Here is a 57,205-nt window from a genome sequence, read left to right as displayed (position 1 = left end):
CGGCCTCGACCAGTTTTTTGCGGGGGATTGCTGCGGACATCATGAAACCCTCATGTCAGGCGCACTGTGTTCAGTGCTGTCATCGTGTGGGGTCAGCATAAGCAGTGAGCCGTGGCCGGAGAACGCTGCGCGCGGGCACAAGATTTGAGAACTCAACGCACAGCTGGCGTCCCTGGCGCGTTGCGAATTCAATTCCAAACTGCTGCGCCCGGCGATGCATTTTTGCCAGGGATCGCATGGGGCATAGTGGGGTCCATTGATTATCGATCCCGCTGCGTTGGAGACACCCTATGCAAGTCAGAACTGCTGTCCTCAGACACATGAAGGTTGCCCCGCCCTACGCCCAGAGCAAGCCGATCAGCATCGAGACCATCGAGCTGGCACCGCCGGGGCCGGGTGAGGTGCTGGTGCGCATCCGGGCTGCCGGCCTGTGCCATTCCGACCTGTCGGTGATCAATGGCGATCGCCCGCGACCGATGCCCATGGCGCTCGGCCATGAGGCGGCCGGGGTGGTTGAAGCCTTGGGCGACGGGGTCAGCGACCTCGAGCCGGGTGATCATGTGGTCATGGTCTTCATGCCCAGTTGCGGCCACTGCCTGCCCTGCGCCGAAGGCCGCCCAGCGCTGTGCGAGCCAGGCGCCAAGGCGAATGCGGCAGGCACCTTGATCAATGGCGCGGTGCGCCTGAGCAGTGCGGCCGGGCAGGTGCATCATCACCTGGGGGTGTCGGCGTTTGCCGAATACGCGGTGGTGTCACGCAACTCGGTGGTCAAGATCGACCGCGACTTGCCTTTCGTCGAGGCCGCGCTGTTCGGCTGTGCGGTGCTGACGGGTGTCGGCGCGGTGGTGAATACCGCGCAGCTGCGCGTGGGCGCCACGGCCGTGGTGATCGGCCTGGGCGGGGTGGGCCTGGCGGCGGTGCTGGGGGCGCGAGCGGCGGGGGCGAGCCAGATCATTGCGGTCGACCTGTCGCCGGCAAAACTCGCGCTGGCCAGGGACGTCGGTGCGACCGCCGTGGTCAATGGCGGCGATGCGGATGCCGTCGAGCAAGTCCGCCAGCTGACCGCCGGCGGGGCCGACTATGTGTTTGAAATGGCTGGCTCCATCCGTGCGCTGGACAATGCCATGCAAATGACTCGGCGCGGCGGCATGACCGTGACCGCCGGCCTGCCGCCACCGGGCTCGGCGCTGCCGGTCAACGTGGTGCAGTTGGTGGGTGAGGAACGCACGCTCAAGGGCAGCTATATCGGCACCTGCGTACCGCTGCGTGATATTCCACGCTTCATTGCGCTGTACCGCGATGGTCGGCTACCGGTGGATCGGCTGCTAAGTGGGCGGCTGAAACTGGACGATATCAATGAAGGTTTCGACCGTTTGCACGACGGCAGTGCGGTACGCCAGGTGATTGAGTTTTGACGCGCGGGCTTTAACCCCGGTTATTTAAAAAGGTGGCTGAGAGGCCATCTTTTTTTACCTCGGTTATTTGCCTGGGGGTCAATATTGTTTTCGTTTTAACGTGGTTTATCTAAGTCCTTGAGTCACGGAAAATTCCTTTCTATTCAAATAAATGAAAGTGGGTCACGGGTTAACTTGTTGTTCTTGATCCTCTCTTAAAACATTCCATTACGGAGCAACTGACGTGCATTCTTCTAGACAGGGGAAGGGGAGCTGTTTGTCCCTGAAAAAGCCCAACTGGGTTAAAAGTGCGGCACTTTCAGGCATCAGCCTGGCCGTGTTCGCGACGTTGAGCGGCTGTGGCGCAGACCACGCGAAACCGGCATCGGTGGCCCCCACGGTAACGGTGAGCAAACCGGTGAAATCGGTGATCACCGACTGGGACAGTTTCACCGGGCGCTTCGAAGCCACCGACTCGGTGGACGTGCGCTCGCGGGTCAGTGGCTATCTGGAAAAGGTCGCGTTCCAGGACGGTGCCATCGTCAAGAAAGGTGATCTGCTGTTCGTGATCGACTCCCGTTCGTTCCAGGCGGCGGTGGTCCAGGCCCAGGGCAAGTTGGCACAGGTGCGTTCGCAACTGGCCTTGGCCGAGCAGGAGTTTGCCCGCGCCAAGGTGCTGATCGAGTCCAGGACGATCGCGCGCAGCCTGTACGACCAGCGCTTGCAGGCGCGTCAGGCGGCGCAGGCCGAAGTGTTGAGTGCCGAGGGGGCGTTGAGCAATGCCAGGCTGGACCTGGAGTTCACCCGCATTACTGCGCCCATGAGTGGGCGCATCAGCCGCAAGCTGATCAGCGAGGGCAACCTGGTCAACGGCGGCAACAGCAGCGCGACGTTGTTGACCACCATCGTGTCGATTGACCCGATCGATATCTACTTCGATATCGATGAGCAGAGCTACCTCAAGTACCGGCGCCAGGCGCATACCGGCGGCAACCAGAGCCAGGTGCGGATCGCCTTGCCCGGCGAAAGCGAGCCGAGCATGAGCGGGCGCATGGACTTTATCGATAACCGGCTCGACCCCTCCACCGGCACCCTGCGCCAGCGTGCTCGCGTGAGCAACAAGGACCTGCAGCTGAGCCCGGGGCAATTTGGCCGGGTGCAATTCTCCAGCCAGGCGGCCTACCCGGCGTTGCTGCTGCCGGACACTGCGATCAGTGTCGATGCGACGCGCAAAGTGGTGTACGTGCTCAACCCGCAGGACAAGGTCGAGATTCGTCCGGTGACCCTGGGCAAATTGCATGACGGCCTGCGCGAAATCGCCGCCGGCCTGCAGGAACAGGACCGCGTGATTGTCGACGGCCTGCAGCGCGTGCGCGCCGGTGATACCGCAACCGCCAGCGAGCCGCTGGAGGCACAGCGATGAACCTGGGACGTACCTCTATCGAACAGCCGGTACTGGCCATTGTGCTGTCGATTGTTTTGCTGATTGTCGGCGGCCTGGCCTACCTGGTGTTGCCGACCTCCGAATACCCGGACATCGCCCCGCCTACAGTAGTGGTCACCGCGACCTACCCCGGGGCGTCGGCGCAGACCGTGGCCGAAACCCTGGCAATCCCCATCGAGCAGGAGGTCAACGGCGTTGAAGACATGCTCTACATGTACAGCCAGGCGATGTCCGACGGCAGCCTGAACCTGACCATCACGTTCAAGGGCGGCACCGACGTGGACAAGGCCCAGGTGCTGGTGCAGAACCGTGTGGCGCTGGCCACCCCGCGCTTGCCGGAGCCGGTGCAGCGCAGCGGGGTGACGGTGCGCAAGTCGTCGCCGACGCAACTGTCGACGATTTTCATCTCGTCGCCCAAGGGCACCTACGACCAGTTGTATGTCTCGAACTTCGCGATCCGCAATGTCGCCGACGTGCTCAAGCGCATCGATGGCGTGGGTGACATCAACCCGTTGGGGGCACGCGAATATTCGATGCGCATCTGGCTCGACCCGGAGCGTGTGGCGGCGTTCAACCTGACCCCGGCCGACATCATCGCCGCAGTGCGTGCGCAGAACACCCAGGTGGCCGGCGGCGTGATCGCCCAGCCGCCGGTGGCCTCCCAGGCGTTCCAGCCGAACCTGATCTTCGAAGGGCGCCTGAAGGAGCCAGCCGACTTCGACAACATCGTGCTCAAGTCGGGGGCCAGCGGGCGCCTGGTGCGGCTCAAGGACGTGGCGCGCACGGAGATCGCCGGGCTGGCCTACGTCAACAACACCTACTACCTGCGCAATCCGGCGATTGGTCTGCAAGTACTGCAGCGTCCCGGGGCGAATGCCCTGGCGACGATGAAAGTGGTCGAGGAGACCATGCAGAAGATCGGCAAGGACTTTCCCGAGGGCATCGAATACAGCATCGGCTACAACCCCACCGCCTTCATCGCCGACAGTATCGGCGAGCTGGGCAAGACCATCTACGAAGCCGTGATTCTGGTGGTGCTGGTGATCATGGTGTTTCTGCAGGGCTGGCGGCCGTCGATCATTCCGATCCTGGCGATTCCAGTGTCGCTGGTCGGCACTTTCGCCGTGATGGCGATGCTCGGTTATTCGATCAACAACCTGACCCTGTTCGGCCTGGTGCTGGCGGTCGGCATCGTGGTGGATAACGCGATCGTGGTGGTGGAGAACGTCGAGCGGCACCTCGCCGATGGCAAGAGCCCGCTGGACGCCACGCTGGTGACCATGCAGGAAATCGGTGGCGCACTGATCGCCATCACGCTGGTGCTGTGTGCGGTGTTTATTCCGACGGCGTTCATTCCCGGCATCTCCGGTGAGTTCTTCCGCCAGTTCGGTATCACCATTGCCGTGGCCACCGCGATCTCGCTGTTCAATTCGGTGACCTTGTCGCCGGCGTTGGCGGCGATGATTCTGCGCCGGCATGCACCTGAAGCAGAGCAGGCAAACATCGGCCTGCTCAAGCGTGCGGCGAATGGGTTCAACCGTGGCTTCCTGAAACTCTCGGCGAGCTATGCCGGCAGCGTGCGCGGGCTGGTGGGGCGGACGCCATTGATGCTGGCGATCTATGCGGTGCTGATCGCCGCCACCGCGTACTTGCTGGTGTCGACGCCCAAAGGGTTCATCCCGATTCAGGATCGCGGTTACCTGGTGGTGATCGTGCAATTGCCTGACGGCGCGTCGCTGGAACGTACCAACGCGATATCCCAGCAGATCGAAGCCATTGCGCTGCAGGTGCCTGGGGTGGATCGAGTGCCGACGTTCTCCGGGTTCTCGATGGTGACCGGCACCAGTTCATCCAACTCCGCCGGCCTGGCCCCGGTGTTCCAGCCCTGGTCCGAGCGCAAGAAGCACGGGCTGACCTCAGACAAGATCGCCGCAGACCTGCGTGAGCGCCTCAAAGTTGTCAGCGGCGCCACGGTGATTGTCGCCACGCCTCCGCCGGTACAGGGGTTGGGCAGTACCGGTGGTTTCTCGATGCGCTTGCAGGACACTGCTGGGCTTGGCACCGAAGCCTTGGCCAAGGCCACCGATGCACTGATCGCGGCTGCCAACGCTACCCAGGGCATGACCGGCGTGTATTCACCGTTCTCCGCCCGCACCCCGCAGGTGTTCGTCGAACTGGACCGTGAACGCGCGGAAATGCTCGGCGTACCGAGCAGCCAGATCAACCAGGCAATCGAGACCTACTTTGGTTCGTCCTACATCAACGACTTCAACCTGGTAGGCCGTACCTATCGCGTTACGGCGCAGGCTGACTTGCCGTACCGCGTCACGCCCGAAGACCTGGCGCGCGTCAAGGTGCGCAACGACGCCGGCCAGATGGTGCCGATTGCCAGCGTGACCCGCCTGCATGAGGCTCTCGGGGTGGAGCGCTTCCCGCGCTACAACCTGTTCCCGACCGCAGAAATCAACGGCGATACGTTGCCGGGGCTGGGTTCTGAATTTGGTATCAAGACCATGGAGCGCCTGGCCCGGGAAACGCTGCCGGCCGGCATCAGCTACCAGTGGACTGACCTGAGCTACCAGCAGACCACTGCCGGCAACATGGGGCTGCTGGTGTTCCCGCTGTGCGTGATCTTCGTGTACCTGGTGCTCGCCGCGCAGTACGGCAGCTGGAGCCTGCCGCTGGCGATCCTGTTGATTGTGCCGATGTGCCTGCTGGCCGCGGCCGGGGGTGTGCGCCTGATGGGCCTGGATATCAATATCCTCACCCAGATCGGTTTTATCGTGCTGGTCGGGCTGGCGGCGAAGAACGCGATCCTGATCGTCGAAGTGGCGCGGCAACAAGAGAAGGAAGGGCAGGGCATCGTCGACGCCGTGGTCGAAGCGTGTCGGCTGCGTTTGCGGCCGATCCTGATGACGTCGCTGGCGTTCGTCCTCGGTGTGCTGCCGTTGGTGATGTCCGAGGGCGCAGGTTCGGAAATGCGCCAGGCCGTAGGCGCGGCGGTGTTCTTTGGCATGATCGGCGTGACGTTGTTCGGGCTGCTGTTCACGCCGGTGTTTTATGTCTTGATCCGCCGCCTGGCCGGTGGCGAACGCTCGATCCAACTTCAACAGGGGCTGTCCCATGAATGACCTTCTACGTACGCCGGCCTTGCTGCTCGGCGCCGCACTGCTGAGCGCCTGCGCCTCACCGGTGCAGCCTCCCAGCATTGAGGCGCCGGTCGCGCAATTCGTCAACGCGCAAACCCCGCAGCCACTGGGTGTGCCGGCACAATGGTGGACGCTGTATCAGGACCCCTTGCTCAACCGCCTGGTGGCGCGTGCCCTGGCCGAAAACCTTGACCTGCAGATGGCCCTGGCCCGCATCGATGCCGGGCGCGCCCTGCGCAACATCGCTGACGCATCCGGCAGCCCACAGGTGGACCTGGACGCCAGCGCCGCGCGCCAGCGGATCTCGGCCGACCAGGCGGGGTTCAGCGACCCGCTGATCACCGAGCCAAGATCGGTTGGCCTGGGCGCAGCCTGGGAGATCGACCTGTTTGGCCGTATTCGTGAAGGGGTGAGGGCGGCAGACGCCGATTTCCACGCCACCGAGGAGCAGGCCCAAGGGGTGCGCATTGCACTGATCACCGACGTGGTGCAGGCCTACGCCGAGGCGCGTGGCCTGGAGGAACGGCTGGCTATCGTCAAGCAAAGTGCGGAGAGCCAGGCCGAGACGCTGCAACTGACCGAGCAGTTGTACGCCGCCGGGGGCAGCCCGGAAGCCGACTTGCTGCGCGCCCGTTCGCAGTCTGGTTCCACCGCCGCGCAAGTGCCGGCGCTGCAACTCAGTTGGCAGCGTTCGCTGCATCGGCTGTCGGTGTTGCTCGCCGAGCCTGCCGAGACGCTGTACCAGCAGTTCACGGCGACCCCGGCAACGGTGGCCACGGTCTCGTTGCTTGATGCGGGCACACCGGCCGACGTGTTGCGTCGTCGCCCGGATGTACGTGCCGCTGAAGCGCGCCTGATTGGCGCTTATGCGCGCGTCGGCGTGGCCAAGGCGGACCTGATGCCGCGCCTGAGCCTGTCGGCGGCACTTGGCTCGTTGATCGACGGCGTGAGTGCGGCGAGCCTGGCCAACTCGACATTCTGGCTGGCCGGGGTGAATGCCAGCGTGCCGGTACTCGACGGCGGACGGCGACGCAACGTCGTCGACTTGCGCGATGCCGAGGCGCGGCAGGCGTTGCTGGCGTACCGGCGTACGGTGCTCACGGCGGTGTCGGAGGTGGAGTCGGCCCTGGCGGCGGCGCAGCGCAATGCTGAGCGCCAACAGTTCCTGGCCAGTGCGGCGAGTCAGGCCAGTTCGGCGGCCGAGCAGATTCAGCGCGCCTGGCAGGCCGGGGAAACGCCGTTTCTGGATGTGCTGCAGGCGCAGCGGGTGCAGTTGGCGGCGCAGAACGCGCTGGCCCAGGTCAAGACCGCGCAATGGCAGAACCAGGCTGCGCTGGTCAGCGCACTGGGCGGCTGACGGCAGCGGGGGAGCAGGGCTTGCCTGCTCCCGACGCCTTCAGATTTTGTCGATCGGCACGCCGTGGTTGTTCTTCCACATCAACACCACGGCGCTGGCGATGACCGCGACCACGATCAAATAGATATTGAACATCCAGCCGATATTCTCCGAGTACAGCCAGGTGGTCAGGTACGACGCCGTGCCGCCGAACACCGCCACGCCCAGGGAGATGCATACCCCGAACATGCGTGTGCGATAACGGGTGGGAATCTGTTCTGAAATCGATGCCGGCTTGCAGCCGGTGATAAACCCGACCAACAACAGGCCGGCGGTTTGCGCCACCATCAAGGTCCACGGCTCGCTGGAGATCAAGCCCCACAGCGGGAATAGCGTGGCGGCAATCCCCAGCAGCGAAATCAACGCGGAAATCTTGCGGCCCCACTGGTCCGACAGCCACCCGGAAATGGGCAGGAACACCAGGTAGATCACCTGTGCAATGCAGCTCATGGTGAAGGCGCTGCGCGGGTCCATGCCCTTGACGCTGATGGCGTAGATCGACGCCGAGGTGACCCAGGTGTAGTAGGTCAATGTCGCGCCGGCTTCATACAGAAACAGGCGCACACCGTGCTGGAGGATCTTGCCACGGCTCCACGCCGCTGCCGACGACTCGGCACCGACGCTTGGCGAGTGCTCGCTTTCCATCATGTTGCGCCGCAACCACAAGGCAAACACCGCCAGCAGGCCACCGGTGGCGAAGGGCAGGCGCCAGCCCCATTCCTGCATTTCGCTGGTGGACAGCAAACCGGTGAGCAGTGCCATGTAGAACGTCGCGAGCAACGAGCCGGACCCTACGGCGAGAAACACCGTGCTGGACCACAGCCCACGCCGTTTCGGCGGGGCGATTTCGGCGATATAGGCATACGACGTGGTGGTCTCGCCGCCGTGGGCGAAGCCCTGGATCAAGCGGGCCAGCAACAGCAGTCCGGAGGCCCAGCTGCCAATTGACTCATAGGAGGGAATAAACGCGATCAAGAGGCTGGCGCCGGCCATCAGCAGCATCGTGCTGAGCAGCACCACGCGTCGGCCCAACCGGTCGGCGAGGATGCCGAAGAAGATCCCGCCAATCGGGCGCAGTACAAAACCTGCGGCGAACACCGCCAGGGTACTGAGCAGGGCGGAAGTGGGATTGCTTTTGTCGAAGAGGGCGGCGGCGATATACACCGAGGCCACGGTATAGATGGTCCAGTCGAACCACTCCAGCAAGTTGCCAACGCCAGTGGCGACCAATGATTTTTTGCGCAGGGACGTGCGTGTCTTGCCGTGCCCGATCGCGTGATCGGACAGGGTCTCGGTGATGTTATTCATTATTGGCTCCGAGAAATGGGGTACCGCGTGGGAGCGAGCGCGCTCGCTCCCGTGGGCAGGCGTCAGGCGTCGAGGTGGGCCAGGGCGACTTCCTCGATTCCGGCGGCATCGAGTTTGTAGTGCTGGTACAGGTGCGTCGGCGGGGCGATCAGGCTGTATTCGTCGTAGATACCGTGGCGCTTGAGCTTCACGCCGACACCTTCGTCGGCAAGCACTTCCGCCACGGCGGCGCCCAGGCCACCGAGCACGTTGTGTTCCTCGACGGTCATCATGCGTTTGCTGCGAGCGGCGGCGCGCAGGATCGCGTCACGGTCGATCGGCTTGATCGAGGCCATGTCGATCACACCCACCGAACGACCTTCGGCATTCATCTTGCGGGCTGCTTCGAGGGCGGCGTGCACAGTGATGCCGCAGGCGATGATTGTGAGTTCTTCGCCTTCGATGTGCTCATGGGCCTTGCCGAACTCGAAGACCACATCGGCGTCGTAGACCACCGGATCGCGACCTCGGCCGATACGGAAATACACCGGCTTGTCATAGGTGGCAGACGCCTTGATCGCCGCCGCCAGTTGCGCACCATCGGCCGGCGAGACCACCGCGAGGTCGGCAATCGAGCGCATGGTGGCGATGTCTTCGGTGGCATGGTGCGAGGTGCCGTAGAAGCCCAGGGAAATCCCGGTGTGGTGGCCGATCAGGCGCACCGGCTGTGCCGAGTAGGCCACGTCCATGCGGATTTGCTCGCAGCACAGCAGGCCGAGGAACGAGGCGAAGGTTGCCACGAACGGCATGACTCCGCAGGTGGCCAGGCCGGCGGCGGCGGTGACCATGTTCTGTTCGGAAATACCGAACTGGATGTAGCGCTCGGGGTACTCGCTGGCGAACTTGTTGAGCCCGTTGGAGTACTGCAGGTCAGCGGAACCAGCCATCACCGGGTAGCCTTCGCGGGCCAGGTCGATCAGCGCGTCGGACAGGAACGACAGGCCCGGGTTCATCGCGTTGAGGCCACGGTACTGCCAGGAATTGGGGGAAAGAGGGGCGTTCATGTTCAGATCTCCATGGCTTCAATTTCAGCGATAGCGCGTTTGGCGTCTTCCGGGTCGAGGTAACCGAGGTGCCAGCCGGGCTCGGTCTCCATGTAGGAGACGCCTTTGCCCTTGACGGTCTTGGCGATGATGCAGACGGGTTTGTCGCGGCTCTCATCGGCTTTTACGCGGCGCAGGGTCTCGGTGACTTCGGCGATGTTGTGCCCGTCGATCACGTGCACTTCCCAGCCGAACGCGCGCCATTTCTCATCCAGCGGTTCGACGCCGATGACGTCGTCGACCGAACCGTCGAGCTGGAAGCCGTTGCGGTCGACAATCGCGATCAGGTGCTTCGCCTTGTGATGGGCGGCGCCCATGGCGGCTTCCCAGACCTGGCCTTCCTGCATTTCGCCGTCGCCGAGCATGACGAACACGTCATAGGTTTCGCCGGTGAAACGTTGGGCCAGGCACATGCCCAGGCCGCCGGAAAGGGCGTGGCCGATGGAGCCGGAAGAGAAGTCGATACCGGGTACTTTGCGCATGTCAGGGTGATCGCCCAGAGGGCTGCCCAGGCGGGTATATTCATCGAGCCACTCCTTGGGGAATACGCCCAGGTCCGCCAGGATCGGGAACTGGCCCACGGCAGCGTGGCCCTTGCCCATCAGGAAGCGGTCGCGGCCCGGCCACTTCGGTTCTTCGGGGCGAATCGTCATCACGTCGTAGTACAGCGCGGCAAACAACTCGGCGGCGGAGAACACCGAGGTGTAGTGGCCGGTCTTGGCGATTTCGATCAGGCGGATGGTTTCCAGGCGAACGAATTTCGCCCGGTCCTTGAGCCGTGCAACGGTCACGGCATCGGGCACAAAATCGCTGGCGCGCCACTGTTCGAGCGTTTTTCGGGGTGCAGACATCTCTACCTCCAATCACAGGCATGAATGTGTTGAAGTCGACTTTCAGGCGCGGGGCTTGAACTTCAACGGGTGGGGTGTGGGTTCAATTGTGGATGGCTCAGTGGGTCAATCCTTCGAGCGCGAGCATGGCCGCGATCAGGTCTTCACACGTCACCGGGTTGCCCGAGGCCGTGGCAAAGTTGCGGGCGTGAGGCGCTTTCAAGGTGGGCTCGGCGACCTGTATCAGCACCGCGCGGTCGATAACAGGCACGCCCAGTTCGGACAAGTTGCGGGGCAGGCCGATGCGTTGATAGAAGCCCAGCATGTCGCCCAGCAGTTCAGCGTCACGGTCTTCGAGTATCAGCTGGACCAGCAAGCCATACGCGACTTGCCAGCCGTGTACCTGTTGTTGTGCGCCAGGGATTTTCGACAGGCCGCGCGTCATCGCATGGGCGATGGACAGGCCGCCGCTCTCAAAGCCCAGGCCGCTCATGAGCAGCACGGCCTCGATCAGATGATCGAAGGCCACCGTCACTTCACCGCTGCCAGCCTGGGCCAGCGCCGGTTCGGCGTATTGACGGATAACGCGGTAGCACTCCTGCGCCAGTACCAACCCGGACAGCGCCGGGCGTGCACCGAACATGTTGACGCCGCCAGCGTTGAAGCACTGCTCGGCTTCGAATTTCTTGGTCAGCGCATCGGCGATCCCCGCCAGCAGGAATGCGCGCGGTGCCTGGGCGATCAGCCCGGTGTCCACCAGCACGTAGCGCGGGCTGACTAACAGATGGCCGACTTCGCTGAGTTGATGATGGGCGTCATAGACCACATAGTTTTTCGACGTGGGCGCATCGTTGGAGGCCACGGTGGGCATGGTCACCAGTGCACAGCCCGAGCTATGGGCGAGGGCCTTGCCGGCGTCGATGCACTTGCCGCCGCCGACCGCCAGGATCAGGTCAAACGCAATGCCTGCAGCGGCAGCGCGCAAACCGGCGATCCCGTCGGCGGTGATTTCGCCGTCGAAGGTGAGGTAGTGCAATGCCACGTCGGCTTCAGCGCAAGTGGCATCGAGCCGCTCGCGAATCAGGCCCAGCACGTAGCTGTCGATGACCACCACGGCAGTGCGCCCGCAGTGCGCCAGGTAGGTACCCGCCTGGGCAAGTACTTCAGTGCCCTGGACGTACCGTCCGGGCGAGCCGAAAACCAGATTCATTCAGCACCTCTCACTGTATTGCTCGTTGTTATTTGAGTCTCGACGGCCAGTCGCCGCAGTCTCGATCTTATAGTGATGCATGATATATCATGTTTTTAGACGGTCAAGCACTCAAATAGCCAGCGTCTACTCAGGCGACGGAATACCCGCCATCGACCGGCAGCGTAGTCCCGGTGACGTAGCGCGCGTTGTCGGAGACCAGGAACGCAATCACATTCGCCACGTCCTCAGGTGCCCCCCAGCTTTTCATCGGGATGCGGGCCATGATTCCGGCCGAACGGGCCGGGTCTTCGAACGCTCGTCGTGACAGATTGGTAAGGATCCAGCCGGGCGCCACCGCATTCGCGCGCACGCCGTCAGTCGCCCAGGCCACCGCCATGCAGCGGGTCAGCTCGGAGATCGCGGCTTTGCTCGAGGCGTAGGCGGGGGTTTTCGCCGAACCAAAAATCCCCCACATCGAGGCGAAATTCACCACCGCACCGCGTGCGGCTTTCAAACCGGGCAGGGCGGCATTGGTGATGCGCAGGACGGCGTTGAGGTTGACGTCCATGACCCGACCGAAGCCTTCCAGCTCCCACTCGCGGTTGTGGTCGATGATCCCGGCGGCATTGACGATGGCATCCACGCGTTCGAACGGGGCGAAGAAGCGGTTCACCGCGTCGTCGTCGGTCACGTCCAGTTCCCGGTAGTGGATGCCGGGAATGTGTTGCTCGGGTTCGCCCAGCCCGACGGTGAACACTTCATAGCCATCCGCGTGCAGGCGTTGCGCGGTAGCCAGGCCGATACCCGAACCACCGCCGGTGACGATTGCTGTCTTTTTCATGGTCTTTCCTTGGGGAGTAAAAACGGGCGCTCAAACGCCCGCTTGGGAAAACAGAAACTCGGCGAGCAGGTCCACCTGGCCGGTGATCATGTGCGCGCCTTTATGGATGATGCAGCCACGCTCGGCCGCTGCGCTGAGCAGGGGCGTGATGTCTGGGTTCATCACCACCTCACCGACAATCGTGCCGGCGGCGAGGGTCTCGACGGGCAGCGGCAGCGGATCTCGAGCATTGAGGCCCAAGGCGGTGCCATTGATCACCACGTCAAAGCCGCTGGCATCCGCAGGGCCGGCGTTGACCCTTTTGCCGGGGAACATCAGGCGCAATTCCAGTGCCAGCGCCTCGGCTTTGGCCGGTGTGCGATTGCTGATCACCAGTTCCTGGATATCTTCGGCCAGCAACGCGTGGGCGATGCCGGTGGCCGCGCCGCCGGCGCCCAACAGCAGCACGCGTTTGCGGCCCAGGTCATGGCCCTGTTTTTTCAGGCCGGCGACAAAGCCGTCGCCATCGAACATACGTCCGGTGAAGCGTCCGTCCGCCAGGCGCTTGGCGACGTTGCACACTTTCAGCAGCAGGGCAGTGCCTTTGAGTTCATCGCACAAGGTTGCCACCTCCAGCTTGTGCGGCACGGTGACGATCACCCCCGCGAGGTTTTCAATGCCGCGCAAACCTTGCCAGGCCGTGGCCAGGTTCGCCGGCGAGACTTCCCATGGCACCAGTACGCCGTCGTAGCCAAGGCGTTCCAGCAACGGGTTGAAGAATTCGGGTGTCCGCAGGTGTTTGGCGGGGTAGGTCAAGTGCACGACGACGCGCGTTTTACCGCTGATAGGCATGGCTGGATTCCTGTGTTCTAGACGTGGGCCGCAGGCAATGCGCTGCGCCCCAGGATCAGGTCGGCGGCTTTTTCGCCGATCATGATGGACGGTGCATTGGTATTGCCGGAGATCAGGTTGGGCATGATCGAGGCGTCCACTACCCGCAGGTTGCGCAGGCCGTGTACGCGCAATTCCGGGTCGACCACGGCCATGGCGTCATTGCCCATCTTGCAGGTGCCGACCGGGTGGTAGACGGTTTTCGCGCGCTGGTTGATGTAGCTCAGCAGGTCCTCATCGCTGCGCACACTCAAGCCCGGGAATACCTCTTCGTCGGTGTAGGCGCGCATCGCCGGTTGCGCGAGGATTTCCCGCGACAGGTTCAGCCCTTTGATGGCGACACGGCGGTCCTCCGGGTGTGCAAAGTAGCGGGGGTCGATCTGTGGTGGGGTGTCGGCGTGCTTGTCGGCGAGGCGGATTTCGCCTCGGCTAATCGGTCGCAAGACGCAGGTATTGATGGTCGCGCCGGGTTTCTTGATCGCCTCCTGGTCGAGGTCGAAAAACACGATGGGCACAAAATGCATCTGCGCGTTCGGCCGTTCCTGCGGGTTGTCGGTGTTGATGAATGCACAGGCTTCAGTCACGTTCGAACTCACCGGCCCACTGCCGAACATCAGGTACTGCAGGCCGTTTTTCACGGTGTTGAAAGCGTTGTCCTGGCCGTAGTAGCCGTATTTGCCATGGCAATAGGCGATGCTGCCGACTTCGGCATGGTCCTGCAGGTTCTGGCCGACGCCGGGCAACGTGTGCTGCACGGCAATACCATGACGCTCAAGCTCGGCGGCCGGGCCGATACCGGACAGCATCAGCAGCTTGGGCGACTGGATCGCGCCCGCGCTGAGCACCACTTCCTTGCTGCAGCGAGCCTGCACAACCTGGCCCTTGTGACGGTACTCGACACCGACCGCTTGATTGCCTTCGAGCACCACACGCTGCACGGTGGCGTCGGTGATGACTGTCAGGCGCTCGGATTTTTCGGCGGTACGCAGGTACGCCACGGCGGCACTGCAACGGCGATTGTTACGTGCCGTAATCTGGTTGAAGCCGACGCCATTCTGGCGTTCACCGTTGAAGTCTGCGGTAAACGGGATGCCCGCCTGCTGCGCGGCACGCACGAAGCCGCGTGACAATTCACACACCTGCTTGAGGTCCGAAACCCCCAGCGGACCGCCTGTGGCATGAAAGCCGTTATCGAAGCGCTCATTGTCTTCAGCGCGCTTGAAGTAGGGCAGCACTTCGCGAAACGACCAGCCATTGCAGCCAGTGGCAGCCCAGTCGTCGTAGTCCTCGTGCTGGCCGCGAATGTAGATCAACGCATTCACCGAACTGCCGCCGCCGAGCACGCGGCCTTGGGGAAGAATGCGTTTGCGTCCGTCCATGGCCGTCTGCGCCTGTGTCTCATGGCGAGACAGCAGGGGGCTGGAGAGCAATCGGGTAAAACCGGCAGGAATATGAATCAGCGGATGGGTGTCCCGGGGGCCCGCTTCAATCAGCAGGACCGAGGCCCCGGCCTCGATCAAACGACCCGTCAGCGCACAACCCGCAGACCCGCCGCCAATGACAATGTAATCGTGCATGTCGTCTCCGAATAACGTTGTTCTTGTTTTCATGCATCATATATCTTCGATCCCCCCATGCGTCAATCCCTGTCTTTCACGGCGGTTTTTCATTCGAAAAAGCGGTTGGCAGTAAAAAATTAAATATGATATATCATCGATCCGTCGACGGTATTGCTCCTCGACCACGTCCTCAAAGCAATAACAAAAAGCCTCCTTGATGGGGCCAGGATGAACATTGAGATGACCCAGATATTTGCCGCACCTGGTCGTTATATCCAGGGCTACAAAGAACTCGACCGCCTGGCACTGCACGTCGCCTGGTTCGGTCGCCGCCTCATGGTGATCACCACCCAGGGCCGCCTGGACAGCCTGAAGCCAACCCTGGAAAGCAGCTTCGCCAGCACCCGCACCGCGCTTCACTACGGGATTTTTTCCGGCGAAGTGACCCGCCAGGAAATCCAGCGCTTGGCGGTGTTGATGCAGGGGCTTGAGTGCGACGGTGTGATCGGTATCGGCGGTGGCAAAGTGCTCGATGCTGCCAAGGCGCTCGCCAATCAGGCGCGGGTGCCGTTGTGCATCGTGCCGACGGTGGTTTCCAACGACGCGCCTACCAGTTCGCTGTCGGTGCTGTACACCGAAGCCGGCGCGTTTGACGACGTGCTGTTTTTCCAGCGCAGCCCGGATGTGGTGGTGGTCGACACCTGGATCATCGCCCAGGCCCCGGTGCGCCTGCTGGTAGCCGGCATGGGCGATGCGCTGTCGACGTATTTCGAAGCCCGCACCTGTGTTGAAGGCTACCGCGACAACTTTCTCGGCAATGCCGGCGGCGGCATGAAGGAGGGCGGCGGCGGGGCCAAGGCCACGCTGACCTCGATGGCGATTGCCGAGCTGTGCTACCGCGTCCTGCTTGAAGACGGCGTGCAAGCCAAGCGCGCCGCCGAGCAGCGCTGCGTGACCAAGGCATTCAACCGCGTGGTGGAAGCCAACGCCTTGATGAGCGGCATCGGCTTTGAAAGCAATGGCGTCGCCACCGCCCACGCGGTGTATTGCGGTTTCAGTGAGTTGGGCCTCCGCGCCACGATGTACCACGGTGAGTACGTGGCGTTCGGCACGCTGGTGATGCTGGTACTGGAAGGCAAAACCAGCAGTGAACTGGATGCCGTGTTGCGCTTTTGCCTGAGCATTGGTTTGCCGGTGACCTTCGGCGATCTCGGCCTGGCCGATATCACCGCGCAGGAACTCGATGCTGTGGCCCGCACCGCGGCCGACCCGAACCAGACCAGCAACGTCGAGCCCTTCGCCGTGACTGTCGATGAGATGAGAGCTGCGCTGATTGCCGCCAGCGATCTGGGCGAGTTGTACAAATATGGCGGCGCGCTGCGATAAGGCCGGGCCGGTCACACATTCCAATAAGAACAAAGGTGAACTGATGAACGCATTTCAGGCAAGTCTGCCTCTCACCCTGGACTTCGAGGTCGGCGCCATCCGGCGCATGGGCGACAAAGTCGCGCCGTTCGGCACCAAGGTGTTCCTGATGGTCGACCCGTTTCTCGAAGGCAGCGAGTGGGTCGCGCAGGTTACTGCCAGCTTTATCGAGCGCGGTATCGAATATCTCGAGTTCTACGACATCGTGCCCAACCCCCGTCACACCACGATTGATCGCGCGGTCGATCAAGTGCTTCGCGCAGGCTGCGACGTGGTCGTGGCCATGGGTGGCGGCAGTGCGATTGATTCGGCCAAGGCCGTGGCGTTCGTCGCCGTGCACGGTGGCAATTGCTGGGATTACACCGAGCGCCTCGGCGAAGAGGTACGCCGCCCGCAACGCCGTGGCCTGCCGCTGCTGGTGGTGCCGACCACCTCCGGTACTGGCACCGAAGCCACGCCTTTTGCGGTGATCAACAACCCCGAGCTGGGCCTCAAGTGCGCCATCGTCAACCCGTTCATCTACCCTGACGTCGCGTTGATCGACCCGCAGATCCTGGTGTCGAAACCGCCCAAACTCACCGCGCTGACGGCGGTCGATACCTTCTGTCATGCACTCGAAGCCTATATCAGTATCCATTGCACACCCTGGGTGGAAATGGTGGCCTTGCAAGCCATCCGCCTGTTTGCGGCGAATGCCCAGCGCTGCGTGGAGCACGGCACTGACCTGGAGGCACGCGCCAACATGGCATTTGCCTCGACCCTGGGCGGCATGGCTATTGCCGGTGCCGGGGTGACCGTGTCCCATGCCTTGGGCCAGCCCTTGGGCGCAATGACCGACGCGCCCCATGGTGGCACGGTGGCGGCGAGCACCCCGCATGTCATCCGCTGGACCTTGCCGGTCGCCGCCGAAAAGTTTGCCACCGTGGCCGGGATCCTGTGCCCGGAAACCCTGGGCCTGTCGACCAACGAGCGCGCTGAGCGCCTGCCCGTAATCCTCGAACAGCTCTTCACCACCCTGGGGGTCACCGACACCTTTTGCAGCTACGGTTTGCGCCCTGAGCAAGTCGATGAATTTGCCCACACCGTCTGGACCAGTTTCAACCAGGACCTGGCCTGCCACCCTAAGCCGATCAACAACCAGGAGGAGGTCGCCGCCATCGTGAGGATGTGCTTCTAACCGACGTTTCAGTCACACCGCGTTAACGCTGTTGCTTCACCGACCCGTCAGTTGGGTTGGCGGGATTCTGCATGCTCGAAAAACACTAAAACCAACAATAAAAACAGTTTCGGGAACACTGACAATGACCAATAAAACCATCGTTGCCGCAGGACTTCTAAGTGCGTGTGTAGGCCCTGGCGTGTTTGCCGCCAGTTATTCGCCGGACAACTTTCTGCTTGGCGACTGGAACGGTGAACGCACGCGCCTGCATGAACAGGGAGTGGACTTCCAGCTGACGTACGTCAACGAGCTGGCCTACAACACCCAGGGCGGCGACACGCACAAAGGCACCTACAGCGATCAGCTGATGATCGACAGCAACTTCGACCTGCAAAAGCTGCTCGGTTGGCAGGGCGCGAGTTTTCGCATGACCTTCAGCAACCGCAACGGCGAAAGCCTGACGGCCGAGGCGGGCACTCACACCTTGCTGGCCGCCCAGGAAATCTACGGCTACGGCAGCGTCACGCGGCTGGTGCAGTTCTATTACCAGCAGCAACTGCTCGACGACCGACTGGTGGTCAAGCTCGGCCGCTTGCCCATGAGCGGCGATGTGTTCCCGTTTTCCTGCAAGTTCCAGAACCTGACGTTCTGCGGCACGGTGCCGGGCTACATCACCCCCAACTGGTTTACCTGGCCGGTCAGCCAGTGGGGCGCGGCGGTGGAGGGCAAGTTGACCGATGAGCTGACCGTCAACGCCTCGCTGTATCAGGTCAACCCGCGCTTTACCGAGAACGGCCAGGGCCTGAATTTCGGCAGTCCCTCGGGCACTACCGGCTACCTCGCCGTGGGCGAACTGGCCTGGACGCCGAGGCTCAACGGCCTGCCTGGCACCTACCGCGTGGGCGTCTGGCGCAACACCGGTGATTTCAACGACGTGTACCGCGATCTCGATGGCCAGCCGATCGGCCTGACCGGCAACGCCCCCGACCAGCACGATTCAGCCCGCGGCTTCTACGCCATGGTCGACCAACGCGTGTACCAGGACCCGGACAACAGTGCCCGCGGCCTCAATCTGTTTGCCAACTTCATTCAGTCGGACCGCGACGTGTCCTACGTGGAAAACGTCTGGCATGCCGGTGCCTTTATCAGCGGTCCGTTTGCCGCACGCCCGCAGGATGAAATCGGCCTGGCGCTGGGCCGCCTGGAAGTGAATGAAAAATCCGCCAGGCGCATCCGCCAGACCAGTGGCTACACCGTGGCGGCACCGCACACCGAATACCCGATGGAGCTGTACTACGGCGTCAGCGTGACCCCGGCCCTGACACTGCGGCCCAACGTGCAATACGTGGTCAACCCCGGCGGATTGAGCGGGGACAAGAGCGTGGTGGTGTTCGGCCTGAAAACCGAAGTCAGCTTCTAACCCCTTGAACCAGACAGGAGATACAACAGCATGAATACACTCGTGGATATCGCTGCGGTCCAGCAGCGTGTCGCCGCCCTGGACCTGCCAGGCCAGGCCTTCATCAATGGCCGCTTTGTCGATGCACTGAGCGGCGAGACCTTCGCCAATATCTCTCCGCGCAACGGCCAGGTGCTCAATCACGTCGCGTCCTGCCAGGCTGAAGACGTCGACGTTGCCGTCCAGGTGGCGCGCCAGGCGTTCGACAGTGGCGTGTGGTCGCAGCGTCCGCCCAAGGAGCGCAAGAAAGTCATGCTGCGCTTCGCCGCGCTGTTCGAGCAGCACATGACTGAACTGGCCCTGCTCGAAACCCTGGACATGGGCAAGCCGGTCGCGGAAAGCAGTGGTTTTGACGTGCACGCGGTACTCGAATGCCTGCAGTGGTACGCCGAATGCTGTGACAAGGTCTACGACGAAATCGCGCCCTCCGGGCCGGGTGCGCTGGGCATGATCACCCGCGAAGCCATCGGCGTGGTGGCGGCGGTCACGCCCTGGAACTTCCCGATGCTGATGGCCATGTGGAAGGTAGCCCCGGCCCTGGCGATGGGTAATTCGGTGATCCTCAAGCCGGCCGAGCAATCGCCCTTGACCGCGCTGCGCATCGCCGCGCTTGCGGCCGAAGCGGGCATTCCGCCAGGCGTGTTCAACGTGCTGCCGGGTTTCGGCCCTACCGCTGGCCGCGCGCTGGGTCTGCATATGGATGTGGACACGCTGGTGTTCACCGGCTCCGGCGAAGTCGGCAAATTGTTCCTGCAGTACGCGGGGCAATCGAACATGAAGCGGGTCTGGTTGGAGTGCGGCGGCAAGACCCCGAACATCATCCTCAATGACTGCCACGACCTGGAAAAAGCGGCGGCCACCGCCGCGAAATCGATGTTTTTCAACCAGGGTGAAGTCTGCGTAGCGCCTTCGCGGCTGATCGTCGAGACGGGTATCCGTTCCGAATTCGTCGCCGAGGTCCTGAAGGTCGCGCGCGGTATCAGCGTCGGCGACCCTCTCGATCCGGCCACGCAACTGGGCGCCATGGTCGACAAGGCGCAAATGGACCGCGTGCTCGGCTACATCCGCACCGGTGCAGAGGAGGGCGCGCAGATCATCCTCGGCGGTGAACGTGCCGGTGGCGCCCTGGCCGACGGATTCTTCATCCCGCCGACGATCTTCGACAACGTCACCAACGACATGACCATTGCCCGCGAAGAGATCTTCGGGCCGGTCCTGTCGGTGATCACCGCCACGGATCACCTGCACGCGGTGCACATCGCCAATGACTCGCCCTATGGCCTGGCTGCCAGCCTGTGGACCAGCAACCTCAGTCGCGCCCACTCGATGATCCGCGCCCTGCGCGCCGGCAGTGTGTGGGTCAACTGCTTCGACGGCGGCGACATCACCATGCCGTTTGGCGGCTACAAGCAGTCGGGCAACGGTCGCGACCGTTCGCTGCATGCCTTGGACAAGTACTCCGAACTCAAGTCGGCCTGGATCGATTTACAGGCCTGAGCCCACACCACGGCGCTGTCGAGGACGGCGCCGGCATCACCGATCCCATCAGCGCACTGGAGAACAATAATGATGAAGAAGCGTTTGATCACCACCTTCGCCCTGGCGGCCCTTATCGGCAGCCAGGCCTGGGCCGCCGGCAAGCATGAAATCTACAGCTTGATGCCCAATACCGCGCTGTCGGGCGTGATTGACCCCGACATGCCGGATCGCACGGCGATCAACAAGGCATTGCCGTTGAAAAAGAAAGGCGAGCGCCTGCGTATCGGCTGGACCGAGATCACCCTGGGCAATCCCTGGTTCGTGTCGATGCTCGACGACGCGAAAACCATCGCGAAAAAGTACAACTACGATATCGAGCTGCAAGTGGCGGACAGTGACGTCGCCAAACAAAGCGCCCAGGTCGACAACTTCATTACCCTGGGCGTCGACCTGATCGTGATCGATCCCACCGACGTGCTCGGCTCGGTGTCGGATGTGGAACGCGCCGTGGCAGCCGGGATTCCGGTGATTACCGTGGGCACTGCGCCAGATGCCCGGGCTCCGGTAATCACCACCAGCACCGGCAACCCCTACGGCAGTGGTTTCGAGGCGGGCCGCTATGTGATCGCCAAGACCGACCCGGCCAAGGTGATCAACGCCGCCATGGTCATCGGTGTGATGGGCAACTCCACCTCCGAAAGCCGGCTCAACGGCATGATCTCCGGGATTGTCTACGCGCGTTCCGAGGAGCGAAAGCTGGGCCTGTCCAAGGAGGACGCGATGCTCAAGGGCTTCAAGTTGTTCCAGCAGATCAAAGCCAAAGGCAGTTTCAGTTGGCCGGAAGGTGGCTTCAACGTGTTGGCCTGGGGCCGGGGTGACTGGACCGAAGAGGGCGGGCTTGCGGCCACCGAAGACATCCTGGCGTCGCAGGGTGACAAGCTGAACCTGGTGCTGGCGGAAAACGACTTCATTGCCATCGGTGCAATCAACGCCCTGGAAAACGCCGGCAAGAAGGCCCAGGTGACGGTCGCCTCCGGCGCGGGCAACTTCCGTGTGGCGCTGGACTTGATCAAGCAGGGCAAGTTGCTGGTGAGTGCCACCAACAGCGGATCTGAAACCGGCGTGGCTGCGATTGAGCTGATTCACCAGATCCTCGACAAAGGCCTGGATGCCAACAACCTGCCGCTGGCGTCGTATTTCCCGGTCACGCTGATTACTCCGGACAACGTCGACACCTATATCAAGGCTGACAGCCTGCCGCCCTCCACCGACAACGTGCCGCCGTTCCGCTCCATCGAGCAGATCAAGGCGGCCCTCAAGTAACGCCCGCCAAACAGCCCGCGCCAACGGGGGCGGGCTGTTCGGCGACAGTCAATAGAGGGTGAAGAACATGAATGCGATGCACACACCAGCCGTAGAGATGCGCGATATCTCGAAGAAATTCGGTGGCATCAGTGCACTGAGCAACGCTGGGTTTTCGGCACATGCCGGGGAAATCCATGCGTTGATGGGCGAGAACGGCGCGGGCAAGTCGACCCTGATGAAAATCCTTGCCGGGGCCTACGTACGGGATACCGGCACGGTCAGCCTGAATGGTGAACCGGTGGATATCCGCAAGCCGGGCGATGCACTCAAGCTGGGTATCTCGATCATCTACCAGGAGTTTGCCCTGGCCCCGCACCTGTCGGTGGCGGAAAACATCTGCATCGACGACCTGGGCAAGAGCCGTGGTGTTGTGCAGTGGGCTGCGATGCGCAAAAAGGCCCGGACGATTCTGGATGAGCTGGGTTTCAGCGATATCGACGTGCGCCAAGCGGTCGGCAGCTTGCCGGTGGCGTACCAGCAGGCCGTGGAAATCTGCAAGGCGTTGTCGCGCAATTCCTCGGTGCTGGTGTTCGATGAGCCCACCGCCGTGCTGACCTCGCATGAAGCGGAAAAGCTCTTCAAGATCCTCGACGAGCTGCGCCGCAAGGGCGTGTGCATTGTGTACGTGTCGCACCGCATGGATGAGATTTTCCGCATCTGTGACCGCGCGACAGTGCTCAAGGATGGCAAGACCGTCGGCACCCTGGCCCTGGCGGATGTCACCGAGCGCGGGCTGATCGAGATGATGATCGGCCGTGAACTCAGCGACCTGTTCCCGCCGCGCAACGCGCAGATCGGCGAGGTGCTGCTGGAGGTGGATCAGCTGTGTGCCGGGCGGCTGGTGCGCAACGTGAGCTTCAACGTGCGTGCCGGTGAAGTACTGGGCTTCTGCGGCCTGGTGGGGGCAGGGCGCACGGAGACGATGCGCACGATCTTCGGCGCCGACCGCAAGACCTCCGGGACCCTGCGCTTGAATGGGCGCGAACTGCACAACCGCACACCGCGCGAAGCCATCGCCAATGGCATTGGCCTGCTGCCCGAGGACCGCAAGCAGCAGGGCGTGCTGCTGGAAATGTCGATCCGCGTCAATGGCGCGCTGCGCCCCGCCAGCCCCTATACCGGACGCATGGGCTGGATCGCCAGCGGCAGGGAGACCCAGGGCATCGAGGCCCTGCGCAAGCAACTGTCGGTGAAGACGCGTTCCATCGAGCAACGGGTCGGTGACCTGTCGGGTGGCAACCAGCAGAAAGTCGCGCTGATGAAGTGGGTCGATGCGGGTTGCCGCGTGCTGATTCTCGATGAGCCGACACGCGGCGTGGATGTGGGTGCGAAAACCGAAATCTACCGGGTGATCAACGCCCTTGCCGAGCAAGGGGTGGCAATCATCATGGTGTCTTCGGAAATGATCGAAGTGATCGGTATGTGTGACCGCGTCGTGGTCATGCGCGAAGGTGCGATCGCCGGTGAACTGGTGGGTGAGCGCATCAAAGAACAACAGATGATTTGCCTGGCGATGGGAGTCGAGCACCATGAATAACCCTGATTACAAACTGGCCGCGGCCGAACCGCTGCAACACGACAGCCACGCCGATGCCGGGCGTGCGCACCGGCGCTCACTGCAACGCCTGTTTCTTGAGCACAACGCGCTGGTGATGCTGGTACTGCTGGCGATTGTCGCCAGCGTCTTGTCCGCGGATTTTTTCACCTATCAGAACCTCGGCAACCTGTTGCGCCAATTGACGCCGCTGTTGCTGGTGAGCATCGGCATGTTGATCGTGATTCTGACGGCGGGGATCGATTTGTCCGTGGCGTCGGTGGCTGCCGTGGGCGGGATCGTGGTGGCCATGACCCTGAACGTGATGCCGGTCGAAGGGGGACTTGGGCTGCTGCTGGCGGTGACGGTCGCGGTCGCATCCGGCGTCTTGATGGGCTTGGTGACAGGCACGTTTATCGCCTACTTCCGCATGGCACCCTTTATCGCCACGCTGGCGATGATGACGGTAGGGCGCGGCCTGGCCTTTATTTTGTCGAACGGCCAGCCGCAACGGCTGGATGACAAGCTGACCAGTGCCCAGTGGTTGCGCGATTTCGGGCGCCTGGCCGATGGCGTGCTGGGCATTCCCTGGCCCGTGTGGCTGGCGATCCTGGTGACGGTCGTCTTTGCGCTGATCCTGCGTTACAACACCTACGGACGACTGACGATTGCCAGCGGCAGCAACGAAACCGCCGTGCGCCTGGCCGGGATTGCGGTGGAACGCTACAAGTTGGCGGCCTATGGCATCTGTGGTGGGCTGGCGGCATTGGCCGGGGTGGTGATTGCGTCGCGCTCGGGTGTTGCGGCGCCCAGCGCGGGCATGGCGCTGGAGCTCGATGCAATTGCGGCGTGCGTCATCGGCGGTGCGCTGCTGAGCGGCGGCAAAGGCACGATTTTCTACACTGTGGTCGGCGTGCTGGTGCTGGGGCTGATCGGCAATATCATGAATCTGCTGAGTGTACCGGCCTACCCACAGCAGATTATCAAGGGGGCAATTATCGTGATTGCCGTGCTGTTGCAGGGCGTAGGACGGCGCGACGCACGGATTTGAAGGACGCGCCTGCCGGAGTGGCAGGGGTAAAATGATGATGTATGATGCGTGATCTGCGCCCCTGCCGCAGGCGTCGAGGCCTGCCGGGCGCACGTCATCGACCATGGAGATCGAGTAACAGTGACCGTGCATAAGCCCATTGATAAAGGCAACTTGAGTGAGCGGGTGTATTCCATTATTCGCACGGCGTTGATGGACGGCCAATACCAGCCCGGCGATCGCCTGCGCATCAGCACCCTGGCCGAAGAGTTCGGGGTCTCGATCACGCCAGTGCGCGAGGCGATCTTCCGGCTGGTCAGCGACCATGCGCTGGACATGAAGGCCGCGACGTCCATCTACGTGCCGGAGTTGTCGGTCAGCCAGCTCAGGGAAATCCAGTTGATCCGTCATCTGCTTGAGGGTGAGGCCGCCGGTGCCGCCGCGCAGCGTATTACCGTGCCGGAACTGATCAAGCTTGAAGGTATCCAGGATGCGTTTCAGAAGGCGGTCTCGGTCGACCATCGGCAGGCGGCATTGCTCAACCGCGAGTTTCACTTCGGCCTGATCAGCGCGGCGCGCATGCCTGTGGTGTCCAAGACCCTGGAGAACATGTGGGTCATCATGGGGCCGCTGCTCAGCCGCTTCCACGCGGAAGTGCCGAAATTGGAACTGGCGAGCGCCCAGCATAAGCACTTTGAAGTGCTTGAAGGCCTGCGCACGCGCGACTCGGGCAAAGCCAAGGCCGCGCTGCAGGCCGATATCGCCTGGGGAGAGTTGATGATCGAGTGGTTGGAGAAGAAGGAAAGCCTGGCCGAGGTTTAGTCGGCGAGGCGCGCTACCCATTTGCCACTGCTGGAGCCTTGCTTGAGGGCACGAAGCGCTTGCGGCAGCTCATGGAAGTCGAAGACCTGCTGTCCAGATAACCGCAGTTTGCCGTTCAGGACCGCGTCGAGGAGCCGTTCGCCGTGTTGGCGCAAGGCCTGCCGATCACTCAGGCTGGCGTAGGCGTGAAAGCTGTTGAGCGCCACCTCGTGCAGTGAAATCGCAGTGCTGAAAGCCGGCAATGGCGCGCTTTCCTGGCGGTCCTGGATGCACACCAGGTGCCCGTTGTAGCCGAGCAGGGGCGCGAGTGTGGCTGCATGCGCACCGCTCACGGTGTCGAACACGGCGTCTAGGCGCCGTTCGCCCAGGGCTGACTGAAGTGCCTGCTGCCAGCCGGCGTCGCGGTAATCGAATACACCGACCACGCCCAATGCCTTCAGGTGGGCATGATGAGCCGTGCTCGCCGTGGCCCACACACGCAACCCACGCTGTACCGCCAACTGCGCCAACAGCAGGCCCACCGCACCGCCCGCGCCGACCACCAACACCTCGCCGGCACTGCCCGGAATCTTTTCCAGCGCCTGCCAGGCCGTCAAGCCGGGGCAGGGCAGTGAGGCCGCCCAGGCATCATCGAGGGCCGCCGGCACGGTCATCACCGTCGCCGCATCGAGTATGCAGAACTCGGCAAAACTGCCGTCGCGATCCAGCGACTGATGGTAGGCCACGCGCGTACCTGGTTTGATCGGCACTCCGGCACCGCTTGCAACCACCACGCCCATGCCATCCACGCCCGGCACATGTCCGGTTTTCCACGCCGCATGACCCCACTCGATGATCTTCCAGTCCACCGGGTTCAAGGCGATGGCACGATTGGCGATGAGCACCTCACCCGGTCCGGGCTGATCCAGGCTTTTGCGGACCAGCTGCAAACCGTCGATCCCTGCACCTGCAGTCCAGGACCAGGCAGCGAAATCTGTCTTCATCATCAGTGTTTATCCCTAAGGCGAGAGTCGCGCAGTATCACCTGGGACGCGCTGGCGATAAATGTGCCTTCTGGAATGAGTGTTGTGAGAAAGAATCAACAATCATCAAGGCGCGGGGCTGATCCTCCCGCGTGTGCAGCGGGGAGATGTGCTGACGTCGGCCACAGTAACCTGTGGGGCCGGCGACATCGCGTGATGCTCACGACTCGATCAACTCCCGCACCCGCGCCGTCAACGTGTCCAGCGCAAACGGCTTGGTCAGTATCTGCATGCCAGGCCCCAAGCGCGTGTCGCCAATGATGGCGCCTTCGGCGTAGCCGGTGATGAACAGGGTTTTCAGCGCGGGCCGTACTTCGCGGCCGGCGTCGGCCATCTGGCGTCCGTTCATGCCGCCGGGCAGGCCGACGTCGGTGATGAGCAGGTCTATGTGCACGTCGGAGCGCAGGATCTTGAGTCCGGTAATGCTGTCACTCGCTTCGATCAGGCTGTAGTCGAGGCCGCCGAGTACATCCATCAACAGCGTGCGCACACTGGGTTCATCGTCGACGATCAGGATGGTCTCGCCGTACTCCGCCGGTGCGGCACTGGTACTGTCCTGCTCGGGCGTGGGCTCAATGGTCTGTCCATAATAACGTGGCAGGTAAAGGCTGATGGCGGTGCCGCGCCCGACCTCGGAGGCAATGCGCGCCTGCCCGCCGGACTGTTTGGCGAACCCATAGATCATCGACAGCCCGAGGCCCGTGCCCTGGCCGATGGGTTTGGTGGTGAAGAACGGGTCGAACGCCTTGGCCATGACATCGGGTGTCATCCCGGTACCGGTGTCGGTGACCGTCAGCGTCAGATATTCCCCTGCGCTCAGGTCTTGGGCGCTGGCAGTGGCAGCGTCCACCCGCACATTGGCGGTCTCGATGCTGATGCGCCCGCCATCGGGCATGGCGTCGCGGGCGTTGATGCACAGGTTGAGCAGGGCGTTTTCCAGCTGGCTGGCATCCACCAGCGTCGGCCATACGCCACTGGCGCCGAGGGTTTCCACGCTGATGCTGGGACCCACGGTGCGCTGGATCAGCTCGCCCATGTCGTCCATCAGCAGATTCACATCGGTGGGCCGTGGGTCCAGGGTCTGCCGGCGCGAGAAGGCGAGCAGACGGTGGGTCAGCGCCGCCGCGCGCTTGGCCGCACCCTGGGCGGTGGTGATGTACTTGTCGACTTCCGCCCAGCGACCCTGTGCGATGCGCAGCACCGTCAGTTCGAGTGCGCCGGAGATCCCCGCCAGCAAGTTGTTGAAGTCATGGGCGAGGCCGCCGGTCAGTTGGCCCACGGCTTCCATTTTCTGCGACTGGCGCAGTTTTTCCTCGGCCTGGATCAGCTCGACGGTGCGCTCGGCCACGCGTTGCTCGAGGGTTTCGTTGAGGGCGCGCAGTGCGGCGGTCGCGCGGTCGCGCTCGGCCTCCACGGAGCGCCGGCCCTCGACGTCGATGACCACGCCCGGCAAGGTCAAGGGTGTGCCATCTTCGGCAAGTTCGACCCGGCCGTTGGCCTCGATCCAATAGTATTTGCCGTCGGCGCGAAGCACGCGGTACTGGTGCGCGTAGGCGCCGCCACGGGCAATCGCGGCATTGATGGCGGTGGTCAGCCCGTCGCGGTCTTCCGGGTGCACCGAGGTGATCACCTGCGCCAGGCTCAGGCCTTCATGGCCCAGGGCCGGGTCCACGCCAAAGGCGCGGGCGAACGCGTCGTCGATGGTGAAGCGGTCGCTGGGCAGGTCCCAATGCCAGGTGCCGATGATCGCACCGGCGGCCAGCGCCAGTTGCACGCGCTCGACGTTTTGCCGCGCCACTGCTTCGCTGATGCGCAGGCGCTCCTGCGCGTTGCGCCGCTCGGTGACGTCACTGAAGATAATCGCGATCTGCCGGTCGGCCGGGTCGCCGACACGCACCGCGCGTACGTCGAACCAGCGCTTGAACGCTTCAGCGTAGCTTTCGAAAGTGGCTGGCTCGCCGGTCTTGGCCACGTGCCCGTAGGTCTCGAACCAGAAACTTTCCAGGTCGGGGGCGAACTCGGTGACCCACTTGCCGCGCAGGTCGACCCCGGCCTGGCGCTCGAACGCCGGGTTGGCCTCGACAAACCGGTAGTCGATCGGCCGATCATCGGCATCGAACTTGACCTTGACGATGGCAAACGCCGACTCGACCGTCTCCAGGATGGTGCGAAATCGCTCTTCGCTCTGGCGCAATGCGACGTGCGCGGAGCGCATGTTCGACATGTCGAGCAGCGCCTGGTGATAGCGTGCCTGGGTGTCTTCGAAGGAATACGGCGGTACATCTTCGCTGCGCGCGCCTGACATGGGGTCGACGCCCGCCTCTGTCAGCAGGGCACGCAGGCGCAGGACTTGCGCCTCCAGCTCTTCACGAGTCAGGTCTTTCACTGCTGTTTCCATCGATGTGTGAGAGGGAGCAACCAAGCCGCTAAGACCCGCGCGCCCGCCAGAGGGTTCAATCAGGGGGGAGAGGGGCTTTGCGAGCAGTAAAGCCGGCTTTTCGGGGGCTGGCTACTTTTTCAGCGCGGCGCGCGAAGCGTCCTAGTCGCATTTTGTTACGAACCAATGACCGCTAAAGGCCACATTGAGACGGTAAATGGGGACAAGCGCGTGGTTTGCCATTCAACTTTCATAAAAACGTAACAACTCTGCTGCACAGTTCGGGAGCCCGTAATTACAAGGATTCTCCTGAATGAAACGTCTGATGAAGTCTGCTGCACTCGCCGTTGCGGTTTCGCTGGGGGCCACCTCGGTATTTGCTGCCGAGAACGTCCGTCTGACCGGTTCAGGCGCCAGCTTCCCTGCACCGATCTACCTCACCTGGTTCAAGGATTTCAGCAAGAAAAGCGCGGGTGTCACCGTGGATTACCAATCCAAGGGCAGCGGCGCAGGTGTGCAGGACTTCCTGAATAAAACCGTCGATTTCGCCGCCAGTGACTCGGCGATGAAAGACGAAGACATCGCCAAGGTCGCCGAAGGCGTGCAGTTGCTGCCGATGACGGCGGGCGAAATCGTGCTGGCCTACAACCTGCCGGGCAACCCCAAGGGCCTGAAGCTGCCACGCGAGGTTTATTCCAACATCTTCCTGGGCAAGATCACCAAGTGGAACGACCCACAGATCGTCGCCGCCAACCCGGACCTGAAACTCACCGACACGCCAATCACCGTGGTCGTGCGTGCTGATTCCAGCGGTACCACCGCCGTCTTCACCAAGCACTTGGCGGCGATCAACCCGCAGTTCCAGAAGGACCTGGGTGAAGGCAACACCGTCAACTGGCCAGCCAGCGACAAATTCATCAAGTCGCCGAAGAACGATGGTGTGACCGCCACCGTACGCCAGACCCCGGGCGCCATCGGCTACATCGAGTACGGCTTCGCCAAACTGGCCAAGGTTGACTTCGCCCAACTGCAGAACAAGGCCGGCCATTACGTGGTGCCGAACGCCGAAAGCGGTGCCGAGGCCCTGGCCGCGGTGAAAATGCCGGAAAGCCTGGTGGCCTGGCTGCCGGACCCGGATGGCGCCAAGTCCTACCCGATCACCTCCTACACCTGGATGATCTTCCGCAAGGACAACGGCAACCCGGCCAAGGCCAAGGCCATGCGTGAAATGGTCGAGTACAGCTTGACCGAAGGGCAGAAGATCGCTGATTCGATGGGCTACATCCCGCTGCCGCAATCGGTTGTCGATCAGGTTCGCAAGGCTTCCGCCAACATCCAGTAACACCCGTGTGGTCTCTCTCGGAGTGTGCGTCGAGCCGCGCCGAGGGAGTTTCCCCCCTGTTCCGGAATTAGCCAATGAACACACCTTTTGTCGTACCGGTTAACCCGGATTCTGCCTGCCAGCCGCCTTCCACGAAGGATTTCCTGGTTGACCGCACCTTCCGTGCCCTTGCGCGAATTGGGGTGGTGCTGATTCTGGCGTTGGTCTTCGCCTTGGTATTCGAGGTGGGACGCAAAGCCCTTCCGGGCATGGAAAAGCACGGTTTCGATGTGCTTTTCGGCAGTGTCTGGGACGTTAACCAAGGCAAGTACGGCATTCTGCCGGCCATTTGGGGCACGCTGTACAGCGCCCTGATTGCCTTGCTGATCGCCGGTTTCTTCGGTGTCAGCATGGCCATTTTCCTCACCCAGGATTTCCTGCCGGCGAAGCTGGCAGCGGTGTTTCGCACCATTGTCGAGCTGCTCGCGGCCATCCCCAGCGTGGTTTATGGCCTGTGGGGGATCTACGTGGTGATCCCGGCGATTCGGCCACTCACCGCCTGGCTGAACAGCGAACTGGGCTGGATTCCCTTTTTCGGCACGTCCCTGAGCGGGCCCGGGTTGCTTCCCGCCGCGCTGGTACTGGCCATCATGATTCTGCCGACGATTGCGGCAGTGTCGCAGGACGCACTCACTGGCGTGCCGATGAAAACCAAGCAGGCCGCCTACGGCATGGGCACCACCCACTGGGAAGCGATTCTCAAGGTGATGGTGCCTTCTGCGGCGACCGGCATTTTCGGCTCGCTGGTCCTCGGCCTGGGTCGCGCGCTGGGTGAAACCATGGCGCTGGCGATGCTGGTGGGCAATGCGAACAACATTTCGCTCTCGCTGTTTGCGCCGGCCAACACCCTGGCCGCGCTGTTGGCGCTGAACTTCCCCGAAGCCGGCCCCAACGAAATCGAGGTGTTGATGTACGCCGCGCTGGTGCTGATGTTTATCACGCTGCTGGTGAACATCCTCGGCTCCATGATCATGCTCTACGCCCAGCGGGGGAACAAATAATGACTGACCTCACTTCGCCTGCCAGCAGCTTGACCTCGCCAGCCGGCGCCATGCCCAGCCTGCAGCGCAAGTTCGAAGGGCGCGCCCTGCGCAGCCTGGTGCTGACCACGTTGGTGTGGACGGGTGCGCTGATCGCCAGCGTGCCGCTGATTTCCGTGCTGTACATGCTGATCACGCGCGGCGGGGCACGGCTGAGCCTGGAAGTGTTCACCGAATTGCCGCCTACCGGTTTCGAGACTGGCGGCGGCTTCGGCAACGCCATGGCCGGCACCTTTGTGATGGTCGGCATTGCCGCCGCCATTGCCGTGCCGGTCGGCATCATGGCCGCCGTCTTCCTCGCTGAACTGGGGCCCGACAGCAAGCTGGCAAACGCCGCGCGCTTTGCCGCCAAGATGCTCACCGGGCTGCCGTCCATTCTGGCCGGCGTGTTCGCCTACGCCCTGGTGGTGATGACCACCGGCACCTACTCGGCACCGGCCGGCGGCGTTGCCCTGGCGGTGTTGATGCTGCCGATCGTCGTGCTGACGGCTGAAGAGTCGATGCGCATGGTGCCCAAGATCATGAAGGACGCGGCCTACGGCATGGGCTGCACGCGCTCGCAGGTCATCTGGAAAATCATCTTGCCAACCGGCATGCCGGCGATTCTCACCGGCGTGATGCTGGCCGTTGCGCGTGCTGCGGGCGAAACCGCGCCATTGCTGTTTACCGCGTTGTTCAGCAACTACTGGATCTACCACGACGGCAGCCTCGCGGTGATGAACCCGACGGCATCGCTGGCCGTACTGATTTACAACTTCTCCGGCATGCCCTTCGACAATCAGCTCGAACTCGCATGGGCGGCTTCGCTGGTGTTGGTGATGATCGTGCTGGTCGTGAACATTGTCAGCCGCATTTTCGGCAAGCCCAAGTACTGAACAAGGGAGCATCTGAATTTTGAACGTATCAACTGCGCAAATAGCCGCTCCGTTTACCACCCAGGCGCCTGTGGTCATGGACTGCAAGCTCGACAAGATTTTCTACGGCAACTTCATGGCCGTGCGCGACAGCCACGTACCCATCGAGAAAAACAAGATCACCGGCTTTATCGGGCCTTCCGGTTGCGGCAAGAGTACTGTGCTGCGCAGCCTCAATCGGATGAATGACCTGGTCAAAGGTTTCCGCTTCGAGGGGCACGTGCATTTCCTCGGGCAGGACGTGTATGGCAAAGGCGTGGACCCGGTGGTAGTGCGCCGCTATATCGGCATGGTGTTTCAGCAGCCGAACCCGTTTTCGATGAGCATCTTCGACAACGTCGCGTTTGGCCTGCGCCTCAACCGCTACAAGGGCGACCTCGGCGATCGCGTCAAGCATGCGCTGCAGGGCGCTGCGCTGTGGGATGAGGTCAAGGACAAGCTCAAGGTCAGTGGCCTGTCGCTTTCCGGCGGCCAGCAGCAACGGCTGTGTATCGCCCGCGCCATCGCCACCGAGCCGGAAGTGCTGTTGCTCGACGAGCCGTGCTCGGCGCTCGACCCGATCGCCACGCGTCGGGTTGAAGAGTTGATGGTCGAGTTGAAAAAGGACTACACCATCGCGCTGGTGACCCACAACATGCAGCAGGCCATCCGTGTGGCTGACACCACTGCGTTCTTCTCGGTGGATATTTCCCAGGGCACGCGTACTGGCTACCTGGTAGAGATGGGCCCGACCACCCAGATTTTCGGCAGCCCCCGCGAGAAAATGACCGAGGACTACATCAGCGGCAAGTTCAGCTGATCGACCTTTCCACCGTTTGCCAGGATTGCCAATGTCTGCAACACGTCGTCTTGATTTGCCCGCGATCGAACGCGCTCTGCGTAAAGTACAGAGCCGCTTTGCCGAGCTCAGCCGCCACTTTACCGAGCCGCGCGATCCGTTCACGGACGAGGTGCTGGAAAATGTGCTGGAAGGCTATGCCCTGATTGATGACTATGTCGCTCGCGGCGTCGACCTGTTTGACCTGCAGCAACTCAACCTGATGCTGGAGATCAATGCCACCGTGCTCTGCGGCAAGGACCCGGTGCGCCGGCTGGAATACGCCCAGCACCTGGCGGCCACCGAGCAGCACTTTTTCAACAATGTCGAGGGTGGCATCAAGGACTTGTACAACTGGTATTGCGCGTACCGCAGCGAGTCGGTCTGGAAGCGTGCAGCCGGTGTCTACGTGCGCATCCTCAGCAAGCCGCAATTGTTCATCGAGGGCAATAACCGCAGTGGTTCGCTGATTGTCAGCTACCTGCTGATGCGCGCGGGACTGCCGCCGTTCGTGCTCACGCTGGAAAACGCCGAGGGCTATTTCAACCCGTCCTCGGTCATCCGTAACTCCGCCAAGCATGGCGTCAAGGCCCTGTACGAATTGCCCAAGATCAAGAAAAAATACGCGGCATTCCTGGAAGATCAGGCCCCGGATCCCGGGGAGTTCTTCCTGGGCGACACACCCGTGCCTGCTGCTCGGGGAGGTCTGTGATGGGGAGGTATCCAGTGCTCGACAGCGTTCGGCGTCTGTTCAATCGCCCGCGTATCCGCATTTCGTTCGACATCGACGACACGCTGGCCTGCCAGCTTCACCACAGTGCGGTCGAACACAGCCGGCTGCCGGCCTGTGTCCATCGGTGGCTGGGCGAACCGCTGCGCGTGGGGACTCGCTCGCTGACCCGTGAACTGCGCCGCCAAGGCTGCAGCATCTGGGTCTATACCTCGTCCGGGCGGACCCCGTCCTACATCCGGCGTTGGCTGTTGCTGTACGGCATTCGTGTCGACGGCGTGGTCAACAGCGTGCTGCACAACCGTGCGCTCAGCGTGCGCGGGCTGTCGAACGCACCCTCCAAATTTCCACCGGCCTTCGACATCGACCTGCATGTCGACGATTCCGAAGGCGTGCGCAGTGAAGGCCATGACCACGGCTTTCGCGTGGTAGTGGTCGACCCGCAGGACGAGCAGTGGGCACAGCGCGTGCTCGACGCGGTCGCGCACGTCCAGGCGCAACTGGCCCGCCAGCAGCCGCTGAGCTTTGCGCCGCCGACACGGCGGCGTCCGCAGGTGTTTTCCTGAAGGCCCGCTGCAAGCTTGTCTGAGTGACAAGCGCGGAGTCGGTAGGCTGTGCGGCTACAACCCGCTTCGACGCAGGCGCATCAGGTCCTGGCGCGCCTCACTGCGTTTCGCATCGGCTACCCGCTTTGCCTCGCTGAAGCGCAGCCACGCGTCGGCATTCGCCAGACTGGTGCCAATGATTGCGTAGGCCGCTTGCTCCAGCCGATCTGCCTCGTAGAACAGTTCGGTATTGCGGGCAAGCGCATCCTGGGAGGCAAGAGGGTTCGATGTTTTGCACGTGTTCGCGGCCATGGCCTTTACCTCAAGGTCGTCATCGGCGAGCGAAATTCAGGCGCCCTGGTCGGGGCAGGCGGATCGTAGCTCGCGCAAGGACTGACACAGGCCGTTCCTGTGTCTGGGTGTCCTGCTTTATGGATCGATGGTGGGGCAAAAACGTTCAAATTAGTGCAAGGGCGCGGCGTGACCATTCGTCAGGCACTGTTTGGTTTTTTTGAACGCGCCAGCGCTCGTTCCACACAGATAAGTGACAGCCCACCTTATCCACGGAAAATGATCATGAAAAAACTCACTATGTGCCTGAGCCTTTGCAGTGTGTTCATGCTGCATGGGTGCTTCGACAGCGCCGACAACACCACCAAGGACAACACTGGCGGCAGCAAATCTTCGGTGCAGATGCAGGAGGGCAAGGCCAAGGACAGTCAGTAAGCCCGGCAGGCCAGGGATAGCCGGCTATCCCTCCAGGTTGCTCAGGTAGCTGAACAGGTTGGCGGCCTCGGGCGAAAGGCGCGACGTATCCGCCACCCCTACGTACAAGGTGCGCGACGCCCATTGGCCCTCCAGCGGGATCGCGCGCAGCTTCGTCTCAAGTAACCCCGGGTGCACCGAGCCCAGCGGCAGGATGCCGATCCCCAATCCCGCCTCGATCATGCGGCAGATGCCATCGAAACTGCTGACTTGAATGCGCACCTTCAGGCGTTTGCCGGTGCTGGCGGCGGCATCATTGATACGCCGCAACAGCGAACTGCCTTGATTCAACGCGACGTAATCGAAGTCCAGCGTCTCGGCCAGGGCAACGCTTGCACGCTGCGCCAGCACGTGACCCTGCGGCACCAGTACCACCAGCCGATCATGCCGATAGGGGTGTATGTGCAGGCCGGGAGCGTCGACGTTGTCGGCAAAGATGCCGATCTCGGCCTGACCCTTTTCCACTGCATGAATCGCGCGGTCGCTGAGGACCTCCTCCAGTTCGATGCGCACCTGCGGGTTGGCCGCGAGAAAAGCCGCGAGATCCTGCGGTAAAAACTGGATCACCGCCGACGTGTTGGCAAACAGCCGAACATGACCACGCACGCCATTGGCGTAGTCGGTGGCGTCATGGGCCATCTGCTCGGCGGCGTCGAGGATGGTTCGCGCGTGTTCAGCCAGGCCGCGTCCCGCCGGGGTCAGTTGCAGGCCTCGGGCAACGCGGGTGAACAGGCTGCAATGGGTCACCCGTTCGAGTTCGGCCAGTCTTTTGCTTGCCGCGGAAACGCTCATGTGAGCACTGGTGGCGGCCTGGGTAAGGTTTTGTGTCTTAGCGGCCAATACCAGCAGGCGCAGGGACACCAGATCAAGCTGCAGCAAATTGAACATATCCACCTCTGTGTTTCCAATCTGGAAAGAGTAGTGGAAATCTTTGACATTCTCACGGCGTGTTTTTGCGCGGATTATCCGGCCATCACCTCCAACAACAACGGATACCGTCATGAGTCTGCCCCTGGAAGGCATCAAGGTGGTCGAAATGGGCCAACTGATTGCCGGACCTTTCGCCGCCAAGATCCTCGCCGAGTTCGGCGCCGAAGTGATCAAGATCGAACCGCCGGTCACCGGCGACCCCCTGCGCAAATGGCGCTTGCTGCACGACGGGACCTCGGTGTGGTGGGCCGCCCAGTCGCGCAACAAACAGTCGGTCACCCTTGATCTGCGCCAGGCCGAAGCGCGTGAGGTGGTCAAGCGCCTGGTCCAGGACGCCGACATCCTGATTGAAAATTTCCGCCCTGGCACCCTGGAAAAATGGGGGCTGGGCTGGGATGAACTGTCAGCGATCAACCCCGGGCTGGTGATGCTGCGGGTTTCCGGTTACGGCCAGACCGGACCGTACCGCGACCTGCCCGGTTTCGGCGTGATCGGCGAGGCCATGGGTGGTCTGCGCCATTTGTCCGGTGAGCCAGGACGCACGCCGGTACGGGTTGGCGTGTCCATTGGCGATTCGCTGTCCGCGCTGCACGGCGTGATCGGTGTGCTGCTGGCGCTGCGTCACCGCGAGCAGCACGGCGGCGCTGGCCAGCAGGTCGACGTGGCGTTGTACGAGTCGGTGTTCAACATGATGGAAAGCCTGATTCCCGAGTATTCGGTGTTCGGCAGCGTGCGTGAGCCGGCCGGCAGCAGCTTGCCCGGCATCGCACCGACCAACGCCTACCGTTGCAAGGACGGAAAGTATGCGTTGATCGCCGGCAATGGCGACAGCATCTACCGGCGGCTGATGGAGAAGATCCAGCGCCTCGATCTGGCCGACGACCCTGAGCTGGCGCAGAACGACGGACGGGTGCGGCATGTGGCGCGGATCGACGCGGCAATCTCCACCTGGACCGCCGAGCGCAGCCTCGACGACGTCCTGGCAGCGCTGAAAGACGCGAACATTCCCAGCGGAAAAATCTACGACGCCGCCGACATCGCCGCCGATCCCCATTACCAGGCGCGCGACATGCTGCTCGCCAGCCAATTGGACGACGGTACGCCTGTCACCTTGCCCGGCATCGTGCCCAAGTTGATGGCCACCCCCGGTCGCGTGCACTCGCGCGCGCCGGCCCTGGGGCAACACACCGACGCGGTGCTTGCACGCATCGGCATCGACGCACCGACCCGCGAAGCCTGGCGGGCTCGCGGCCTGATCTGACACCAGGAGCAACCTCATGAAACGCCTGTACCTGCAGGAAGTCGCGACCCGTGACGGCTTCCAGAATGAAAAGACCTTTATCGACACCGAGCGCAAAATCGCCTTGATCGACGCGCTCAGTGCGTGCGGCTACGCGAAGATAGAAGTCACCTCGTTCACTTCGCCAAAGGCCATTGCGGCGTTGCGCGATGCCGAGGCGGTAATGGCCGGGATTCGGCGCCAGCCCGGCGTCGAATACACGGTGCTGGTGCCGAACGTGCGCGGGGCCGAGCGTGCGCTGGGCTGCGGCATCGACGAAGCCAACCTGGTGATGTCCGTCAGCGAGCCGCACAACCGTTCCAACCTGCGCATGACCCGCGAACAGTCATTCGCCCAGCTCCAGGAGGTGGTCGGCGTGATCGGCCAGGGACCGGTGGCGGTGAATGTGTCGCTGTCCACGGTATTCGGCTGCCCGATGCAGGGCGAGGTGCCCACCGACGATGTGTTGGGTTGGGTCGCGCGCTTTGCCGAACTGGGCGTGCGCGGCATCACCCTGTGCGACACCACCGGCATGGCCTATCCCACACAGGTGGAGGCCTTGTCGCGGCAGGTGCGCGAGCGCTTTCCCGAGCTGCAGCTGACCCTGCATTTTCACAACACCCGAGGCATGGCTCTGGCCAATACCCTGGCGGCGCTGCAGGCGGGGATCGAGCGTTTCGATGCCTCTCTGGGCGGCCTCGGTGGTTGCCCGTATGCACCCGGCGCCAGCGGCAACGTGTGCATGGAAGACCTGGTGCACATGCTCGATCTGATGGGCTACGACACCGGTGTTCAGCTGGACCGCGTGCTCGCCGCCGCCGCGCAACTGCCCGACCTGGTTGGCCATGACCTTCCCAGCCAGATCCTCAAGGCCGGCAAACGCCTGGACCTGCATCCCATCCCCGCGCATGTGCACAGCCTGAGCAAGCAGGTGGCCAATGCCGAACTGGAGCGCCCGCAATGATTGATCATCTCGACCACCTGGTACTCACCACCCTCGACCTGAGCGCCTGCAAAGACTTTTACCTGCGCGTCATGGGCATGCGCCTGGAGACCTTTGGCAGCGGACGCATCGCGTTTCGCTTCGCAAACCAGAAAATCAACGTGCACGAGCGCGGGCATGAGTTCGAGCCCAAGGCGCATCTGCCGGTGCCGGGCGCGCTGGACCTGTGCTTTATCGCCAGCCTCCCGTTGGATGAGGTGATCGCCCATCTCGACGCCCAGGCCTGGCCTGTTCTCGAAGGTCCGGTGCTTCGCACCGGCGCAACGGGCCCGATCCGCTCGGTGTATGTACGTGACCCGGACCTGAACCTGATTGAAATTTCCGAGCAGGTGGCGGCATGAATATCGTCTTTCTCGACGCCGCCAGCCTGCCGTCCCCCTTGGTGCGTCCGGCCCAGGCCAGCGCCTGGACGGAGCGTGAAAAAACCACCCACGAGCAGGTGCAGCAGGCATTGGCCGAGGCTGACGTGGCGATTACCAACAAGGTGCGCATTGATCGTACGAGCCTTGGGCAACTGCCGCGCTTGAAGTTGATCTGTGTAGCCGCGACCGGCTACGACTGCATCGACATTGCTGCCTGCCGCGACCACGGTGTGACCGTGTGCAATGTGCCCGCTTACAGCGCGGTGAGTGTCGCCGAAGCGGTGATTGGTTCGCTCTTCGCGTTGCGTCGTCACCTAATGGCGTATCGCTCGGCCTCGTTGAGCCAATGGTCGCTGTCATCGCACTTTTGCGTGCATGGCGCGCCGATCCAGGACCTGCAGGGTTCGACCCTGGGCATCGTCGGGCGTGGCGATATCGGCAGCCGTGTGGCGCGACTGGCCAAGGCCCTGGACATCCACGTGCTGTTTGCCGAACACCGTGGCGCGCAGCGAGTGAGGGACGGCTACACCGCGTTCGACACGGTGTTGGCCCAGGCGGATGCGCTGACCTTGCATTGCCCGTTGACGCCGCACACGCGATACCTGATCGGCGCCGCCGAGATCGCACGGATGAAGCCCGGCGCACTGCTCATCAACACCGCGCGCGGCCCACTGGTGGATGAAAACGCGGTGCTCGACGGGTTAGCCAGCGGCCAGCTGGGCGGCGCCGCGCTGGACGTGCTGCACGTGGAGCCGCCGCAGGCCGACCACCCGTTGCTGCACTGCGAACACCCCAACTTGCTGGTCACGCCCCATGTCGCCTGGGCCAGCCAAAGCAGCGTTGCGCGGCTCAAGGCGGTGCTGGCGGCCAACATCGAGGCTTTCGCCGCCGGCAAGCCGATCAACGTGGTGACCTGACCCCTCAACACCGTTTTCCTACCCCCAAAGGCAGAGCCATGACAAAAATAATCAGCTCTTCAGTCACACCTGTGGACGAACCGCATCCACAGCGCAAACCGCTCTACCAGCATCTGTATGTGCAGGTGATCGCCGCCATCGTGCTGGGGGTGATCCTCGGACACTTCAGCCCAGGCCTCGGCGAGCAGATGAAACCCCTGGGCGACACGTTCATCAAGCTGATCAAGATGCTCATTGCGCCGATCATCTTCTGCACGGTAGTCAGCGGTATCGCCGGCATGCAGGATCTCAAGCGCATCGGACGGATTGGTTTCAAGTCACTCATCTACTTTGAAGTGCTGACCACTCTCGCCCTGGTAATCGGCTTGATCGGGGTCAACCTGCTCAAGCCGGGTGCCGGCATGCACATTGATCCGGCCACGCTGGATGCTTCCGCCATCGCCGGCTACACCAAGGCCGCCCATGACCAGAGCGTCGTCGGCTTCCTCACACATATCGTGCCGAGCACGGTGTTCGGTGCATTCACCGACGGCGATATCCTCCAGGTGCTGTTCATCTCCGTGCTGTTCGCCTTCGGCCTGCAGCTGTTGGGAGAGGCGGGCAAGCCGCTGCTCGGCACCATCGACCTGGTGGCCAAGGCGTTTTTTCGCATGCTCAAGATCGTCATGTACCTGGCGCCGTTGGGTGCCTTTGGCGGCATGGCGTTCACGGTGGGCAAGTACGGCGTGCAATCGTTGGGTGCCTACGTGAACCTGCTGGTGTGCTACTACCTTACCGGGTTGGTCTTCGTGTTCGTGGTGTTGAACCTGGTGGCGCGGCTGGCCGGTTTCAGCTTGTGGAAATTCCTCAAGTACATCCGCGAAGAACTGGTGCTGGTGCTGGGCACGTCATCGTCCGAATCGGCGTTGCCGCGCTTGATGGGCAAGCTGGAAAAACTCGGCTGTGAGAAGTCCACCGTCGGCCTGGTGGTGCCGTCAGGTTACTGCTTCAACCTGGACGGTAGCTGCATCAACATGACGGTACTGGCGATCTTCATTGCCCAGGCGCTGGATATCGACGTGTCGCTGTATCACCAGGTGACGTTGCTGCTGATCCTGCTGCTGACCTCCAAAGGGGCCGCCAGCGTGACCGGCGGGGCATTTATCACTTTGGCCGCGACCCTTGGCTCCATCGACGTGATACCGGCAGCGGGCCTGGTATTGGTGCTGGGCGTCTACCGGTTTATTTCCGAAGGCGGCGCGCTGATCAATGTGATCGGCAACGGTGTCGCCACGTTGTTCATTGCTCGTTGGGACGGTGCGCTGGATCGCGAGCAGCTCAAGCGCGAGTTGGGTTAGCGCATTTGCAAAATTATCGGACTGGCACTGGCCGGATCGGTATGCCCGCGCAGTTTGCCGACGGCCTTGGCGTCGACTGCGTCAGCGTGGTTGCCCCACGTGCTGCGCACATACGTCAGCACCTCAGCGATTTGCGTATCGGACAATTGCTCGCGGAAGGCCGGCATGCGGTAGGCATCCGGTACGCCGGCGGCGACGATGCGTTGCGAGCCGTTGAGGGTGATGTTGATCGCCGAGGCGTTTTCCTTGGCGAGGGCGGAGGTGGCGCCGGCCAGCGGCGGCATCCACTCGGGCTGGCCTTTGCCGTCCGAGCCATGACAGGCGGCGCAGCGGGTCGCGTAGGTGTGGGCGCCGGGAATGTCCTGGCGGGTATCAGCGGCCACGTATTGCCACGGGGGGCCGTCGCGCTGCGGGTCGCCGGGCAGTGACTTGAGATACCGTGCGATGGCGGCCAGGTCGTCGTCTGCCATGAACTGCGTGGAGTTGTTGAAGGCTTCGGTCATCGAGCCATAGACCACCGCATGCTGATTGCGCCCGGTCTTGAGGAATTGCACGATGTGCGCCTCGCTCCAGCGGCCCAGGCCGGTGTTGGGATCCTGGCGCAGGCTCGGGGCGTACCAGCCATCGAGCAGGCCACCGGCGAGGTACGGCGCGCCGGACTCGTCCAGGGCCTTCTCGTTGAAAGCCAGGCCGCGTGGCGTGTGGCAACTGCCGCAATGGCCCGGGCCCTGGACGATGTAGGCGCCGCGGTTCCACACCGCATCTTGATTGGGCTTGGCCGCATAAGGCGCGGTGGGCGCGAACACGCCATTCCACAACGCGATGGGCCAGCGCAGGTTGAGCGGCCAGGGGATGTCGCTGGGGATATTCGCCTGTTTGTCCGGTTGCACGCCGTGCATGAAAAACGCATACAGCGCGCGGATGTCATCGTCACTGAGCTTGGCATACGAAGGGTAGGGCATGGCCGGGTATAGGCGTTTGCCACCCGGCGCCACGCCGTGGCGCACCGCGCGGTCGAAGTCGGCCAGGCTGTAGGTGCCGATGCCGGCGTCGCGGTCAGGCGTGATGTTGGTGGCGTGGATGTTGCCCAGCGGCGTGGCCATTTCCAGGCCGCCGGAGAAAGGCGCCTTGCCCGCCAGGCTGTGGCAGGCCACGCAGTCGCTGAGGCGCGCGACGTACTCGCCGCGGCTGACCAGCGCAGGGTCGGCGCTGGCGGCCGACTCCTGTGCGAAGGGCGTCGCGGGCTGGCGGGTGACGTACCAGGCCAGCACGCCGGCTGCGACCAGGCAGGCCAGCAACAGCCAGCCTGCGGTTCTTGCGAAGCGAGGGTTGTTCATGCGCGGTCCTTGTCGATCAACTGAAGGTATAGCGGCTCAAGGGCAGGCTGCGGATGCGCTGGCCAGTCAAATGTGCGACCGCATTGGCCACGGCGGGCGCTACTGCCGGCAACGGGGGTTCGCCGATACCGCCCATCTTTTCGCCGCTCTCGACAATCCGTACATGCACTTGCGCCATCCGCGACGGCGGCAGGATCGGGTACAGGTCGTAGTTGCGCGCCCGCGGCTTGCCGTCCACGTACACCGCTTCCTCCAGCAGGGTCTGCGACAAGCCCAGGGCCACCGCGCCATTGACTTGCGCCTCGATGATCGCCGGGTTGACGATGCTGCCGGGGTCGATGGCTTCCCAGATGTGGTGCACCTTGACCTGGCCTTGGTCGATCGACACTTCGGCGACCACCGCCGCATGCGAGCCGAACGGCGAGGCCATGGCCACGCCACGTGCGCGCCGGGTGCCATCTTCGGCGGTGTAGGGGCCGCGCTTCCAGCCACCGGACAGCTCGCCCACCGCCTGCAGCAACGTGGTCAGCCGCGGGTTGTCACGCAGCAGGTGCAGGCGTAATTCGTACGGGTCGTGACCGCCCTTGTCCGCCAGTTCATCGAGGAATGCTTCATAGAAAAAGTCATTCAGCGAATTGCCCACCGAACGCCAATAGCCCAGCATCACCGGGCCTTTCACGTAGATCTGCGCGATGCGCTTGTTGGGAATCGCATAGGCCTTGCCCGACAGCCCTTCCAACGCGGTAGGGTCGATCTTGTCACCCTGTTTGCCGGCCAGGCCTTCGGTCGGGCCCTCGGTGGCGCTTACCGCCTCGAGCGCCAGCGGTAGGCCTTGGTCATCCAGCGCCGCGCGGAACTTGACCACCGCGACCGGGCGCAACACATCGCGCAGGAATTCTTCCTCGCGGCTCCAGATCAGCTTGACTGGACGACCGACCGCCTTGGCCAAAGTGATGGCCTGCGGGTAAGGGTTGGCCGATTCATACAGGAAATGCCGGCCGAAAAACCCGCCCAGCAGCGGCGAGTGCAGGGTGATCTGCGCAAGGTCGAGGCCGGTGCGCTTGGCGATGTCGGCGCGAAACATATCCGGCGCCTGGTTGGGCAGCCAGACCTCCAGTGAACCATCGGCGTTGAAGCGCGCCAGGGCGGACGGCGGCTCCAGCTGGGCATGGTTGACGTACTGGTTGTGATAGGTGGCCTCGACGTGGGTCTTGGCATTGGCGAGTGCGGCGGCCACGTCGCCTTCGTTCTCGTCATCGCGCGACGGGCCTTGCTGCGTGGCGAGAAAGTCACGGTGCTTGTCGCTGGAAAAATCCGCCGGCATCACGCGCAGGCTCGAATCGGCGGCAGCTTCCTGCCAATCGACCTGGATCGCCTCGACTGCGCGCTTGGCGTGCCACCAACGTTCGGCCACCACTGCCACCGCGCCGGGCAGCGTGTGGACGGAGTGCACGCCTTTCATTCCTTCGACCTGCGCCTGGTTGCGCAGGCTGCCGACGGTCATGCCCAGGCGCGGCGCGTGCTGCACGGCGGCGTGAAGCATGCCGTCGACCTTCAAGTCGATGCTGTACTGCGCCTTGCCGGTGGATTTGTCGTAGGCATCCAGGCGTTTCACCGGCTTGCCGATCCAGCGGAACTGGCTCGGATCGCGCAGAGTGATGCTGGCGGGGTCTGGCACCGGCATGTCCAGCGCGCGGCCAGCCAGCTCGCCGTAGCCCAGTGAGCGCCCGGACGCGCTGTGCACCACGCGACCGGGTTGGGTAGTCAGTTCGGCGACCGGCACGCCCAACTGCTGGGCGCCGGCCTGCAGCAGCATGGCGCGGGCGAGGGCGCCCAGGCGGCGCATGGTCGGGTAGCTCATGCGCACCGACATACTGCCGCCGGTGATGCGCATGCCGTTTTCCATCACCACGTAGGCGTCGCCAGGCGGGGCGGCTTCGACGATAAAGGTGGCGGGGTCGGCGTCGAGTTCTTCGCCAACAATCTGCGCCATGGCGGTGTGAGTGCCTTGGCCGCCTTCCATGAAGGGGCTGAGCAGGCGCACGCTGCCGTCCGGGCGAATCTCCAAAAAGGCCGGCACCTGGGTACCGCGCTCGGCCGGCGTGGCCGCTTGCACCCTGGCCGAGCCCAGCGGCAGGCCAAAGCCGATCACCAGCGCACCCACTGCCGTGCCCACCAGAAAGTGCCGACGCGACAGGTTGACCGGCTCGCCCAGCGGCAGCTCGAGCATTTTATTGCGCGTATTCATCAGGCGCTCTCCGGCTTGGCCAGCGCCTGCATGGCGCTGTGGATCGCGTTGTAGGTGCCGCAGCGGCACAGGTTGATCATCGCTGCTTCGATCTGCGCATCGCTGGGGGCGGGGGTGTGCTTGAGCAGCGCGGTGGCTGCCACCACCTGCCCGGACTGGCAATAACCGCATTGCGCGACCTGATACTCGACCCAGGTGGCGACCACGCGCTTGCCCACTTCATCGTCCTCGATTGCTTCGATGGTGGTGACCTCACGGCCTACCACCCCAGCCACCGGCGTGACGCAACTGCGCACGACATTGCCGTCCACCAACACCGAACAGGCGCCGCATTGCGCCAGGCCGCAGCCGTACTTGGTGCCGGTCAGCCCCAGGTCATCGCGAATCACCCACAGCAAGGGGGTGTCCGCGTCGGCATCGACCTGATAGGTCTTCTGGTTGATTCGCAATTCCATGATTCACCTGCTGATCGACGGTAGTGGCGGCCTTTTTGGGATGGCCGCTCATTGTCGAACTCTAGACCACCGCGCAAGGGGCCAGGTATCCGATGGTCGATAAATCGGAGGATCAGGCAAGTAATCAACAGGAATAGACTACGACTCCACCGTCGGCCGCACAAAGTCCTCCTCGAAGTGCTCCTGCTCACCCCGCGTTTCACTCTGGCGTCGCAGCACTTCCATCTGGCGCAACTCTACCCGGCGAATCTTGCCGGAGATGGTCTTGGGCAATTCGCTGACAAACTCGATCCGCCGCACGCGCTTGTACGGCGCCAGGTGTTCGCGGGCGAAGGCGAGGATGTGCTGCGCCAACTCGGCGCTGCCGGGGGCGTCGTGGGCGAGGATCAGGAAGGCCTTTGGCACCGCCAGGCGCAGCGGGTCCGGGCTGGGTACCACGGCGACTTCCATCACCGCCGGGTGCTCGATCAGCGCGCTTTCCAGTTCGAAGGGGCTGATGCGGTAGTCGGACGCCTTGAACACGTCGTCGGCGCGCCCGACAAACGTGATGTAGCCGTCGGCGTCGATCTGCGCGGTATCGCCGGTGCGGTAGTAGCCGTCGCGCATCACCTCAGCGGTTTTTTCCGGGCTGTCCTCGTAGCACAGCATCAGGCCCAGCGGACGTATCGCCAGGGGCAGGGCGACTTCGCCCTCGGTGCCCGGCACGCCGTCGGCATCGAGCAGCGCCACCTGGTAGCCCGGCAGCGGCCGGCCCATGGAGCCCGGCTTGAGCAATTGCCCTGGGGTGTTGCCGACCAGCGCGGTGGTTTCCGACTGGCCGAAGCCGTCGCGCAACGGCAGGCCCCAGGCATGCTGGATCTGCTCGATGATCTCCGGGTTCAGCGGTTCACCGGCGCCCACCAGTTCACGCAGGTTCAGACGGTTTTTGTAGCTGGCCAGGTCCTCCTGGATCAGCATGCGCCACACGGTGGGCGGCGCGCACAGGCTGGTCACGCGGTAACGTTCCAGCGTGTTGAGCAGGGCCGGCGCGCTGAAACGCGCGACGTTATGGATAAAGATGCAGGCGCCGGCGTTCCATGGCGCGAACAGGCAGCTCCAGGCATGCTTGGCCCAGCCCGGGGACGAGATATTGAGGTGCAGGTCACCCGGCTGCAGGCCGATCCAGTACATGGTCGACAAGTGGCCGACCGGATAGCTCTGGTGGCTGTGCAGCACCATTTTCGGCTTGGACGTGGTGCCGGAGGTGAAATACAGCAGCATCGGGTCGGTGGCCAGGGTGCGGCCTTCGGCCTCGAACTGCTCGGGGTATTCGAAGGCGGCGCTGTGCGCGACCCAGCCAGTGGGGGCGGCGCCCACGCAGATGCGGCTGCAGCCAGCGCCGAGGCCGTCAAACTTGCCGACATGCGCCTCACCGACCACCAGGTGGCGCGCCTGGCCGCGCTCGATACGGTCACTCAGGTCATCGGGGTTGAGCAGGGCAGTGGCGGGGATGACCACGGCGCCCAGCTTGAACGCAGCCAGCATGGTTTCCCACAGCGCGACATCGTTGCCGAGCATCAGCAGCACGCGTTCGCCCCGGCGCACACCCAGGGCGCGCAGGTGGTTGGCCACCTGGTTGGAGCGCGCCGCGAGTTGCTGGAAGCTGTAGCGTTGCTCGCTGCCGTCCTCTTCGACGATCCACAGCGCATCCGCCGCGTTGCCTTCTGCCATCGCATCGAAGTAGTCCAGGGCCCAGTTGAACGCGTCCAGGTGTGGCCAACGGAAGTCGCGCACGGCGGTGGCGTAGTCGGTACGGTGAGCGAGCAGAAAATCCCGAGCGGCCAGGAAGGGCTGGGTCATGGTCGGTGTCCTTGATTATTGTTGTAGGGACATGGCTGTGATGCTGCGGCCCCTCGGTTCCACCGGGAGGCTGAACCGAGTATAGGCACGCATAAATCTAGAGATGAACGCTCAAAAACACCGGTGCGTTGTGCAAAAAAGTCATAGGGTGGCGAGGCGATTTGACGGTATGTACATAAAAGTCCAATATGGAATTATAAGTACAAATAAAGCTCTTTTTCGTCTGATTTTTTCTTCGCGCTTGCCTAAACCAACAACAACTTGCGAGACACAACCATGAAGAAACGCTTCGTCATTCCCGTCCTGGCCCTTGGCCTGATCGCCTCCAGCCACTTGCTGGCTGCCGAGAAAACCCTGCGCATCGGCATCGAGGCCGCTTACCCGCCGTTTGCGTCCAAGACCGAGGAAGGCAAGATCGTTGGCTTCGACTACGACATCGGCAACGCTTTGTGCGCGCAGATGAAGGTCAAGTGCGTGTGGATCGAAGGTGAGTTCGACGGTCTGATTCCTTCCCTCAAGGTGAAGAAAATCGACATGGCCCTGTCGTCCATGACCATCAATGAAGACCGCAAGAAGTCGGTGGATTTCACCCACAAGTATTACTTCACTTCGTCGCGCCTGGTGATGAAGGACGGCGCGGTGGTGGATGACCAGTACGCCAGCCTCAAGGGCAAGACGGTCGGCGTGCAACGCGCCACGACCACCGACCGCTACGCCACCGAGGTGTTCGAGCCCAAGGGCATCACCGTCAAGCGCTACAGCAATAACGAAGAAATTTACATGGACCTGGCGGCCGGGCGACTGGACGCGATCTTCGCCGACACCATTCCCCTGAGCGATTTCCTGTCGATGCCACGCGGCAAGGGGTATGCGTTTGTCGGCCCGGAACTCAAGGACCCGAAATACGTGGGCGAAGGCGCTGGGATCGCGGTGCGCAAGGGCAATACCGAGTTGGTCAGCCAACTCAACAGCGCCATCGATGGCATCCGCGCGAGTGGCGAGTACCAGAAGATTTCGCAGCAGTACTTCAAGTCTGATATCTACGGCGATTGACCCTTGCAGCAGCCCGGCTTGCCGGCGATGGCGACCGCAAGGACCCTATCGCCGGCAAGCCGGGCGCGTGCACAAAAGCTGCTTTCAGCCCTTCAATTCCTTCAAGTGCTTGTAGACCGTCGCCCGCCCCATGCCCAGCACATTGGCCACATAGTTGGAGGCGCTCTTGCCCTTGAACGCGCCTTCGGCATGCAGCGCCAGCACCAGCTCACGCTTGTGGTCACGGGTCAGCAGGTTCAGGCTCAATTGGCGTTCACGCATCCAGGCGTGCAAGAAGGTGTTGATGCGTTCCTGCCAGTCATCACGAAAGAGTGAATCCGGTTGCGGGATCAACTTGCTCGGCGACAGGAACAGATCCAGCGCCGCCTTGGCATTCTCGAACAGCGAGATATTCAGGTTGATGCACAGCACGGCCAGGCGGCGGCCGTTATGGTCATGCAGCACGGTGCTCAGGCTGCGAATCTTCTGGCCATCCCAATTGAGTTTTTCATAGGGGCCGATATTCACCTCGCTGACGTCATCGCTGAGCATGTCCTCCAGCGCCGACTCATCACCGATGCCACGTTTGGACAGGTTGTTGGCGATGTAATCGACTTTTTGCGTGCGCAAGTCATGCAGCACCACTTCAGCGTGGGGAAAGAACAGCGTGGCGATTGCGTCGGCAATCGCGCGGAAGTTCTGCATGACCTTGTCGTGTTCGGCGGTGTTCATCAATGCGGCTCCAGGCGGGCGGGGGAGAGCATACCAGCGTCCAGGCCGAACCGCGTCAGTTGCTCCGGCAGCGGCGCACCGCGCACCAGTGCGGCACTGGCCTGGCCCATGGCGGGGGAGGTCTGGATGCCATAGCCGCCTTGCGCCGCGACCCAGAACAGCCCCGGCACCTGCGAGTCGAAGCCCGCCAGCAGATCCCCATCGTGGACAAAGCTGCGCAGCCCGGCCCAGGTGCGGGTCGGGCGGCGGATGGTCAAGGTGGTGGCTTCTTCGATCTGGTAGATGCCCATGGCGATGTCCAACTCTTCGGGCTGGATATCCTGCGCCTCGACCGGGTCGGCGTTGGCGGGGGAGCCGAGGAACATGCCCGCGTCGGGCTTCATGTAGAAGGCTTCGTCGAGGGCCACCAGCATCGGCCAGGCGTGGGTGTCCTGGCCTTCGGGGCCGGCGAAGATAAACGCCGAGCGCCGCTTGGGTTGCAGGCCAATGGCGGCGGCGCCGGCCAGCCCGCCGATATGATCGGCCCAGGCGCCGGCGGCATTGATGATGATCGGCGCGGTGAAGGTGGCGTCCTGGGTATTCACATGCCAGAGGCCGGCGCTGTCGCGGCTCAAACCGAGGACGTGGCTGTCAGTGCGCACTTCGCCCTGATTGCGGCGAATCCCGCGCAAATAGCCCTGGTGCAGCGCGTCGGTGTCGATGTCGCTGGCGGTGGGGTCGTAAATCGCACCGTGGACTTTTTCGCGGCGCAGGATCGGCAGCATCGCACAGGCCAGGTCGGCGCTCAGTTGCTCGACCTGCGGCACGGTGGCCTTGGCGCTCAAGTACTGCGCGTTCAATTCATCCGGGTCGCCGATGAAGTCCACGGTCATTTCACCGCGTGGCGTCAGCAGTGGGTGCTCGCAGAAACCGCTGGGTGGGTGGTCGAAAAACTCACGGCTGGCGAGGGTCAGCGCGCGCACCTGCGGGGTGCCATAGGCGGCGGTATACAGCGCTGCCGAGCGTCCGGTGGAATGGTAGGCCGGGTGGGATTCACGCTCCAGCACAATCACCTTGCCGTGTGGCGACAGCCAGAAACCAGTGGAGGCGCCGGCAATGCCGCCGCCGATGATGATGAAGTCTGCGTGGCTCATAGCTGTCTCCAAAGGGCATTAGCCAGTGCGATGTCTTCCAGGCCCAGGCCGATGGAGCGGAAGAATACGTGACGGTCGTAGGATGGGCGCGGCACCTGCTCGCTGAGCAACTCTGGCAAGTCGCCGATCACCGAGCCGATGTCCCAGCCGTGCTGCTCGGCGGCAATCAGCATTTCGCCGGCCGAGCCCGGGGTGGTACGGCGATAGTCGCAGAACACCTGCATGTCGTTGAGGCTTTGCGGCGGCACTTCATGGGCGCGCGGGGCGTTGGTGCTGATGGAGGTGATCAACGCCGGCTTGCCCAGGCGCGCCGGGTCGATCACCGGCCCGGCCGAGGAGGTGCACAGCAGGATCACGTCGGCGTCTTCCAATGCTGCATCGCAGGTCGAGGCGATCTTCAACCGCGGGTCCAGGCTTTCGAGCTGGGACTTTTTCCCGGCCAGGCTCGGCGAAAACAGGTTGATGCTCTGCCAGTCCCGCAGGTCTTTCACATAGTGCAGATGCGCCTGCGCGACCTTGCCGCTGCCGATGATCGCCAGGCGCTTTGCCTGCGGCGGCGCCAGTGCATCCACCGCCAACGCCGTGGTCGCGGCCGTGCGCGCGGTGGTCAGCTCGGCGGCATCGCACAGCAGCAACGGCTGGCCGGTTTGCATCGACATCAGCAGCGTCCAGGCCGTCACCAGCGGCCCTTGTTCACGCACGATGTAGGGGGAGGTCTTGACCCCATACACGCCGTCCTGCGCCAGCACCCCCAGGTAGTTGATGAAGTCACCGCCGCCGTGGGGAAATTCCACCAACTGTTGCGCCGGTTGCACCGCGTGCCCGGCGGCGAGGTCGCGAAACAGCGCACGCAGGATCTGCAGTACATCCACCTGAGCAAGTAACTCGCGGGCCTGGGCGTGGTTGATCACGTGAGGTGTGCTGGACATGGGTGCTCCGATTATTGAACTTATTTGTCCATTATGGACTTTTTGTTCTGTTGGGCAAGAGGCAAACCTCAGCCCTTGAATCGGAACCCGCCCGACAACCGTTCTTTCAAAAAGCCGACCAAGGCACTCACCGACTTCGGCACGTGGGGCGAATAGGGCCGTATCAGGTAAATCTCATCGGCAAATGCGCCCTTGAGCGTCCAGTCCTTGAGCACTTGCACCAGCTTGCCGCTGGCGAGCGCGGCATGGGCGCTGAAATCCGGGAGCAGGGCGATGCCCAGGTGGTTGAGGGCCGCATCCCTCAACGCTTCGCTGTTGTTGGTGGCGAAGCTGCCGGCGATCGGTACGGTGACGCGCTCGAGGTGTTTGCTGCCGCGTTCGAAGGTCCAGGCGGGCTGGTCGCTGCCGCGTGGGTAGAACAGGCAGTTGTGGGCGCTGAGGTCGCCGGGTTCGCGCGGCTCGCCATGGCGTTGCAGGTAATCGCGACTGGCGACCAGCACCGAGCCGGTGTCGCAGAGCTTCCAGGCCACGTGGGTTTCTGGCACCTGGAAACCGTGGCGCACCGCCAGGTCGTAGCCCTCGGCGGCCAGCGAACTCAAGGCGTCCGACACATCCAGCTGGAGGCGCACCTGCGGATACCGCTGGAGGAATTCGGACAAGTGCGGCACCAGTTGCTGGCGCGCGAACGCCACTGGGGCGGTAAGGCGCACCAGCCCGCGAATTTCTCCGGCCGAGTCGCGCACCGAGGAAAAACTGCGCGCGATCTGTTCGTAGGCACCGCGCACCTCGCGGGTCAGCGACAACCCGGCATCGGTGAGGCGCACACTGCGCGTGGTGCGCGTCACCAGCCGGGTACCGGTGGCTTTTTCCAGGTCGCTGATGCGCTGGCTGACCGCCGATTTGCTCACCCCCAACCGTGCCGCTGCAGCGGTGTAGGTGCCGTGTTCTTCCAGCACTGACAGCCAGTGGATGTGGGTCCACAGGCCTTCGATCTCGGATTTTTCCATGCGCTTATTGTTCGCTTATAAGGACAATCAGTTCTGGATTCTGCTCTGGTTTGGAACAAACCGAAAGCCTATCGTGTGTCCCAACGCCACCCACCTGGGATCTATTGCCATGACTACAACAATCGAGCACTACATCAACGATCAGCGCGTGAGCCGCGATGACCGGTATCAGGACGTCTACAACCCGGCCACCGGCGAAGTGACCGCCCGCGTCGCCCTGGCCAGTCGCCAGACCGTGTCCGAAGCCGTCGCCGCTGCCCAGGCCGCCTTCGCCGGTTGGGCCGACACCCCGCCAATCCGCCGCGCCCGCGTACTGTTCGAATACCTGCACCTGCTGCGTGAGCGCAAGGACGACCTGGCGCGCATCATCGTCGCCGAACACGGCAAGGTCTTCACCGACGCCCAGGGTGAAGTCGACCGGGGCATCGATATTCTTGAATTCGCCTGCGGCATTCCGAACCTGCTCAAGGGCGAGCATTCCGACCAGGTCTCGCGGGGCATGGACAACTGGACCCTGCGCCAGCCGCTGGGCGTGGTGGCCGGCGTCACGCCGTTCAACTTCCCGGTGATGGTACCGATGTGGATGTACCCGATCGCCATCGCGGCGGGCAACACGTTCATCCTCAAGCCGAGCCCGACTGACCCTAGCGCTTCGCTGTTCATGGCCGAGCTGCTGCATGAAGCCGGCTTGCCGAAGGGCGTATTCAATGTGGTGCAGGGCGACAAGGAATCGGTGGACGCGCTGATCGAACACCCGGACGTCAAGGCTGTGAGCTTTGTCGGATCGACACCGATTGCGCAGTACATCTATGAAACCGGCGCGCGCAACGGCAAGCGCGTGCAAGGCCTGGGCGGCGCGAAAAACCACATGGTGGTGATGCCCGACGCGGACATCGAGAAAACCGTCGACGCGCTGATGGGCGCCGCCTACGGCAGTGCCGGCGAGCGCTGCATGGCGATTTCGGTGGCGGTGCTGGTCGGCGATGTCGGTGACAAAGTCATCGCTGCCCTGACCGAACGCGCCAAGCAACTGCGCATCACCGATGGCCGCGACCTCAAGGCCGAAATGGGCCCGATCGTGTCGCGTGCCGCCCTTGAGCGCATCAGCGGCTACATCGAACAAGGTGTGAAGGCTGGCGCGCAACTGCTGCTCGACGGCCGTGACTATGTGCCGACCGAAGCGGGGTTGGAAAATGGCTTCTGGCTCGGCGCGACCCTGTTCGATCACGTGACCAAAGAGATGAGCATCTACCGCGAAGAAATCTTCGGCCCGGTGCTGGCCTGCGTGCGCGTGAGTGACTTCGGCGAGGCGATCAAGCTGGTCAACGACCACGAGTTCGGCAACGGCGTGAGCTGCTTCACCCGCGACGGCAACATTGCCCGCGAGTTCGCGCGGCGCATCGAAGTGGGCATGGTTGGCATCAACGTACCGATCCCGGTACCGATGGCCTGGCACGGCTTTGGTGGCTGGAAGAAGAGCTTGTTTGGCGACATGCATGCCTATGGCACTGAAGGTGTGCGCTTCTACACCAAGCAGAAGTCGATCATGCAGCGCTGGTCGGAGAGCATCGAGCAGGGCGCGGAGTTTGCGATGCCGGTCTCCAAGTAACAACGGTTAGAACACCGCAGGACCACTTGTGAGAGCGGGCTTGCCCGCGATAGCGCAGGGTCAGTCAGGACATTTGTCACTGATAGACCGCTATCGCAGGCAAGCCCGCTTGCACATGTTTGCTTGCGTTCAGCGCCGCCCCGCCCGTGTACTCACATCCACCCACACCGCCAGCACCAGAATGCTGCCTTTCACAATCATCTGCCAGTAACTGTCCACGTCCAGCATCGACATGCCGTTATCCAGGCTGGTAATCACCAACGCCCCGAGCAACGCGCCATACACCGTGCCCGAGCCGCCGCGCATGGACGTGCCGCCGATAAAGCACGCGGCAATGGCATCCAGTTCGCCCATGCTGCCCGCCGAGGGTGAGCCGGCGGCGAGGCGGGCCGTGTTGACCAGGCCGGCGAAGGCGCACATCACGCCCATGATGCCGAAAATCCACAGTTTGACCGCCTGCACGTTGATGCCCGACAGGCGCGTTGCTTCCATATTGCTGCCCACCGCATACACGCGGCGGCCGAACACGGTCTGGCTGGTGACATAGCTGAACACGCCGAGCAGCACCAGCAGCAACAGCACCGGCACCGGGATGCCGTCGTAGCTGTTGAGGGTGGTGACGAACCCTGCCAGCACCGCGCCGATCAGCACTACCCGCAGCACGTCGCGCACCCGCGAGTGCGCCGCCAGGCCATGCAGTGCGCGGTTGCGCCGTTGTTTCCAGGTGAGGAACAGCGTCAGCGCAAACAGCAACACGCCGAGCCCCACGCCCACCGCGTGCGGCAGGTAACCCTGGCCGATATACACCAACGACGGCGACACCGGCGCGATGGTGGTGCCGCCGGTGATCCCCAGCAGAATCCCGCGAAACGCCAGCATGCCCCCCAGGCCGACGATAAACGAGGGGATGCGCAGGTAAGCGGTCATGTAGCCGTTGGCCAATCCGATCATCAACCCGCACAGCGCCACCAGGCTGAGGTTGGCCAGCAGCGGCACGTGATAGACCACGTCCAGTATCGCCGCGAGCCCGCCCAGTAATCCCAGCAGCGAACCCACCGACAAATCGATCTCGCCGCTGATGATCACCAGCACCATGCCGCAGGCCAGGATCCCGGTGATCGCCATCTGGCGCAGCAGGTTGGAGAGGTTGCGCGGGGTGAGGAAACCGCCCTCGGTCTGCCAGGTGAAAAACAGCCAGATGAACGCCACGGCGATCACCAGTGCGAGCATTTTGTAGCGGGTAAACAGCTGTTTGACCTGATTCATCTACGCGGTTTTCCGATCGTTATTATTGTGTTGGCTGAGCGCCGCGGCGAGCACCTGTTCCTGGGTGAGCCCCTGGTTGATGAAATCGCCGCGCAACTGGCCGTCGCCGATCACCAGCACGCGGTTGGACACGCCGAGCACTTCGGCCAGCTCCGAGGAGACCATGATGATCGACACCCCTTCGGCCGCCAGGGCGCCCATCAGCTTGTAGATCTCGTACTTGGCGCCCACATCCACGCCGCGCGTGGGCTCGTCGAGGATCAGCACCTTGGGCTGGGTCATCAGCATTTTCGCCAGCACGGCTTTTTGCTGATTGCCACCGGACAGGCTGGTGATCGGCAAAAACGGGCTGGACGTCTTCAGGTGCATGCGTGTGATTTGCTGATCGATGCTGCCCAGTTCGGCCTCGGCGTCGATGCGGGTCATGTGCGCGTAGGTGTCGAGTACGGCCAGGGTGATGTTCTGGCCGACGCCCAGGTCCGGGATGATGCCTTGGCGCTTGCGGTCCTCGGGCACCATGCACAGCCCGGCGCGGATGGATTTGAGCGGCGTGCGGGTGTCGATCACCTGGCCGTCCAGCCACACCTCGCCGCTGTAGCGACCGGGGTAGGCACCGAACAGTGCCGACACCAGTTCCGTGCGCCCGGCACCGACCAGCCCGGCAATGCCGAGGATTTCCCCGCGCCTGAGGCTGAATGAAATATCGTCGACGCGTTTACGCCTGGGGTTGTCGACGTCGTAACAGGTGACATTGCGCGCCTCGAAAACCACCTCGCCGATGTCATGGGGTTGGGTGGGGTAGAGGTTGCTCATTTCCCGCCCGACCATCTGCGTGATGATCCGCGGGATATCCATGTCGGCCATGGCCGTGGTCGCGATGTGCTTGCCGTCGCGGATCACCGAGACGGTGTCGCACACCGCCGCCACTTCATCGAGCTTGTGCGAGATGTACACGCAGGCCACGCCCTTGGCCTTGAGGTCACGGATGATGTCGAGCAGCACCTCGATTTCCGAGCGGGTCAGGGCCGAGGAGGGCTCGTCGAGAATCAGCAGGCGCGCCTGCTTGTTCAGGGCCTTGGCGATTTCCACCAGCTGCTGGTAACCGCCGCCGTACTGCGACACCGGCAGCGCCACGTTCATGTCCGGGACCTTGAGTTCGCGCATCAACTGTTCGGCGCGATGGATCATCGCCGGGTAGTTCATGCGCCCGCCGGGCAGGGTCAGTTCGTGGCCCATGAAGATGTTCTCGGCCACCGACAGGTCGGGCACCAGCGTCAGCTCCTGGTGAATGATGACGATACCGGCGGCCTCGGTTTCACTGATGGACTGGGCTTTGAGCGGCTGTCCGTCCCAAAGAATTTCTCCCTCCCAGGTGCCATACGGATAGACCGCCGACAGCACCTTCATCAAGGTGGATTTGCCGGCGCCGTTCTCACCGCACAGGCCGACACATTCCCCCGGCCGCACCTTGATATCGATGCCGTTGAGCGCGTTGACACCGCCAAAGCTTTTGACGATGCCGTTCATTTGCAGCAGGTAGTCAGCCATGGCGGTCACAGCCCGCCAATCTGCTCTTTGGTATAGAAACCGTCCTTCTCCAGCAGGTCGATATTGGCCTTGGTCAGCGGTGTCGGGGTCAGCAGGATGGTGTCGACCTGCTTGCTGCCGTTGTCGTACTGCGAGCTATAGGACGGCTTCTCATTGCGCGCCAGTTGCACCGACAGCTTGGCGGCTTCGGTGGCGATCAACTTGAGTGGTTTGTACACGGTCATGGTCTGGGTGCCGTCGATCACACGCTTGACGGCGGCGAGGTCGGCGTCCTGGCCGGAGATCGGCACCTTGCCTGCGAGCTTCTGCGCCGCCAGCGCCTGGATCGCACCGCCGGCGGTGGCGTCGTTGGAGGCGACGATGGCGTCGATCTTGTTGTTGTTCCGGGTCAGGGCGTTTTCGACGATGCCCAGGGCTTCGGTAGGGTTCCACTCCTTGACCCACTGCTGGCCGACAATCTTGATATCGCCCTTGTCGATGGCCGGCTGCAGCACTTTCATCTGGCCTTCGCGCAGTACTTTGGCGTTGTTGTCGGTGGGCGCGCCGCCGAGCAGGAAGTAGTTGCCCTTGGGCGCCGCTTGCAGCACACCGTTGGCCTGCATCTCGCCGACCTTTTCGTTATCGAAGGAGATGTAGGCGTCGATATCGGCATTGAGGATCAGGCGGTCATAGGACACCACCTTGATCCCGGCCTTCTTGGCTTCGGCGACGGCGTTGGTGAGCACGGTGGCGTTGAACGGCACGATCACGATCACGTCGACGCCGCGTGAGATCAGGTTTTCGATCTGGGAAATCTGCTTCTGCTCGTTGGCATCGGCGGACTGCACGAAGACCTTGGCATCGAGTTTTTCTGCCGCCGCGACGAAGTAATCGCGGTCTCGCGACCAGCGTTCCAGGCGCAGGTCGTCGATGGAGAAACCGATCTTCGGGTGCGCAGGATCAGCCATTACCGGCAGGGCGAGCAAGGCCAGGGCAGTGGCGAGCAGCGTGCGTTTGAATGCTTTCATGGTGGTGCGTCCTTTTATTGTTGTTGGAAAGACACTGTGCGAAGACTCTAGGCGAACACTGTATTTGTGGCGAGCAGCCTCTTTGTGGCAAGTGGGTTCTTTGGGTTGAGCAGCCTCTTTGTGGCAAGTGGGCTCTTTGGGGTGAGCAGCCTCTTTGTGGCTAGCAGGCTTATTGAGGCTAGCAAGCTTGTTGTGGCGAGCGGGCTTGCCCCGCGTTGGGCTGCGAAGCAGCCCCTATTGCAAGCGACCGGGTTCAACCTGGCGCACCGAGGTGCCGGGTCTTGTGGCCGCTTCGCAGCCCAACGC

The 57,205-nt window shown here is 62.9% G+C and carries 49 protein-coding genes (1 of these 49 cut by a window edge); 26 read left to right on the top strand and 23 right to left on the bottom strand.

Features of this window, described 5'->3' with window-relative positions:
• Positions 1-43, bottom strand: partial view of a cupin domain-containing protein gene (locus QMX97_RS01435; RefSeq protein ID WP_226940006.1) — the beginning only. The gene continues 401 nt to the left of window position 1, outside the view; the window shows 43 of its 444 coding nt (coding positions 1-43); it begins with the start codon at positions 41-43; its stop codon lies off the left edge, out of view.
• Positions 44-290: 247 nt separating this feature from the next.
• Between QMX97_RS01435 and QMX97_RS01430 the strand changes: the two genes are divergently transcribed.
• From QMX97_RS01430 to QMX97_RS01415, 4 genes are all read left to right on the top strand, one after another.
• A complete protein-coding gene (locus tag QMX97_RS01430; protein ID WP_065905613.1) occupies positions 291-1,415 on the top strand; it encodes a zinc-dependent alcohol dehydrogenase family protein in 1,125 nt (374 codons plus the stop codon).
• A 256-nt stretch (positions 1,416-1,671) separates the two neighbouring features.
• Positions 1,672-2,817, top strand: a complete 1,146-nt coding sequence (locus QMX97_RS01425; protein WP_282395702.1) for an efflux RND transporter periplasmic adaptor subunit — start codon at positions 1,672-1,674, stop codon at positions 2,815-2,817.
• Positions 2,814-5,969, top strand: coding sequence for a multidrug efflux RND transporter permease subunit (locus QMX97_RS01420; protein WP_282395701.1), 3,156 nt, complete (start codon positions 2,814-2,816; stop codon positions 5,967-5,969). The genes QMX97_RS01425 and QMX97_RS01420 overlap by 4 nt, the downstream gene beginning before the upstream one ends.
• Complete coding sequence (locus QMX97_RS01415) at positions 5,962-7,344, top strand: efflux transporter outer membrane subunit (RefSeq protein ID WP_282395700.1); 1,383 nt, start codon at positions 5,962-5,964, stop codon at positions 7,342-7,344. The genes QMX97_RS01420 and QMX97_RS01415 overlap by 8 nt, the downstream gene beginning before the upstream one ends.
• 39 nt (positions 7,345-7,383) lie before the next feature.
• On the opposite strand, the gene QMX97_RS01410 is transcribed toward QMX97_RS01415, so the two are convergent.
• The 7 genes from QMX97_RS01410 to QMX97_RS01380 form a co-directional block, all read right to left on the bottom strand.
• Positions 7,384-8,691: an MFS transporter gene (locus QMX97_RS01410; protein ID WP_120448130.1), complete on the bottom strand. Its 1,308-nt coding sequence runs from the start codon at positions 8,689-8,691 to the stop codon at positions 7,384-7,386.
• Between the two features lie 62 nt (positions 8,692-8,753).
• Positions 8,754-9,734 (bottom strand): transketolase C-terminal domain-containing protein, encoded by a 981-nt coding sequence (locus tag QMX97_RS01405; RefSeq protein ID WP_065905618.1) that lies wholly within the window; start codon positions 9,732-9,734, stop codon positions 8,754-8,756.
• Positions 9,735-9,736: 2 nt separating this feature from the next.
• Complete coding sequence (locus QMX97_RS01400) at positions 9,737-10,624, bottom strand: transketolase (RefSeq protein WP_201143961.1); 888 nt, start codon at positions 10,622-10,624, stop codon at positions 9,737-9,739.
• 97 nt (positions 10,625-10,721) lie between these two features.
• A complete protein-coding gene (locus tag QMX97_RS01395) occupies positions 10,722-11,813 on the bottom strand; it encodes a glycerol dehydrogenase (RefSeq protein WP_282395697.1) in 1,092 nt (363 codons plus the stop codon).
• 130 nt (positions 11,814-11,943) lie between these two features.
• Positions 11,944-12,636, bottom strand: a complete 693-nt coding sequence (locus QMX97_RS01390; RefSeq protein WP_282395696.1) for an SDR family oxidoreductase — start codon at positions 12,634-12,636, stop codon at positions 11,944-11,946.
• Between the two features lie 30 nt (positions 12,637-12,666).
• Complete coding sequence (locus QMX97_RS01385; protein WP_120448132.1) at positions 12,667-13,467, bottom strand: shikimate dehydrogenase; 801 nt, start codon at positions 13,465-13,467, stop codon at positions 12,667-12,669.
• 17 nt (positions 13,468-13,484) lie between these two features.
• A complete protein-coding gene (locus tag QMX97_RS01380) occupies positions 13,485-15,083 on the bottom strand; it encodes a GMC family oxidoreductase N-terminal domain-containing protein (protein WP_282395695.1) in 1,599 nt (532 codons plus the stop codon).
• Between the two features lie 222 nt (positions 15,084-15,305).
• On the opposite strand from QMX97_RS01380, the gene QMX97_RS01375 reads away from it, so the two are divergent.
• From QMX97_RS01375 to QMX97_RS01340, 8 genes are all read left to right on the top strand, one after another.
• A complete protein-coding gene (locus tag QMX97_RS01375; RefSeq protein ID WP_282395694.1) occupies positions 15,306-16,451 on the top strand; it encodes a glycerol dehydrogenase in 1,146 nt (381 codons plus the stop codon).
• Between the two features lie 43 nt (positions 16,452-16,494).
• Positions 16,495-17,667, top strand: a complete 1,173-nt coding sequence (locus QMX97_RS01370) for an iron-containing alcohol dehydrogenase (protein ID WP_201143965.1) — start codon at positions 16,495-16,497, stop codon at positions 17,665-17,667.
• 124 nt (positions 17,668-17,791) lie between these two features.
• Positions 17,792-19,069 (top strand): carbohydrate porin, encoded by a 1,278-nt coding sequence (locus QMX97_RS01365; RefSeq protein ID WP_282395689.1) that lies wholly within the window; start codon positions 17,792-17,794, stop codon positions 19,067-19,069.
• Positions 19,070-19,099: 30 nt separating this feature from the next.
• A complete protein-coding gene (locus tag QMX97_RS01360; RefSeq protein WP_282395688.1) occupies positions 19,100-20,605 on the top strand; it encodes an aldehyde dehydrogenase in 1,506 nt (501 codons plus the stop codon).
• 69 nt (positions 20,606-20,674) lie between these two features.
• Entirely contained in the window at positions 20,675-21,910 is a 1,236-nt protein-coding gene (locus QMX97_RS01355; protein ID WP_107339022.1) for a sugar ABC transporter substrate-binding protein, read from the top strand.
• A 67-nt stretch (positions 21,911-21,977) separates the two neighbouring features.
• A complete protein-coding gene (locus QMX97_RS01350; RefSeq protein ID WP_282395683.1) occupies positions 21,978-23,489 on the top strand; it encodes a sugar ABC transporter ATP-binding protein in 1,512 nt (503 codons plus the stop codon).
• Positions 23,482-24,537: an ABC transporter permease gene (locus QMX97_RS01345; protein ID WP_120448139.1), complete on the top strand. Its 1,056-nt coding sequence runs from the start codon at positions 23,482-23,484 to the stop codon at positions 24,535-24,537. Before QMX97_RS01350 ends, QMX97_RS01345 begins: the two co-directional genes overlap by 8 nt.
• Before the next feature lie 126 nt (positions 24,538-24,663).
• Positions 24,664-25,338, top strand: coding sequence for a GntR family transcriptional regulator (locus tag QMX97_RS01340; RefSeq protein WP_226940005.1), 675 nt, complete (start codon positions 24,664-24,666; stop codon positions 25,336-25,338).
• Here the strand turns inward: QMX97_RS01340 and QMX97_RS01335 are convergent.
• Entirely contained in the window at positions 25,335-26,321 is a 987-nt protein-coding gene (locus tag QMX97_RS01335; protein ID WP_282395731.1) for a zinc-binding dehydrogenase, read from the bottom strand. The two genes, QMX97_RS01340 and QMX97_RS01335, sit on opposite strands and share 4 nt — an antisense overlap.
• A gap of 199 nt (positions 26,322-26,520) precedes the next feature.
• Positions 26,521-28,758: an ATP-binding protein gene (locus QMX97_RS01330; protein ID WP_282395678.1), complete on the bottom strand. Its 2,238-nt coding sequence runs from the start codon at positions 28,756-28,758 to the stop codon at positions 26,521-26,523.
• Between the two features lie 292 nt (positions 28,759-29,050).
• On the opposite strand from QMX97_RS01330, the gene pstS reads away from it, so the two are divergent.
• The 6 genes from pstS (at position 29,051) to QMX97_RS01300 (ending at position 34,185) form a co-directional block, all read left to right on the top strand.
• Complete coding sequence (pstS, locus tag QMX97_RS01325) at positions 29,051-30,079, top strand: phosphate ABC transporter substrate-binding protein PstS (RefSeq protein ID WP_065905629.1); 1,029 nt, start codon at positions 29,051-29,053, stop codon at positions 30,077-30,079.
• 74 nt (positions 30,080-30,153) lie between these two features.
• Positions 30,154-31,119: a phosphate ABC transporter permease subunit PstC gene (pstC, locus tag QMX97_RS01320; protein WP_065905630.1), complete on the top strand. Its 966-nt coding sequence runs from the start codon at positions 30,154-30,156 to the stop codon at positions 31,117-31,119.
• A complete protein-coding gene (pstA, locus tag QMX97_RS01315) occupies positions 31,119-32,033 on the top strand; it encodes a phosphate ABC transporter permease PstA (RefSeq protein WP_106804463.1) in 915 nt (304 codons plus the stop codon). The genes pstC and pstA overlap by 1 nt, the downstream gene beginning before the upstream one ends.
• A 76-nt stretch (positions 32,034-32,109) precedes the next feature.
• Positions 32,110-32,871: a phosphate ABC transporter ATP-binding protein PstB gene (gene pstB / locus QMX97_RS01310; protein WP_065905635.1), complete on the top strand. Its 762-nt coding sequence runs from the start codon at positions 32,110-32,112 to the stop codon at positions 32,869-32,871.
• A 31-nt stretch (positions 32,872-32,902) separates the two neighbouring features.
• Positions 32,903-33,601, top strand: coding sequence for a hypothetical protein (locus tag QMX97_RS01305; RefSeq protein WP_282395672.1), 699 nt, complete (start codon positions 32,903-32,905; stop codon positions 33,599-33,601).
• On the top strand, positions 33,601-34,185 hold the full coding sequence (locus QMX97_RS01300) for a hypothetical protein (RefSeq protein ID WP_282395671.1): 585 nt from the start codon (positions 33,601-33,603) through the stop codon (positions 34,183-34,185). Before QMX97_RS01305 ends, QMX97_RS01300 begins: the two co-directional genes overlap by 1 nt.
• 54 nt (positions 34,186-34,239) lie before the next feature.
• Here QMX97_RS01300 and QMX97_RS01295 read toward each other — a convergent pair whose 3' ends face one another.
• Positions 34,240-34,476 carry a hypothetical protein gene (locus tag QMX97_RS01295; RefSeq protein WP_106804460.1) on the bottom strand — a complete coding sequence of 79 codons (237 nt, stop codon included), beginning with the start codon at positions 34,474-34,476 and terminating at the stop codon, positions 34,240-34,242.
• A gap of 264 nt (positions 34,477-34,740) precedes the next feature.
• Here QMX97_RS01295 and QMX97_RS01290 point away from each other — a divergent pair, with 264 nt between their 5' ends.
• Positions 34,741-34,890 (top strand): hypothetical protein, encoded by a 150-nt coding sequence (locus QMX97_RS01290; RefSeq protein ID WP_162946072.1) that lies wholly within the window; start codon positions 34,741-34,743, stop codon positions 34,888-34,890.
• 24 nt (positions 34,891-34,914) lie between these two features.
• Here QMX97_RS01290 and QMX97_RS01285 read toward each other — a convergent pair whose 3' ends face one another.
• Positions 34,915-35,817 carry a LysR family transcriptional regulator gene (locus QMX97_RS01285; RefSeq protein WP_282395667.1) on the bottom strand — a complete coding sequence of 301 codons (903 nt, stop codon included), beginning with the start codon at positions 35,815-35,817 and terminating at the stop codon, positions 34,915-34,917.
• Positions 35,818-35,929: 112 nt separating this feature from the next.
• On the opposite strand from QMX97_RS01285, the gene QMX97_RS01280 reads away from it, so the two are divergent.
• From QMX97_RS01280 to dctA, 5 genes are read left to right on the top strand one after another with little or no spacing between them, the layout of a single operon-like run.
• A complete protein-coding gene (locus QMX97_RS01280) occupies positions 35,930-37,120 on the top strand; it encodes a CoA transferase (RefSeq protein WP_282395665.1) in 1,191 nt (396 codons plus the stop codon).
• A 16-nt stretch (positions 37,121-37,136) separates the two neighbouring features.
• Positions 37,137-38,102 (top strand): hydroxymethylglutaryl-CoA lyase, encoded by a 966-nt coding sequence (locus QMX97_RS01275; RefSeq protein WP_282395664.1) that lies wholly within the window; start codon positions 37,137-37,139, stop codon positions 38,100-38,102.
• Complete coding sequence (locus QMX97_RS01270) at positions 38,099-38,482, top strand: VOC family protein (RefSeq protein WP_120448144.1); 384 nt, start codon at positions 38,099-38,101, stop codon at positions 38,480-38,482. The genes QMX97_RS01275 and QMX97_RS01270 overlap by 4 nt, the downstream gene beginning before the upstream one ends.
• The gene (locus tag QMX97_RS01265; protein ID WP_106804455.1) at positions 38,479-39,420 is read left to right on the top strand and encodes a D-2-hydroxyacid dehydrogenase; all 942 of its coding nucleotides are present in this window, start codon (positions 38,479-38,481) and stop codon (positions 39,418-39,420) included. Before QMX97_RS01270 ends, QMX97_RS01265 begins: the two co-directional genes overlap by 4 nt.
• Positions 39,421-39,458: 38 nt before the next feature.
• A complete protein-coding gene (gene dctA, locus QMX97_RS01260) occupies positions 39,459-40,757 on the top strand; it encodes a C4-dicarboxylate transporter DctA (RefSeq protein ID WP_207200645.1) in 1,299 nt (432 codons plus the stop codon).
• Here dctA and QMX97_RS01255 read toward each other — a convergent pair.
• The 4 genes from QMX97_RS01255 to QMX97_RS01240 all read right to left on the bottom strand — a co-directional run bounded on the left by QMX97_RS01255 (position 40,754) and on the right by QMX97_RS01240 (position 46,636).
• Positions 40,754-42,094 carry a cytochrome c gene (locus QMX97_RS01255; protein WP_282395659.1) on the bottom strand — a complete coding sequence of 447 codons (1,341 nt, stop codon included), beginning with the start codon at positions 42,092-42,094 and terminating at the stop codon, positions 40,754-40,756. The genes dctA and QMX97_RS01255 overlap by 4 nt on opposite strands.
• Positions 42,095-42,110: 16 nt before the next feature.
• A complete protein-coding gene (locus QMX97_RS01250) occupies positions 42,111-44,342 on the bottom strand; it encodes a xanthine dehydrogenase family protein molybdopterin-binding subunit (RefSeq protein ID WP_282395657.1) in 2,232 nt (743 codons plus the stop codon).
• Positions 44,342-44,797, bottom strand: a complete 456-nt coding sequence (locus QMX97_RS01245) for a (2Fe-2S)-binding protein (RefSeq protein WP_065905649.1) — start codon at positions 44,795-44,797, stop codon at positions 44,342-44,344. Before QMX97_RS01245 ends, QMX97_RS01250 begins: the two co-directional genes overlap by 1 nt.
• Positions 44,798-44,935: 138 nt before the next feature.
• Positions 44,936-46,636 (bottom strand): AMP-binding protein, encoded by a 1,701-nt coding sequence (locus QMX97_RS01240; protein ID WP_282395655.1) that lies wholly within the window; start codon positions 46,634-46,636, stop codon positions 44,936-44,938.
• Positions 46,637-46,912: 276 nt separating this feature from the next.
• Here QMX97_RS01240 and QMX97_RS01235 point away from each other — a divergent pair, with 276 nt between their 5' ends.
• Entirely contained in the window at positions 46,913-47,689 is a 777-nt protein-coding gene (locus QMX97_RS01235; RefSeq protein WP_065905654.1) for an ABC transporter substrate-binding protein, read from the top strand.
• 84 nt (positions 47,690-47,773) lie between these two features.
• Here the strand turns inward: QMX97_RS01235 and QMX97_RS01230 are convergent, their stop codons facing one another.
• From QMX97_RS01230 to QMX97_RS01215, 4 genes are all read right to left on the bottom strand, one after another.
• Positions 47,774-48,400, bottom strand: coding sequence for a PAS domain-containing protein (locus QMX97_RS01230; protein ID WP_065905656.1), 627 nt, complete (start codon positions 48,398-48,400; stop codon positions 47,774-47,776).
• Positions 48,400-49,533 carry an FAD-binding oxidoreductase gene (locus QMX97_RS01225; RefSeq protein WP_065905658.1) on the bottom strand — a complete coding sequence of 378 codons (1,134 nt, stop codon included), beginning with the start codon at positions 49,531-49,533 and terminating at the stop codon, positions 48,400-48,402. The genes QMX97_RS01230 and QMX97_RS01225 overlap by 1 nt, the downstream gene beginning before the upstream one ends.
• Positions 49,530-50,462: an ornithine cyclodeaminase family protein gene (locus QMX97_RS01220; RefSeq protein ID WP_213552319.1), complete on the bottom strand. Its 933-nt coding sequence runs from the start codon at positions 50,460-50,462 to the stop codon at positions 49,530-49,532. Before QMX97_RS01220 ends, QMX97_RS01225 begins: the two co-directional genes overlap by 4 nt.
• Positions 50,463-50,530: 68 nt before the next feature.
• On the bottom strand, positions 50,531-51,469 hold the full coding sequence (locus QMX97_RS01215) for a LysR family transcriptional regulator (protein WP_065905660.1): 939 nt from the start codon (positions 51,467-51,469) through the stop codon (positions 50,531-50,533).
• A 109-nt stretch (positions 51,470-51,578) separates the two neighbouring features.
• Between QMX97_RS01215 and QMX97_RS01210 the strand changes: the two genes are divergently transcribed.
• Complete coding sequence (locus tag QMX97_RS01210; RefSeq protein ID WP_065905661.1) at positions 51,579-53,078, top strand: CoA-acylating methylmalonate-semialdehyde dehydrogenase; 1,500 nt, start codon at positions 51,579-51,581, stop codon at positions 53,076-53,078.
• Between the two features lie 129 nt (positions 53,079-53,207).
• Here the strand turns inward: QMX97_RS01210 and QMX97_RS01205 are convergent, their stop codons facing one another.
• The 3 genes from QMX97_RS01205 to xylF are packed head-to-tail and all read right to left on the bottom strand — an operon-like array spanning position 53,208 to position 56,899.
• Positions 53,208-54,344 (bottom strand): sugar ABC transporter permease, encoded by a 1,137-nt coding sequence (locus tag QMX97_RS01205; protein ID WP_262134994.1) that lies wholly within the window; start codon positions 54,342-54,344, stop codon positions 53,208-53,210.
• Positions 54,345-55,892 carry a D-xylose ABC transporter ATP-binding protein gene (gene xylG, locus QMX97_RS01200; RefSeq protein ID WP_177410346.1) on the bottom strand — a complete coding sequence of 516 codons (1,548 nt, stop codon included), beginning with the start codon at positions 55,890-55,892 and terminating at the stop codon, positions 54,345-54,347.
• Between the two features lie 5 nt (positions 55,893-55,897).
• Complete coding sequence (gene xylF / locus QMX97_RS01195) at positions 55,898-56,899, bottom strand: D-xylose ABC transporter substrate-binding protein (RefSeq protein ID WP_065905667.1); 1,002 nt, start codon at positions 56,897-56,899, stop codon at positions 55,898-55,900.
• Positions 56,900-57,205: the final 306 nt, after the last annotated feature.

This window comes from Pseudomonas sp. PS01298, from assembly GCF_029959745.1.
Classification (GTDB): Bacteria; Pseudomonadota; Gammaproteobacteria; order Pseudomonadales; family Pseudomonadaceae; genus Aquipseudomonas; species Aquipseudomonas aylmerensis.
The sequence above is the reverse complement of the archived record's forward strand: the minus strand, read 5'-3'. Positions and strand labels throughout refer to the sequence as shown.

Excerpts from the sequence above, each read along its gene's own strand:
- QMX97_RS01430 (WP_065905613.1), top strand. The coding sequence starts at position 291 with ATGCAAGTCAGAACTGCTGTCCTCAGACACATGAAGGTTGCCCCGCCC.
- QMX97_RS01420 (WP_282395701.1), top strand. The coding sequence starts at position 2,814 with ATGAACCTGGGACGTACCTCTATCGAACAGCCGGTACTGGCCATTGTG.
- QMX97_RS01415 (WP_282395700.1), top strand. The coding sequence starts at position 5,962 with ATGAATGACCTTCTACGTACGCCGGCCTTGCTGCTCGGCGCCGCACTG.
- QMX97_RS01410 (WP_120448130.1), bottom strand. The coding sequence starts at position 8,691 with ATGAATAACATCACCGAGACCCTGTCCGATCACGCGATCGGGCACGGC.
- QMX97_RS01405 (WP_065905618.1), bottom strand. The coding sequence starts at position 9,734 with ATGAACGCCCCTCTTTCCCCCAATTCCTGGCAGTACCGTGGCCTCAAC.
- QMX97_RS01400 (WP_201143961.1), bottom strand. The coding sequence starts at position 10,624 with ATGTCTGCACCCCGAAAAACGCTCGAACAGTGGCGCGCCAGCGATTTT.
- QMX97_RS01395 (WP_282395697.1), bottom strand. The coding sequence starts at position 11,813 with ATGAATCTGGTTTTCGGCTCGCCCGGACGGTACGTCCAGGGCACTGAA.
- QMX97_RS01390 (WP_282395696.1), bottom strand. The coding sequence starts at position 12,636 with ATGAAAAAGACAGCAATCGTCACCGGCGGTGGTTCGGGTATCGGCCTG.
- QMX97_RS01385 (WP_120448132.1), bottom strand. The coding sequence starts at position 13,467 with ATGCCTATCAGCGGTAAAACGCGCGTCGTCGTGCACTTGACCTACCCC.
- QMX97_RS01380 (WP_282395695.1), bottom strand. The coding sequence starts at position 15,083 with ATGCACGATTACATTGTCATTGGCGGCGGGTCTGCGGGTTGTGCGCTG.
- QMX97_RS01375 (WP_282395694.1), top strand. The coding sequence starts at position 15,306 with ATGACCCAGATATTTGCCGCACCTGGTCGTTATATCCAGGGCTACAAA.
- QMX97_RS01370 (WP_201143965.1), top strand. The coding sequence starts at position 16,495 with ATGAACGCATTTCAGGCAAGTCTGCCTCTCACCCTGGACTTCGAGGTC.
- QMX97_RS01365 (WP_282395689.1), top strand. The coding sequence starts at position 17,792 with ATGACCAATAAAACCATCGTTGCCGCAGGACTTCTAAGTGCGTGTGTA.
- QMX97_RS01360 (WP_282395688.1), top strand. The coding sequence starts at position 19,100 with ATGAATACACTCGTGGATATCGCTGCGGTCCAGCAGCGTGTCGCCGCC.
- QMX97_RS01355 (WP_107339022.1), top strand. The coding sequence starts at position 20,675 with ATGATGAAGAAGCGTTTGATCACCACCTTCGCCCTGGCGGCCCTTATC.
- QMX97_RS01350 (WP_282395683.1), top strand. The coding sequence starts at position 21,978 with ATGAATGCGATGCACACACCAGCCGTAGAGATGCGCGATATCTCGAAG.
- QMX97_RS01345 (WP_120448139.1), top strand. The coding sequence starts at position 23,482 with ATGAATAACCCTGATTACAAACTGGCCGCGGCCGAACCGCTGCAACAC.
- QMX97_RS01335 (WP_282395731.1), bottom strand. The coding sequence starts at position 26,321 with ATGAAGACAGATTTCGCTGCCTGGTCCTGGACTGCAGGTGCAGGGATC.
- QMX97_RS01330 (WP_282395678.1), bottom strand. The coding sequence starts at position 28,758 with ATGGAAACAGCAGTGAAAGACCTGACTCGTGAAGAGCTGGAGGCGCAA.
- pstS (WP_065905629.1), top strand. The coding sequence starts at position 29,051 with ATGAAACGTCTGATGAAGTCTGCTGCACTCGCCGTTGCGGTTTCGCTG.
- pstC (WP_065905630.1), top strand. The coding sequence starts at position 30,154 with ATGAACACACCTTTTGTCGTACCGGTTAACCCGGATTCTGCCTGCCAG.
- pstA (WP_106804463.1), top strand. The coding sequence starts at position 31,119 with ATGACTGACCTCACTTCGCCTGCCAGCAGCTTGACCTCGCCAGCCGGC.
- pstB (WP_065905635.1), top strand. The coding sequence starts at position 32,110 with ATGGACTGCAAGCTCGACAAGATTTTCTACGGCAACTTCATGGCCGTG.
- QMX97_RS01305 (WP_282395672.1), top strand. The coding sequence starts at position 32,903 with ATGTCTGCAACACGTCGTCTTGATTTGCCCGCGATCGAACGCGCTCTG.
- QMX97_RS01300 (WP_282395671.1), top strand. The coding sequence starts at position 33,601 with ATGGGGAGGTATCCAGTGCTCGACAGCGTTCGGCGTCTGTTCAATCGC.
- QMX97_RS01295 (WP_106804460.1), bottom strand. The coding sequence starts at position 34,476 with ATGGCCGCGAACACGTGCAAAACATCGAACCCTCTTGCCTCCCAGGAT.
- QMX97_RS01290 (WP_162946072.1), top strand. The coding sequence starts at position 34,741 with ATGAAAAAACTCACTATGTGCCTGAGCCTTTGCAGTGTGTTCATGCTG.
- QMX97_RS01285 (WP_282395667.1), bottom strand. The coding sequence starts at position 35,817 with ATGTTCAATTTGCTGCAGCTTGATCTGGTGTCCCTGCGCCTGCTGGTA.
- QMX97_RS01280 (WP_282395665.1), top strand. The coding sequence starts at position 35,930 with ATGAGTCTGCCCCTGGAAGGCATCAAGGTGGTCGAAATGGGCCAACTG.
- QMX97_RS01275 (WP_282395664.1), top strand. The coding sequence starts at position 37,137 with ATGAAACGCCTGTACCTGCAGGAAGTCGCGACCCGTGACGGCTTCCAG.
- QMX97_RS01270 (WP_120448144.1), top strand. The coding sequence starts at position 38,099 with ATGATTGATCATCTCGACCACCTGGTACTCACCACCCTCGACCTGAGC.
- QMX97_RS01265 (WP_106804455.1), top strand. The coding sequence starts at position 38,479 with ATGAATATCGTCTTTCTCGACGCCGCCAGCCTGCCGTCCCCCTTGGTG.
- dctA (WP_207200645.1), top strand. The coding sequence starts at position 39,459 with ATGACAAAAATAATCAGCTCTTCAGTCACACCTGTGGACGAACCGCAT.
- QMX97_RS01255 (WP_282395659.1), bottom strand. The coding sequence starts at position 42,094 with ATGAACAACCCTCGCTTCGCAAGAACCGCAGGCTGGCTGTTGCTGGCC.
- QMX97_RS01250 (WP_282395657.1), bottom strand. The coding sequence starts at position 44,342 with ATGAATACGCGCAATAAAATGCTCGAGCTGCCGCTGGGCGAGCCGGTC.
- QMX97_RS01245 (WP_065905649.1), bottom strand. The coding sequence starts at position 44,797 with ATGGAATTGCGAATCAACCAGAAGACCTATCAGGTCGATGCCGACGCG.
- QMX97_RS01240 (WP_282395655.1), bottom strand. The coding sequence starts at position 46,636 with ATGACCCAGCCCTTCCTGGCCGCTCGGGATTTTCTGCTCGCTCACCGT.
- QMX97_RS01235 (WP_065905654.1), top strand. The coding sequence starts at position 46,913 with ATGAAGAAACGCTTCGTCATTCCCGTCCTGGCCCTTGGCCTGATCGCC.
- QMX97_RS01230 (WP_065905656.1), bottom strand. The coding sequence starts at position 48,400 with ATGAACACCGCCGAACACGACAAGGTCATGCAGAACTTCCGCGCGATT.
- QMX97_RS01225 (WP_065905658.1), bottom strand. The coding sequence starts at position 49,533 with ATGAGCCACGCAGACTTCATCATCATCGGCGGCGGCATTGCCGGCGCC.
- QMX97_RS01220 (WP_213552319.1), bottom strand. The coding sequence starts at position 50,462 with ATGTCCAGCACACCTCACGTGATCAACCACGCCCAGGCCCGCGAGTTA.
- QMX97_RS01215 (WP_065905660.1), bottom strand. The coding sequence starts at position 51,469 with ATGGAAAAATCCGAGATCGAAGGCCTGTGGACCCACATCCACTGGCTG.
- QMX97_RS01210 (WP_065905661.1), top strand. The coding sequence starts at position 51,579 with ATGACTACAACAATCGAGCACTACATCAACGATCAGCGCGTGAGCCGC.
- QMX97_RS01205 (WP_262134994.1), bottom strand. The coding sequence starts at position 54,344 with ATGAATCAGGTCAAACAGCTGTTTACCCGCTACAAAATGCTCGCACTG.
- xylG (WP_177410346.1), bottom strand. The coding sequence starts at position 55,892 with ATGGCTGACTACCTGCTGCAAATGAACGGCATCGTCAAAAGCTTTGGC.
- xylF (WP_065905667.1), bottom strand. The coding sequence starts at position 56,899 with ATGAAAGCATTCAAACGCACGCTGCTCGCCACTGCCCTGGCCTTGCTC.